The sequence below is a fragment of the Cellulomonas sp. WB94 genome (assembly GCF_003115775.1).
Classification (GTDB): Bacteria; Actinomycetota; Actinomycetes; order Actinomycetales; family Cellulomonadaceae; genus Cellulomonas_A.
Genome location: NZ_QEES01000002.1, coordinates 114,435 through 169,364, shown reverse-complemented (window position 1 = coordinate 169,364; position 54,930 = coordinate 114,435). Strand labels below are relative to the sequence as shown.

The 54,930-nt window shown below is 72.9% G+C and carries 58 protein-coding genes and 4 tRNA genes (2 of these 62 running past the window's edge); 33 read left to right on the top strand and 29 right to left on the bottom strand.

Translation table 11 applies throughout. The annotated features are described in order from the left end of the window. The 8 genes from DDP54_RS01925 to DDP54_RS01890 all read right to left on the bottom strand — a co-directional run. Nucleotides 1-289, bottom strand: the 5' portion of a protein-coding gene (locus tag DDP54_RS01925; RefSeq protein WP_242448421.1) for a DUF664 domain-containing protein. The gene continues 107 nt to the left of window position 1, outside the view; 289 of the gene's 396 nt are visible here — the first part of the coding sequence; its start codon is at nucleotides 287-289; the stop codon falls past the left edge of the window. Beyond that, nucleotides 225-932, bottom strand: a complete 708-nt coding sequence (gene mtnN / locus DDP54_RS01920; protein ID WP_109130322.1) for a 5'-methylthioadenosine/S-adenosylhomocysteine nucleosidase — start codon at nucleotides 930-932, stop codon at nucleotides 225-227. Before mtnN ends, DDP54_RS01925 begins: the two co-directional genes overlap by 65 nt. Next, complete coding sequence (locus DDP54_RS01915; RefSeq protein WP_109130321.1) at nucleotides 929-1,381, bottom strand: S-ribosylhomocysteine lyase; 453 nt, start codon at nucleotides 1,379-1,381, stop codon at nucleotides 929-931. The genes mtnN and DDP54_RS01915 overlap by 4 nt, the downstream gene beginning before the upstream one ends. Before the next feature lie 51 nt (nucleotides 1,382-1,432). Then, nucleotides 1,433-2,164 carry a phosphatase PAP2 family protein gene (locus tag DDP54_RS01910; protein WP_109130320.1) on the bottom strand — a complete coding sequence of 244 codons (732 nt, stop codon included), beginning with the start codon at nucleotides 2,162-2,164 and terminating at the stop codon, nucleotides 1,433-1,435. A gap of 65 nt (nucleotides 2,165-2,229) precedes the next feature. After that, nucleotides 2,230-2,610: a S4 domain-containing protein gene (locus tag DDP54_RS01905; protein ID WP_109130319.1), complete on the bottom strand. Its 381-nt coding sequence runs from the start codon at nucleotides 2,608-2,610 to the stop codon at nucleotides 2,230-2,232. Between the two features lie 255 nt (nucleotides 2,611-2,865). Beyond that, complete coding sequence (locus DDP54_RS01900) at nucleotides 2,866-3,069, bottom strand: cold-shock protein (protein ID WP_109130318.1); 204 nt, start codon at nucleotides 3,067-3,069, stop codon at nucleotides 2,866-2,868. A 224-nt stretch (nucleotides 3,070-3,293) separates the two neighbouring features. Beyond that, nucleotides 3,294-3,770: an SRPBCC family protein gene (locus tag DDP54_RS01895; RefSeq protein ID WP_109130317.1), complete on the bottom strand. Its 477-nt coding sequence runs from the start codon at nucleotides 3,768-3,770 to the stop codon at nucleotides 3,294-3,296. Further along, the gene (locus DDP54_RS01890; protein WP_242448164.1) at nucleotides 3,767-4,129 is read right to left on the bottom strand and encodes a metalloregulator ArsR/SmtB family transcription factor; all 363 of its coding nucleotides are present in this window, start codon (nucleotides 4,127-4,129) and stop codon (nucleotides 3,767-3,769) included. Before DDP54_RS01890 ends, DDP54_RS01895 begins: the two co-directional genes overlap by 4 nt. A 155-nt stretch (nucleotides 4,130-4,284) precedes the next feature. On the opposite strand from DDP54_RS01890, the gene DDP54_RS01885 reads away from it, so the two are divergent. Both DDP54_RS01885 and DDP54_RS01880 read left to right on the top strand, forming a co-directional pair. Beyond that, nucleotides 4,285-4,482 carry a hypothetical protein gene (locus DDP54_RS01885; protein ID WP_109130315.1) on the top strand — a complete coding sequence of 66 codons (198 nt, stop codon included), beginning with the start codon at nucleotides 4,285-4,287 and terminating at the stop codon, nucleotides 4,480-4,482. Between the two features lie 87 nt (nucleotides 4,483-4,569). Further along, nucleotides 4,570-4,812, top strand: a complete 243-nt coding sequence (locus DDP54_RS01880) for a hypothetical protein (RefSeq protein WP_109132271.1) — start codon at nucleotides 4,570-4,572, stop codon at nucleotides 4,810-4,812. A gap of 37 nt (nucleotides 4,813-4,849) precedes the next feature. Here DDP54_RS01880 and pgi read toward each other — a convergent pair whose 3' ends face one another. Next, nucleotides 4,850-6,532, bottom strand: coding sequence for a glucose-6-phosphate isomerase (gene pgi, locus DDP54_RS01875; RefSeq protein WP_109130314.1), 1,683 nt, complete (start codon nucleotides 6,530-6,532; stop codon nucleotides 4,850-4,852). 114 nt (nucleotides 6,533-6,646) lie between these two features. Between pgi and DDP54_RS18315 the strand changes: the two genes are divergently transcribed. Genes DDP54_RS18315 through DDP54_RS18055 form a run of 5 tightly spaced genes read left to right on the top strand, consistent with a single transcriptional unit; the run spans nucleotide 6,647 to nucleotide 10,759 of the window. Continuing rightward, complete coding sequence (locus DDP54_RS18315; protein ID WP_197711280.1) at nucleotides 6,647-7,180, top strand: hypothetical protein; 534 nt, start codon at nucleotides 6,647-6,649, stop codon at nucleotides 7,178-7,180. A 28-nt stretch (nucleotides 7,181-7,208) separates the two neighbouring features. Then, a complete protein-coding gene (locus DDP54_RS01865) occupies nucleotides 7,209-8,192 on the top strand; it encodes a PfkB family carbohydrate kinase (RefSeq protein ID WP_242448163.1) in 984 nt (327 codons plus the stop codon). A 10-nt stretch (nucleotides 8,193-8,202) separates the two neighbouring features. Beyond that, on the top strand, nucleotides 8,203-8,544 hold the full coding sequence (locus DDP54_RS01860; RefSeq protein WP_109130313.1) for a DUF3039 domain-containing protein: 342 nt from the start codon (nucleotides 8,203-8,205) through the stop codon (nucleotides 8,542-8,544). Continuing rightward, nucleotides 8,541-10,370, top strand: a complete 1,830-nt coding sequence (locus DDP54_RS01855; protein ID WP_109130312.1) for a DEAD/DEAH box helicase — start codon at nucleotides 8,541-8,543, stop codon at nucleotides 10,368-10,370. The genes DDP54_RS01860 and DDP54_RS01855 overlap by 4 nt, the downstream gene beginning before the upstream one ends. A 47-nt stretch (nucleotides 10,371-10,417) precedes the next feature. Further along, the gene (locus DDP54_RS18055) at nucleotides 10,418-10,759 is read left to right on the top strand and encodes a hypothetical protein (protein WP_158274429.1); all 342 of its coding nucleotides are present in this window, start codon (nucleotides 10,418-10,420) and stop codon (nucleotides 10,757-10,759) included. A 29-nt stretch (nucleotides 10,760-10,788) separates the two neighbouring features. On the opposite strand, the gene DDP54_RS01850 is transcribed toward DDP54_RS18055, so the two are convergent. Beyond that, nucleotides 10,789-12,144, bottom strand: coding sequence for a nicotinate phosphoribosyltransferase (locus DDP54_RS01850; protein WP_109130311.1), 1,356 nt, complete (start codon nucleotides 12,142-12,144; stop codon nucleotides 10,789-10,791). A gap of 83 nt (nucleotides 12,145-12,227) precedes the next feature. On the opposite strand from DDP54_RS01850, the gene clpS reads away from it, so the two are divergent. Genes clpS through DDP54_RS01815 form a run of 7 tightly spaced genes read left to right on the top strand, consistent with a single transcriptional unit; the run spans nucleotide 12,228 to nucleotide 18,028 of the window. After that, nucleotides 12,228-12,515: an ATP-dependent Clp protease adapter ClpS gene (clpS, locus tag DDP54_RS01845; protein ID WP_109132268.1), complete on the top strand. Its 288-nt coding sequence runs from the start codon at nucleotides 12,228-12,230 to the stop codon at nucleotides 12,513-12,515. Next, a complete protein-coding gene (locus DDP54_RS01840; protein ID WP_109132269.1) occupies nucleotides 12,515-13,186 on the top strand; it encodes a DUF2017 family protein in 672 nt (223 codons plus the stop codon). The genes clpS and DDP54_RS01840 overlap by 1 nt, the downstream gene beginning before the upstream one ends. Nucleotides 13,187-13,242: 56 nt before the next feature. Continuing rightward, on the top strand, nucleotides 13,243-14,058 hold the full coding sequence (gene murI, locus DDP54_RS01835; RefSeq protein ID WP_109130310.1) for a glutamate racemase: 816 nt from the start codon (nucleotides 13,243-13,245) through the stop codon (nucleotides 14,056-14,058). Beyond that, entirely contained in the window at nucleotides 14,055-14,855 is an 801-nt protein-coding gene (locus DDP54_RS01830; RefSeq protein WP_109130309.1) for an MBL fold metallo-hydrolase, read from the top strand. The genes murI and DDP54_RS01830 overlap by 4 nt, the downstream gene beginning before the upstream one ends. Nucleotides 14,856-14,897: 42 nt before the next feature. Next, on the top strand, nucleotides 14,898-15,707 hold the full coding sequence (rph, locus tag DDP54_RS01825; protein WP_109130308.1) for a ribonuclease PH: 810 nt from the start codon (nucleotides 14,898-14,900) through the stop codon (nucleotides 15,705-15,707). Beyond that, nucleotides 15,704-16,327 carry an RdgB/HAM1 family non-canonical purine NTP pyrophosphatase gene (rdgB, locus tag DDP54_RS01820; protein WP_109130307.1) on the top strand — a complete coding sequence of 208 codons (624 nt, stop codon included), beginning with the start codon at nucleotides 15,704-15,706 and terminating at the stop codon, nucleotides 16,325-16,327. The genes rph and rdgB overlap by 4 nt, the downstream gene beginning before the upstream one ends. Nucleotides 16,328-16,387: 60 nt before the next feature. Continuing rightward, the gene (locus DDP54_RS01815) at nucleotides 16,388-18,028 is read left to right on the top strand and encodes an ATP-binding cassette domain-containing protein (protein ID WP_109130306.1); all 1,641 of its coding nucleotides are present in this window, start codon (nucleotides 16,388-16,390) and stop codon (nucleotides 18,026-18,028) included. Nucleotides 18,029-18,092: 64 nt separating this feature from the next. Here the strand turns inward: DDP54_RS01815 and DDP54_RS01810 are convergent, their stop codons facing one another. Continuing rightward, a complete protein-coding gene (locus DDP54_RS01810) occupies nucleotides 18,093-18,647 on the bottom strand; it encodes an NUDIX hydrolase family protein (protein ID WP_109130305.1) in 555 nt (184 codons plus the stop codon). A gap of 120 nt (nucleotides 18,648-18,767) precedes the next feature. Here DDP54_RS01810 and trxA point away from each other — a divergent pair, with 120 nt between their 5' ends. Then, a complete protein-coding gene (trxA, locus tag DDP54_RS01805; protein ID WP_109130304.1) occupies nucleotides 18,768-19,142 on the top strand; it encodes a thioredoxin in 375 nt (124 codons plus the stop codon). 72 nt (nucleotides 19,143-19,214) lie between these two features. Here trxA and DDP54_RS01800 read toward each other — a convergent pair. Beyond that, nucleotides 19,215-19,300 (bottom strand) — tRNA-Leu (locus DDP54_RS01800). Between the two features lie 59 nt (nucleotides 19,301-19,359). Further along, nucleotides 19,360-19,827 (bottom strand): thioredoxin-dependent thiol peroxidase, encoded by a 468-nt coding sequence (bcp, locus tag DDP54_RS01795; protein ID WP_109130303.1) that lies wholly within the window; start codon nucleotides 19,825-19,827, stop codon nucleotides 19,360-19,362. A 126-nt stretch (nucleotides 19,828-19,953) separates the two neighbouring features. On the opposite strand from bcp, the gene DDP54_RS01790 reads away from it, so the two are divergent. The 4 genes from DDP54_RS01790 (at nucleotide 19,954) to DDP54_RS01775 (ending at nucleotide 22,398) form a co-directional block, all read left to right on the top strand. Further along, nucleotides 19,954-20,250: a co-chaperone GroES gene (locus DDP54_RS01790; protein WP_109130302.1), complete on the top strand. Its 297-nt coding sequence runs from the start codon at nucleotides 19,954-19,956 to the stop codon at nucleotides 20,248-20,250. A gap of 94 nt (nucleotides 20,251-20,344) precedes the next feature. Beyond that, nucleotides 20,345-20,653: a hypothetical protein gene (locus DDP54_RS01785; protein WP_109130301.1), complete on the top strand. Its 309-nt coding sequence runs from the start codon at nucleotides 20,345-20,347 to the stop codon at nucleotides 20,651-20,653. A gap of 65 nt (nucleotides 20,654-20,718) precedes the next feature. After that, nucleotides 20,719-20,791 (top strand) — tRNA-Lys (locus DDP54_RS01780). 140 nt (nucleotides 20,792-20,931) lie between these two features. Next, nucleotides 20,932-22,398 carry an NAD(P)/FAD-dependent oxidoreductase gene (locus tag DDP54_RS01775; protein WP_109132267.1) on the top strand — a complete coding sequence of 489 codons (1,467 nt, stop codon included), beginning with the start codon at nucleotides 20,932-20,934 and terminating at the stop codon, nucleotides 22,396-22,398. A 19-nt stretch (nucleotides 22,399-22,417) separates the two neighbouring features. Here DDP54_RS01775 and DDP54_RS01770 read toward each other — a convergent pair whose 3' ends face one another. The 3 genes from DDP54_RS01770 to DDP54_RS01760 all read right to left on the bottom strand — a co-directional run bounded on the left by DDP54_RS01770 (nucleotide 22,418) and on the right by DDP54_RS01760 (nucleotide 24,905). Beyond that, on the bottom strand, nucleotides 22,418-23,422 hold the full coding sequence (locus DDP54_RS01770) for a glycine betaine ABC transporter substrate-binding protein (RefSeq protein WP_109132266.1): 1,005 nt from the start codon (nucleotides 23,420-23,422) through the stop codon (nucleotides 22,418-22,420). A gap of 90 nt (nucleotides 23,423-23,512) precedes the next feature. Further along, complete coding sequence (locus DDP54_RS01765) at nucleotides 23,513-24,196, bottom strand: ABC transporter permease (protein ID WP_109130300.1); 684 nt, start codon at nucleotides 24,194-24,196, stop codon at nucleotides 23,513-23,515. Nucleotides 24,197-24,206: 10 nt separating this feature from the next. Next, nucleotides 24,207-24,905: an ABC transporter permease gene (locus DDP54_RS01760; protein ID WP_109132265.1), complete on the bottom strand. Its 699-nt coding sequence runs from the start codon at nucleotides 24,903-24,905 to the stop codon at nucleotides 24,207-24,209. Between the two features lie 123 nt (nucleotides 24,906-25,028). Between DDP54_RS01760 and DDP54_RS01755 the strand changes: the two genes are divergently transcribed. Continuing rightward, on the top strand, nucleotides 25,029-26,078 hold the full coding sequence (locus DDP54_RS01755) for an ATP-binding cassette domain-containing protein (protein WP_242448161.1): 1,050 nt from the start codon (nucleotides 25,029-25,031) through the stop codon (nucleotides 26,076-26,078). Beyond that, nucleotides 26,075-26,995, top strand: a complete 921-nt coding sequence (locus DDP54_RS01750; RefSeq protein ID WP_109130298.1) for a hypothetical protein — start codon at nucleotides 26,075-26,077, stop codon at nucleotides 26,993-26,995. The genes DDP54_RS01755 and DDP54_RS01750 overlap by 4 nt, the downstream gene beginning before the upstream one ends. Before the next feature lie 131 nt (nucleotides 26,996-27,126). Here the strand turns inward: DDP54_RS01750 and DDP54_RS01745 are convergent. The 5 genes from DDP54_RS01745 to DDP54_RS18490 form a co-directional block, all read right to left on the bottom strand. Continuing rightward, nucleotides 27,127-27,202, bottom strand: a tRNA-His gene (locus DDP54_RS01745). A 138-nt stretch (nucleotides 27,203-27,340) separates the two neighbouring features. Next, nucleotides 27,341-28,027 carry an oligoribonuclease gene (gene orn / locus DDP54_RS01740; protein ID WP_277949575.1) on the bottom strand — a complete coding sequence of 229 codons (687 nt, stop codon included), beginning with the start codon at nucleotides 28,025-28,027 and terminating at the stop codon, nucleotides 27,341-27,343. Between the two features lie 9 nt (nucleotides 28,028-28,036). Next, nucleotides 28,037-28,321: a hypothetical protein gene (locus tag DDP54_RS01735; RefSeq protein WP_109130297.1), complete on the bottom strand. Its 285-nt coding sequence runs from the start codon at nucleotides 28,319-28,321 to the stop codon at nucleotides 28,037-28,039. A 121-nt stretch (nucleotides 28,322-28,442) separates the two neighbouring features. Continuing rightward, nucleotides 28,443-28,658: a hypothetical protein gene (locus DDP54_RS01730; RefSeq protein ID WP_109130296.1), complete on the bottom strand. Its 216-nt coding sequence runs from the start codon at nucleotides 28,656-28,658 to the stop codon at nucleotides 28,443-28,445. Nucleotides 28,659-28,997: 339 nt separating this feature from the next. Then, entirely contained in the window at nucleotides 28,998-29,297 is a 300-nt protein-coding gene (locus DDP54_RS18490) for a hypothetical protein (RefSeq protein WP_242448160.1), read from the bottom strand. Here DDP54_RS18490 and DDP54_RS18485 point away from each other — a divergent pair. After that, the gene (locus DDP54_RS18485; protein ID WP_242448420.1) at nucleotides 29,185-29,544 is read left to right on the top strand and encodes a phosphatase PAP2 family protein; all 360 of its coding nucleotides are present in this window, start codon (nucleotides 29,185-29,187) and stop codon (nucleotides 29,542-29,544) included. The genes DDP54_RS18490 and DDP54_RS18485 overlap by 113 nt on opposite strands. On the opposite strand, the gene DDP54_RS01720 is transcribed toward DDP54_RS18485, so the two are convergent. After that, a tRNA-Arg gene (locus tag DDP54_RS01720) sits at nucleotides 29,506-29,578 on the bottom strand. The genes DDP54_RS18485 and DDP54_RS01720 overlap by 39 nt on opposite strands. 130 nt (nucleotides 29,579-29,708) lie before the next feature. Between DDP54_RS01720 and DDP54_RS01715 the strand changes: the two genes are divergently transcribed. The 7 genes from DDP54_RS01715 to DDP54_RS01685 all read left to right on the top strand — a co-directional run bounded on the left by DDP54_RS01715 (nucleotide 29,709) and on the right by DDP54_RS01685 (nucleotide 39,705). Then, complete coding sequence (locus DDP54_RS01715; protein WP_242448159.1) at nucleotides 29,709-31,427, top strand: dynamin family protein; 1,719 nt, start codon at nucleotides 29,709-29,711, stop codon at nucleotides 31,425-31,427. Further along, nucleotides 31,424-32,959, top strand: coding sequence for a GTPase (locus DDP54_RS01710; protein WP_242448158.1), 1,536 nt, complete (start codon nucleotides 31,424-31,426; stop codon nucleotides 32,957-32,959). The genes DDP54_RS01715 and DDP54_RS01710 overlap by 4 nt, the downstream gene beginning before the upstream one ends. Nucleotides 32,960-33,094: 135 nt before the next feature. Continuing rightward, nucleotides 33,095-33,658: a single-stranded DNA-binding protein gene (locus tag DDP54_RS01705; protein WP_109130294.1), complete on the top strand. Its 564-nt coding sequence runs from the start codon at nucleotides 33,095-33,097 to the stop codon at nucleotides 33,656-33,658. 135 nt (nucleotides 33,659-33,793) lie between these two features. Next, nucleotides 33,794-35,476: an energy-dependent translational throttle protein EttA gene (gene ettA / locus DDP54_RS01700; protein ID WP_109130293.1), complete on the top strand. Its 1,683-nt coding sequence runs from the start codon at nucleotides 33,794-33,796 to the stop codon at nucleotides 35,474-35,476. A gap of 11 nt (nucleotides 35,477-35,487) precedes the next feature. Beyond that, a complete protein-coding gene (locus DDP54_RS01695) occupies nucleotides 35,488-37,434 on the top strand; it encodes a dynamin family protein (RefSeq protein ID WP_109130292.1) in 1,947 nt (648 codons plus the stop codon). Continuing rightward, nucleotides 37,431-39,149 (top strand): GTPase, encoded by a 1,719-nt coding sequence (locus DDP54_RS01690; RefSeq protein ID WP_109130291.1) that lies wholly within the window; start codon nucleotides 37,431-37,433, stop codon nucleotides 39,147-39,149. Before DDP54_RS01695 ends, DDP54_RS01690 begins: the two co-directional genes overlap by 4 nt. A 67-nt stretch (nucleotides 39,150-39,216) precedes the next feature. Then, nucleotides 39,217-39,705, top strand: a complete 489-nt coding sequence (locus tag DDP54_RS01685; RefSeq protein WP_109132261.1) for an acyl-CoA thioesterase — start codon at nucleotides 39,217-39,219, stop codon at nucleotides 39,703-39,705. Between the two features lie 50 nt (nucleotides 39,706-39,755). Here DDP54_RS01685 and DDP54_RS01680 read toward each other — a convergent pair whose 3' ends face one another. From DDP54_RS01680 to DDP54_RS01670, 3 genes are all read right to left on the bottom strand, one after another. Beyond that, complete coding sequence (locus tag DDP54_RS01680; RefSeq protein WP_109130290.1) at nucleotides 39,756-41,348, bottom strand: SDR family oxidoreductase; 1,593 nt, start codon at nucleotides 41,346-41,348, stop codon at nucleotides 39,756-39,758. Nucleotides 41,349-41,410: 62 nt separating this feature from the next. After that, nucleotides 41,411-42,292 carry an acyl-CoA thioesterase II gene (locus DDP54_RS01675; RefSeq protein WP_109130289.1) on the bottom strand — a complete coding sequence of 294 codons (882 nt, stop codon included), beginning with the start codon at nucleotides 42,290-42,292 and terminating at the stop codon, nucleotides 41,411-41,413. Between the two features lie 91 nt (nucleotides 42,293-42,383). Next, complete coding sequence (locus DDP54_RS01670) at nucleotides 42,384-42,770, bottom strand: globin (RefSeq protein ID WP_109130288.1); 387 nt, start codon at nucleotides 42,768-42,770, stop codon at nucleotides 42,384-42,386. A gap of 162 nt (nucleotides 42,771-42,932) precedes the next feature. Here DDP54_RS01670 and DDP54_RS01665 point away from each other — a divergent pair, with 162 nt between their 5' ends. After that, nucleotides 42,933-43,163: a PTS glucose/sucrose transporter subunit IIB gene (locus tag DDP54_RS01665; protein ID WP_109130287.1), complete on the top strand. Its 231-nt coding sequence runs from the start codon at nucleotides 42,933-42,935 to the stop codon at nucleotides 43,161-43,163. Between the two features lie 8 nt (nucleotides 43,164-43,171). Here the strand turns inward: DDP54_RS01665 and DDP54_RS01660 are convergent, their stop codons facing one another. Both DDP54_RS01660 and DDP54_RS01655 read right to left on the bottom strand, forming a co-directional pair. Next, nucleotides 43,172-44,221 carry a mechanosensitive ion channel family protein gene (locus DDP54_RS01660; protein ID WP_242448157.1) on the bottom strand — a complete coding sequence of 350 codons (1,050 nt, stop codon included), beginning with the start codon at nucleotides 44,219-44,221 and terminating at the stop codon, nucleotides 43,172-43,174. Nucleotides 44,222-44,231: 10 nt separating this feature from the next. Continuing rightward, nucleotides 44,232-46,448 carry a prolyl oligopeptidase family serine peptidase gene (locus tag DDP54_RS01655; protein ID WP_109130286.1) on the bottom strand — a complete coding sequence of 739 codons (2,217 nt, stop codon included), beginning with the start codon at nucleotides 46,446-46,448 and terminating at the stop codon, nucleotides 44,232-44,234. Nucleotides 46,449-46,576: 128 nt separating this feature from the next. On the opposite strand from DDP54_RS01655, the gene malQ reads away from it, so the two are divergent. Further along, the gene (gene malQ / locus DDP54_RS01650; RefSeq protein ID WP_109130285.1) at nucleotides 46,577-48,709 is read left to right on the top strand and encodes a 4-alpha-glucanotransferase; all 2,133 of its coding nucleotides are present in this window, start codon (nucleotides 46,577-46,579) and stop codon (nucleotides 48,707-48,709) included. A gap of 51 nt (nucleotides 48,710-48,760) precedes the next feature. Here malQ and pepN read toward each other — a convergent pair whose 3' ends face one another. Next, nucleotides 48,761-51,379 (bottom strand): aminopeptidase N, encoded by a 2,619-nt coding sequence (gene pepN / locus DDP54_RS01645; RefSeq protein WP_109130284.1) that lies wholly within the window; start codon nucleotides 51,377-51,379, stop codon nucleotides 48,761-48,763. A gap of 228 nt (nucleotides 51,380-51,607) precedes the next feature. On the opposite strand from pepN, the gene DDP54_RS01640 reads away from it, so the two are divergent. Both DDP54_RS01640 and DDP54_RS01635 read left to right on the top strand, forming a co-directional pair. Beyond that, on the top strand, nucleotides 51,608-52,225 hold the full coding sequence (locus DDP54_RS01640) for a DsbA family protein (protein WP_109132259.1): 618 nt from the start codon (nucleotides 51,608-51,610) through the stop codon (nucleotides 52,223-52,225). Between the two features lie 104 nt (nucleotides 52,226-52,329). Further along, nucleotides 52,330-52,905, top strand: a complete 576-nt coding sequence (locus DDP54_RS01635; RefSeq protein WP_242448156.1) for a hypothetical protein — start codon at nucleotides 52,330-52,332, stop codon at nucleotides 52,903-52,905. 28 nt (nucleotides 52,906-52,933) lie between these two features. On the opposite strand, the gene DDP54_RS01630 is transcribed toward DDP54_RS01635, so the two are convergent. After that, nucleotides 52,934-54,930 carry the 3' portion of a M13 family metallopeptidase gene (locus DDP54_RS01630; RefSeq protein WP_109130282.1) on the bottom strand. The gene runs 4 nt beyond the window's last position, so the window shows 1,997 of its 2,001 coding nt (coding positions 5-2,001); the start codon falls outside the window, past its right edge — the gene reads right to left on this strand; its stop codon occupies nucleotides 52,934-52,936.

Here is a 54,930-nt window from a genome sequence, read left to right as displayed (position 1 = left end):
TGCAGCGCATCGAGACGGGTTCGCCGGTCCAGGCCCTCCCGGTCTCGTCGAGCCCGACCTCGTCGATGACGCGGTCGGCTGCCGTCCGAGCGCGTGCGTAGAAGGCCAGGATGTCCGACGTCGACTCGTCCGGACGGACGCGGAGGTCGGCGTCCTCGTCGTCCGGGTCGAACGGCAGGGGCTCCGTCTCGCGGCCACCGGCCGCAGCCGGTGGTGAGCACCCCTCAGTACCGCGTCGCGATCTGGTGCAATGCGCCGATGACGACCCGGGCCGACCGCTCGGCGGCATCGTCGACATGGGTGAGGAAGTCTGCACCCGCGGCGGGACCGCAGAGGTCGGAGATCCCCCGAACGGACAGGAACGGCACGCCGTACAGGTGGCCGGTCTGGGCCAGCGCGGTCGACTCCATGTCGGTGGACAGCGCCTCGGGGAACGCGGCCCTGATCGCGTCGACGGACGAGGCGTCGATGAACGCGTCACCCGAGATCATCGTGCCCGCGCGCACGCGGAGGTCGGGGACGTCGGCGCCGAGCGCGGCCTCGAGGAGGTCGTGATCGCCCTGGTACGACTCGGGCATGCCCGGAACCTGCCCGAGCGAGTACCCGAACGCCCGCGCGTCCGCCCCGGAGTACAGGTAGGTGGAGCCGACGACGACGTCACCGACACGGACGTCCTCGCCGACCCCCCCGGCGCTCCCGGCGCTGATCACGACGCGGGGCCGCGTCGCACTCATCGCGACGGACGTCGCCGTGGCCGCGTTGACGAGGCCGATCCCGCACTGGACGAGGAGCACGCCGCGGCCGTCGAACGAGAGCAGCCGCTGCAGCGCGTGACCCACCTGGGAGACCTCGCCCACGAAGTCGGCGCGGTCGACGAACGGCGCGGACTCGTCCGCCATCGCGGTCACGATGACGGCGTCGACGGCGATCATGCGGTCACCGTGCTCCACTCGTCGCGGGCCGCGAGGAACGTGCGGGCTGCGGCCTGCGCACCCTCGAGGGTGTGGTTCGCACCCCAGCCGCACTGGACCTCGTTCGCGGCGGGGACCTCGGTGGCGACCAGGACGTCCTCGAGGGTCGCCTGCACCAGGTCGAGGACCTCCTCGAGCTCCCACTCACCCTGGAGGATGAGGTAGAAGCCCGTCTGGCAGCCCATCGGCGAGAAGTCGATGACCCGGGCCGAGTGGTTGCGCGAGTGCTCGGCGAACAGGTGCTCGAGCGAGTGCACGACGGGCATCTCGAGGTGGGCCTTGTTGGGCTGCGTGAACCGGACGTCGTACTTCTGGATGACGTCCCCGGCGGGCAGGACCTTGGTGTCCGCGAGGCGCACGTACGGTGCGACGACGGTGCGGTGGTCGAGGTTGAACGACTCGACGTTCATACGGGGCTGGTTCACGTGCGGTCTTCCCTGTCGGTGGGCAGTGCCGGGAGGTCACGACACAACGGGGACCGACGGTGTGCTGTTCCGCCGTCGGACAGCGACCATTGTGCTCCACCGCACGAGGGCGGGAAGCAGGGGGTCCACGGCGATCACGACGCCCACGATCGTCACCGCGAGGGCCATCGACGCGGTGACGTCGGTGAGCCAGTGGTAGCCGAGGTAGAGCCTGCTCGCAGCGACCGCGATCGTCCCCATGGCGCTGACGGAGAGGCTGACGACGGCCGTGCGGGTCGTCGGTCGCCAGGTCCACAGCAGGTAGCTCGCGACGAGCAGGAACGTCGCGGCCCCCAGCGTGTGACCCGACGGGAAGCCGGGGTTGGTCTCCGGTGGGGCGATCATGACCGCGAGCGGGGGCCGGGCGCGCCCGACGAGAACCTTGATGCCCGACGACGTGACCACGGCCAGGGCCATCGCGCCCCCGAGCAGCAGCGCGGGCCGAACCCGTCGCGTCCGCCACGCGATCCCGAGCGCGAGGACGATGACGAACGGCGCGAGCACGGCCGGGTCGGCGAGGAACGAGACCGCCTGGAGGGCGCTCGTGGCGCCGGCCGATCGGTGCGACAGCAGCCAGGTGAGCACGGGCGAGTCCCAGACGCTGAGGTCACCGTGCTCGTCGACGCCGTCGAGCACGGCCGCGAACGCGAGGAGGCCGACGACGATCGCTGCGAGGCCCGCGACGGTGCGCCGGGCGTGGGGGACGACGACATCGCGGGCGGGAGGCATCGGAGCAGTCTGGACCGGTCGGCTGGAAAGTTGCTGGACGCGCGTGCCCTGGCCCGCGAGCGGGTTCAGCGACCGCGGAACTGGTCGATCAGTCGCCGCTCGCGCTTGGTCGGGCGGCCGGCACCACGGTCGCGCTGCGGCACGGACGCCACCTCCTCGCGTGGCGGCGGGGGAGGCGTGTGGTCGACGAAGACCTCGGCCGCGACGGCCGCGCCGACGCGCTTCTCGATCACCCGGGCGACCACGACGATGCGTTCCGGACCCTCGCCGCGCACGCGCACCTCGTCGCCGACCTTGACCGACGTCGCGGGCTTGGCCCGGTCGCCGTTGACCTTCACGTGACCCGCCCGGCACGCGGCTGCCGCGAGCGCGCGCGTGCGGGTCAGGCGGGCGGCCCAGACCCAGCGGTCCACGCGCGTCGAGGTCCCGGCTGGTGCTGCGGTCATGAGGACGTCCGCGCGGTCACGCGCGCCCGGACCGTCCGGCCGGCGATGTCGTCCTGCCCCATCCGCGTCGTCCTCGCCTGCCTCGTCGTGATGGCCGGCTGGACACCGGCGGCTTCACCGAGCCTAGCCGCGGGCTCGTGCGCCGGACGATCCGCACCCGACAGACCGATCGGGGCAGACAGACGACCGGCCCCAGACAGACGAACAGCGCCCCAGCCGTGAGGCTGGGACGCTGCTCGTACGCTCAGATGGTGATCAGAGCGGGGTGATGTTCTCGGCCTGCGGGCCCTTCGGGCCCTGCGTGACGTCGAACTGCACCTTCTGGTTCTCGTCGAGCGAGCGGTAGCCGCTGCTCTGGATCGCCGAGTAGTGGGCGAAGACGTCGGGGCCACCGTCGTCGGGGGCAATGAAGCCGAAGCCCTTTTCGCCGTTGAACCACTTCACGGTACCTGTTGCCATTGTTCTGCTCCCTTACGGGCATACGGACGACCCCGACTCTCGGGGCCAGTTATTACGGTGATTCGTCGTCCGCTCCCTCAGGGAACGCGGTGCCCGGGCAGAACCCGTGGCGTAACTCCACACTGCAACTCCAGAAGCAAGCATAGCGGGATCGGGCCGAGTCAACCAGTGCACGGCGCGACGAGTCTCGGGCGGCCGAGACTCGTCGCGAACGGCAGGCGCGCTCAGTCCACCGTGGCGGACGTCTCGAGGGCAGCACCCAGGGCGCCGAGCAGCTCGTTCGTTCCCTCCTCGCGCTGCGCGGGGTTGTCGAAGCTGTCGAGGAAGGCGCCGTGCTCGGTCAGGGTCAGACGCGTGCCGGACCCCTCAGCCGCGAGCTCGATCGTCGTCAGGGACGCGGAGATCGGGTTGCCGTCGAGCGTCATCGCGTACGAGTAGACGATCCGCTCGTCGGGCACGATGTTGTGGTAGGTCGCGTCGAAGGTCGTCGTGAAGCCGCCCGGGTGATGCGACTCGCTCGACTCGACACCGCCCGGGCGGAAGTCGAACTCGCTCCTCGTGGTCGTGAAGCCGTCGTGCTCGCCGCCGAACCAGACAGCCTTGATGTCGGGGTCGGCGAAGGCTGCGAAGACGCGCGCGGGCGGGGCCGCGTAGCTGCGCTCGAGGGTGAACGTGGCGTGGGTGACGGATCGCGTGGTCATGGCTCTGTCCTCTCATCGTGGTGCTCGGGTGCCTCGGTGGCCTGCGCGAGGTAGTCGCCGAGGCGGTCGAGGCGACGCTCCCAGGCGGTGCGTCGCTCCGTGATCCAGTGCTCGGCCGCGTCCAGCGACGCCGGCTCAAGCCGGCAGGTGCGCACGCGGCCGATCTTCTCGGTGCGGACGAGACCGCTCGCCTCCAGCACCTGTAGATGCTGGACGACAGCGGGCAGGGACATGGCGAGCGGGCGGGCGAGCTCGCTCACCGAGGCCGGCCCGCGGCTCAGGCGCTCCACCATGTTCCGGCGGCTCGGGTCGGCGAGCGCCTGGAACATGCGATCGAGAGCGTCGGGTTTGTTAAGCACAGACTTAAGTATTGCTCCCTCGGCGCCGCTGTCAAGACCCGTCGACCCGTCACGACGCACAGCGTCTGCACAGCGACCGATCCCTCAGCACGCCTCCGCGGCGTCGATGGGCACCGCGACGCGACCGGCGCGTCCACGAACGGAGGCACGAGCCCATGCAGGTGTCCGCAGCATCGACCACGACCGATCTCACCGCGCTGCAGCGCCAGCTGCTCGTCGACCAGCGCACGCTCGCCGAGCACGTCAAGGCCAGCGCGGACGCTTCGACGATCGCCGCCGACCAGGTTGCCGTCCAGACCGACGAGCTGGCGATCGCCCAGGCGAGGTCGGGTTCGCTCGACGTGCTGGCCTGACCGCGGGCCGCCGCTCGATCGCCCGTGAAGTCTTTCTCACCGAGGGAGCGGTTCCACTCTGGGCGAAACGGGAGGATGATGGTCCTGATGCCTTACAAACCGACCGGCGCTCGCCGGAATCTGCCGAACAGTCCCTTCAAGGCCGCCCGCGACGCGGCTGCGGCGGCGGCCGTGATCGTTCCGATCCCGGTCGGCGTCCGTGTGTCGCACGAGCGTCACGGTCTCGGCCGCGTCGTCGCGCTGGCAGGTGAGCAGGCAGTCATCGTCGACTTCGGTAACGGTGACCTCCGCCGGGTCTCGCTCGCGAGCTCGAAGCTCGAGACGATCTGAGCCTCCCGGCTCATCCAAGACCCGGCGGACGCCGCCCTTACCGGCGGTTCGCCAGGTAGTACTCGATCAGTCCGCGGGTCGACGCGTCCTGCTGCTCGAGCGTCGCAGTGTCCCCGGCGACGGCCGGCGCGATCTCCATGGCCAGCTTCTTGCCGAGCTCGACGCCCCACTGGTCGAAGCTGTCGATGCCCCAGACGATCCCCTGCACGAACGTGATGTGCTCGTAGAGCGCGATCAGCTGACCGAGCACCGACGGGGTCAGCGCGGGCGCCATGATCGACGTCGTCGGACGGTTGCCGCTGAACACCCGCGCCGCGACGATCTCCTCGGCCGTGCCCTCGGCCCGCACCTCGTCGGCCGTCTTGCCGAACGCGAGCGCCTTGGTCTGTGCGAAGAAGTTGGCGAGGAACAGCTCGTGGACGTCGGCGTCGCCGTCGCGCAGCGGGTGTGCCGGTGTCGCGACCGCGATGAAGTCGGCCGGGATGAGCCGCGTGCCCTGGTGGATGAGCTGGTAGAACGCGTGCTGCCCGTTGGTCCCGGGCTCGCCCCAGAACACCTCGCCCGTCGCCGTCGTGACCGGGGTGCCGTCCCACCGGACCGACTTCCCGTTCGACTCCATCGTGAGCTGCTGGAGGTAGGCGGCGAACCGGTGCAGGTACTGCGCGTACGGCAGCACGGCGTGCGTGTGGGCGTCGAGGAAGTTGACGTACCAGACGTTGAGCAGGCCCATCAGGACCGGCACGTTCTGCGCGAACGGCGTGGTCCTGAAGTGCTCGTCGACCGCGTGGAAGCCCGCGAGGAAGTCGCGGAACCCGTTGGGCCCGATCGCGATCGCGAGCGACGTGCCGATGGCTGACTCGACCGAGTACCGGCCGCCGACCCAGTCCCAGAAGCCGAACGCGTTCGCCGGGTCGATGCCGAACGCCGCGACCTTGTCGAGCGCCGTCGACACGGCGACGAAGTGGCGGGCCACGGCCTGCTGGCGCGCTGCGTCGGTGTCCTCCATCGCGCCGGCCGCGACGAGCTGCTCCCACAGCCACGCGCGGGCCAGACGGGCGTTCGTGAGCGTCTCGAGGGTGCCGAAGGTCTTGGATGCGACGATGAAGAGGGTCGTGGTCGGGTCGAGGCCCTTGACGGTCTCCGCGAGGTCCGTCGGGTCGATGTTCGAGACGAAGCGCAGCTCGAGGCCGTCCTGGACGTACGGCTTGAGCGCCTCGTAGGCCATGACCGGGCCGAGGTCGGAACCGCCGATGCCGATGTTGACGACGGTCGCGACGCGGGCGCCGGTCACACCGGTCCACGCACCGCTGCGGACCGAGTCTGCGAACGCGAACACCTTCGCGAGGACGGCCTGCACGTCCGCGTCGATGTCCTGGCCGTCGACGACGAGCGGCGTGGCGGACGACGGGGGGCGACGGAGTGCGGTGTGGAGCACCGCGCGGTTCTCGGTGACGTTGATGTGCTCGCCCGCGAACATGGCCGTGATGCGACCGGCCAGACCGACCTCGTCGGCCAGGCGGACGAGCAGGTCGAGCGTCTCGTCGGTGAGGAGGTTCTTCGACAGGTCGACGTGGAGGTCGCCGACCGTTCGGGTGAGGCGTGCGGTGCGTCCGCCGTCGGCTGCGAACCAGCCGCGCAGGTCGGGCTCGAACGCGAAACGGTGGGCCGTCAGGTCCGTCCAGGCGCTCGTCGCGGTGACATCGATCGGTGTGGTGGTCACAGGTTTTCCCTCTCGCGAGCTCGGTGGCACCACCGTATTGCCCTGGGGGGTGTGCGGTGTAGGACGGTCGGATCGCGCTGTGAGACCGCCGGCGACGGCGCCTACAGTGGCGCCGTGCTGCGCTCTTCGATCTCCCGTATGCCCACCGCCGCCGTCGCCGGGCTCAGCCTCGTCGTGGCGTTCGCCGCCGCCGACCTGACGGGTGTCCGGCCGCTCGGCGGGCTCGTGCTCGTCGCGGGCGGGCTCTGGTGCGTCGTCCGCTCCCGGGCTGCGGGCTGGTGGCGCCTGGTGGTCGTCGTGCTGCTCGCGCTGGGGCTGTTCGTCGCGTCGCACCCGCTCGGTCGGGTGATCGGCGCCTGGCCGGCGGTGCTGCTCGCCGGGCCGCTGCTCGCTGCCGCCACCTACGGGCTCGTCGATCGCGGCTCTCGCGGCGTCGTCGGCGACGGCGCGCCCACGGCCGGGTTCGTGCTCACCGAGAAGCTCCTGACGATCCTCGGACCGCCGCAGATCGGCGACCAGACCTCGCCGCGCCGGCCCCCGAGCGCTGACGAGCAGGAGCGAGAGCAGCGGCTGCAGAGCGATCTGGAGCGCGTCGTCGGCCCCGACGGCCACGTGTACCTGGTCGAGCGCGACGGCACGAGCCACTGACGTGCCGTCGGGCGGGCAGGATGACCCGGTGACCGCTGTCGCCGCGCCGCTGTTCGTCTGCTGCGGGCTTGTGACCCTCGATGTGCTGCAGGTCGTCGAGCGGCTGCCGGCCCCCGACGAGAAGGTCGTCGCGACCGACCTCGAGGTGGGGTTCGGCGGACCGGCCGCCAACGCGGCCGCGACGGCCGTCGCCCTCGGGGTACGCGCCCGCCTCGTCACCGCGCTCGGCTCGGGGCCGGTCGCCGACCTCGTCCGGTCGGGGCTGCGCGACGCGGGGGTCGAGCTCGTCGACCTGCTCGAGGGTGCGCCCGGGACGCCTGCCGTCTCGACAGTCCTGGTCACGCGGGCCACGGGGGAGCGCGCGGTCGTGTCGGTCAATGCGACCGGGGTCGGTGACCTGGCCGGACGGGTGCGCGCGCTGGCCGACGCCACGCTGGCGGGGGCGAGCGTGCTGCTCCTCGACGGCCACCACCTCGGCGCGGCGGTCGCGCTCGCCGATCGGGCCCGGTCCGCCGGGGTGACCGTCGTGCTCGACGGTGGCAGCTGGAAGCCGGGGCTGGACGAGCTTCTCGCACTGGTGGACCACGCGGTCCTCTCGGGCGACTTCCTGCTCCCGTCCGCCCTCGTGCCGGACGGCGTCGACGACCTCGGTGCCGTCGCCGCGCTCGGCCCGCAGCTCGTCGCTCGTTCGGCCGGTTCCGGCCCGGTGCCGTACCTGCTGGCGGACGGCACCCGCGGTGCGGTCGTGCCGCCGCCTGTCCCGGTCGACGAGGTCGTCGACACGCTCGGCGCGGGCGACGTGCTGCACGGCGCCTACTGCGCGGAGCTGGTGCGCGGCGGGTCGCCGGTCGGGGCCCTCGAGCGTGCGGTGCAGACCGCGACGGCGTCGGTGCGGCACCGCGGCGCACGGTCCTGGTCGCAGCTCACACCCTCAGCAGCCTCCGGGCGCGAGCGTGTGACGAACCGCTCACCTGGCGATCCGGACCTGGGGTCTGTCGGGGTCGCGCCGTAGACTCGGGCCCATGAGCGAGCCCCTTCCCCCCAGCCCCCAGCCAGACCCGATGGATCCCGGGGCCGGGACCTCCACGAGCGTCCTCGAACGCCAGGAGACACGCGAAGAGGTCGAGCCGGGCGACCACGAACGGTTCGCGCACTACGTGCGCAAGGAGAAGATCCTCGGCTCGGCGCTGAGCGGAACGCCCGTCGTCGCGCTCTGCGGCAAGGTCTGGGTGCCGGGCCGCGACCCGAACAAGTTCCCGGTGTGCCCGGTGTGCAAGGAGATCTACGAGGGGCTGCGTGCCCCGAAGGACGGCGGACCCGGGAGCAGCGGCCCCGGCGACGGCTCGTCGTCCGGCGGGAAGTGAGCGCGCCGCACCGCCTGCCCCTCCCCACGAGCCACGCATCGACCGCGGCAGCCTCCCAGCTGCCGCCGGCGTTCCCGTCGCGTGCGCCGTGGGGCACTGCCGAGAAGCTGCGGGCATGGCAGGCCGAGGCTCTCGACACCTACCGGGCGCGTCAGCCGCGAGACTTCCTCGCGGTCGCGACACCGGGTGCCGGGAAGACGACGTTCGCGTTGCGCATCGCGACCGAGCTGCTGGCGGCGCGCGTCGTGCGCCGGGTCACCGTGGTGGCTCCCACCGAGCACCTCAAGAGGCAGTGGGCTGACGCCGCTGCCCGCGTGGGCATCACGATCGATCCGAGCTTCACCAACGCGCAGGGGCGTCACGGCCACGGGTTCGACGGTGTGGCGCTCACGTACGCCCAGGTCGCGAGCAAGCCGGCGCTGCACGCCGCGCGGACCGAGGCGGCTCCCACGCTCGTGATCCTCGACGAGATCCACCACGGTGGCGACGCCCTCTCGTGGGGCGACGCGGTCCGTGAGGCGTTCCAGGGTGCGACTCGTCGACTCGCGCTCACCGGGACACCGTTCCGGTCGGACACCGCGGCGATCCCGTTCGTCACGTACGAGCGGGGGATCGACGGCATCCGGCGCAGCACGTCGGACTACTCCTACGGGTACGGCGAGGCGCTGCGCGACCATGTCGTGCGTCCGGTCATCTTCCTGTCGTACAGCGGCGCCATGCGCTGGCGTACCAAGGCTGGGGATGAGGTCAGCGCGCGTCTCGGCGAGGCACTCACGAAGGACATGACCGCGCAGGCCTGGCGCACCGCGCTCGACCCCAACGGCGAATGGGTCCCCGCAGTCCTCGCGGCAGCCGACCGCCGGCTGAGCGAGGTCCGCCGGTCGGTTCCCGACGCCGGGGCGATGGTCATCGCGACCGACCAGACCGACGCACGGGCCTATGCCGGTCACCTGGCGCGGATCACGGGGACGTCACCCACGGTCGTGCTCTCGGACGACGACGGGGCGAGCGACCGGATCGACGCGTTCTCCGCCTCCGACTCCCGCTGGCTCGTCGCGGTCCGGATGGTCTCCGAGGGCGTGGACATCCCGCGCCTGGCCGTCGGCGTCTACGCCACGAGCACCTCGACGCCGCTCTTCTTCGCCCAGGCGGTGGGACGGTTCGTGCGCGCCCGTCGCCGCGGAGAGACCGCGTCGGTGTTCCTGCCGAGCGTCCCGCAGCTGCTCGCGCTCGCGAACGCGCTCGAGGCCGAGCGGGACCACGCGCTCGACCGGCCGCTCACGGCCGAGGAGGCCGGCGAGGGCTTCTCGCCGGAGGATGCGCTGCTCGCGGCGGCGAACTCGGAGCGGGGCGGACCCGACGCCGTCGGTCCCGACGGCCTCCAGGGCGCATTCGAGGCGCTCGAGTCGCTGGCCTCGTTCGACCGCGTCCTGTTCGACGGCGGGGAGTTCGGCACGGGCGGCGACCTCGGCTCGGACGAGGAGCAGGACTTCCTCGGGCTGCCCGGCCTGCTCGACGCCGACCAGGTCACGACGCTCCTCAAGCAGCGCCAGGCCGACCAGCTCAGCGGCCGGCGCGGGGCCAGGGCGTCGAAGGAGGCTCAGGCCGCCCAGCTCGCCGAGATGGACCATCGCAAGCAGGCGGCGCTGCGCAAGGAGCTCGCGCAGCTCGTCGGCGCGTGGGCCCGGCGCAGCGGCCAGCCGCACGGCACCGTGCACTCCGAGCTGCGTCGGCGGTGCGGCGGCCCGGAGGTCGCCCTCGCCGACCCGGACCAGCTCACGGCACGGCTCGAGCTGCTGCGTGGCTGGTTCGTCGGGAAGCGCTGACCGGCAGCTCGCCGTGCCCGTCTCACATGGTGGACAGCAGGATCGTCGTGAACCCGCAGGTCAGCGACCTGGACTGGCGCCTACATAACACTCGCGACGAAATTCGCAACCCCTCGCAGCGGGTGCGGACGGCAGCTGCCGGTGTCACGCTCGAGAGGTCAGACCCGGTACCGGGCACCCCCGGTCATCGATCGATCGTGACAGCCCAGGCTGTCGGAACTGAAGGAGGCACCATGCCGTCCTGGCTCCTGCTCATCCTTGTCGGCGTCGTTCTGGTCATCCTCGGCGTCGCGACCAACATCGGGCAATTCCTGATCTGGATCGGCGTGATCGTCCTCGTCGTGAGCTTGATCCTCGGCCTTGTGGGCCGTGGCCGGGCACGCGTGTAGCGACCTCGCTCACCGACGCCGCGGCGGGCTCAGCCCTCGAGCCGCAGCGTCACGGTCGGCACCGCGGCCTCGTCCGCGGACAGACGCCGGGCCGCCCGCGGCAGCTCGTCGCGGGCGGCCCGGTGTCGTTCTGTCGCCAGCCGGACACCCGACCCACCGGTCCACCGGGCCTCGACCGTGCCGCCCGTGACGAGGGGGACCTGGAGCGCTCGCAGCGAGCGGTCGTCGGACGACCAGGCGGCCACCGCCGAGTCCGCCCCGGTGACCAGCACCTCTTCGACGGCACGTCCGTCCCGGCCCAGTCGTCGGGCCGCGGCCTTGCGGCCGCCGACACTCGTCTTGCCCCGCGCGATCTTCTCGACGGGCTCGAGAGACCCGTCGCGACCCTCGCGGGCGACGAGCTTGTAGACCATGCCGCACGTCGGGGCTCCCGAGCCGGTCACGACCGAGGTGCCGACCCCGTAGGAGTCCACGGGCGCGGCCGCGAGCGACGCGATCGCGTACTCGTCGAGGTCCGAGGTGACGGTGATCCGGGTGCCGTGCGCCCCGAGCCCGTCGAGCTGGGCCCGGACCTCGTGCGCGAGCACCCCCAGGTCGCCCGAGTCGAGGCGAACGGCACCGAGCGAGGTCCCCGCGGCCGCAACCGCCCGCTCGACGCCGCGGCGGACGTCATAGGTGTCGACGAGCAGCGTGGTCCCGACGCCCTGCGAGGCGACCTGCGAGGCGAACGCCGTCTCCTCGTCGTCGTGCAGCAGCGTGAACGCGTGCGCGGCCGTGCCGATCGTCGTCAGGCCGTAGCGGCGACCCGCCTCGAGGTTCGACGTCCCGACGAACCCGGCGATGACCGCCGCGCGCGCAGCAGCGACCGCGGCATCCTCGTGAGCACGCCGAGCACCCATCTCGAGACACGGGCGCCCAGCGGCCGCACTTGTCATGCGGGACGCCGCCGAGGCGATCGCCGAGTCGTAGTTGAGGATCGACAGCACGAGGGTCTCGAGCAGGACGGCCTCGGCGAACGTCCCCTCCACGACCATCACGGGGGACAACGGGAAGAACACCTCGCCCTCGGCGTAGCCCCGGATCGACCCTTCGAAGCGGTATCCGGCGAGGAACTCGAGCGTCGTGTCGTCCACGACGTGCTCGTCGGAGAGCCAGTCCAGCTCGGTCGCGGTGAACCGGAAGTCGGCGAGCGCCTCCAGCACGCGTCCCGTCCCCGCCAGGACCCCGTACCGACGACCCGGCGGCAGCCGTCGGGTGTAGACCTCGAAGACGCAGCGCCGGCCGGCCGTCGAGTCCGCGAGCGCCGCCTGCAGCATCGTCAGCTCGTACCGGTCGGTCAGGAGGGCGGTGCTGACCCCGTGCGGGGCGGCGGGCGACGAGTTCATGGCGCCAACGTACGACTCGGGGCGAGTGGCCCGCACCCACGGGTCCGCGCTCCCGGTCCCGCACCTAGAGTGGACGGGTGACACTGCAGACCGCGCCCGAGGGGCTCGCCGCTGCCGAGCAGAGCATCTCGACGGTCGACGCCTGGGTCACCATCGTCTGGAACGACCCGGTCAACCTCATGAGCTACGTGACGTACGTCTTCCGGTCGTACTTCGGCCACCCCCACGCGAAGGCCGAGATGCTCATGCGCCAGGTCCACGAGCAGGGGCGTGCCGTGGTCTCGGCCGGGAACCGTGAGCGGATGGAGGTCGACGTGCAGGCGATGCACTCCTACGGCCTGTGGGCGACGCTTCAGCGGTCGGGCGACTGATGCGCGCCTTCCGCCGAGAGCGCGGGATGTTCGTCGCCGAGCTCGATGCGGACGAACGCGCCGCGGTGGCCGCCGTGGTGGCCGACGTCGCGCAGCTTCTGGGCGCCGGGCGGCTCGAGGACGGCCGGACGACGGGTGGACCCGGGGACGACGACACCCGGCAGACGGCACCGCCCACCGAGCACCTGGCCGGGCTCAGCCTGCGGATCGACGACATAGCAGCGCCCGACGACGCCGCGGTGCGCAGGCTTCTGCCGGACGCGTCCCGGAACGAGCCGAGCGTGTCGGCCGAGTTTCGACGGCTCACCGAGGACGACCTGCGCCGCGTCAAGACGGCACGGCTCACGGCGCTGTGGGATGCGCTGACGACCGGTCCGGCGGACGGCTGGCCGCGCGGAGCGCTCGTCGTGCACCCGGACGCCGGCGCGGACCTCGCCGCGACGATCACCGACCTGCGTCTCGTGCTGGCCGACCGCCTGGGACTGGACGACGACGAGGCGTCCGAGGCGCTGTACGCGGACCTCGAGCGCGAGCTGCCCGACGACGACGACGGGCAGCCCGACCCGCCGGCCGACGTCCGGCGGTACCTCGGCTCGATCTACGCCGCGCTGAGCTGGCTGCAGGAGTCGCTGCTCGACGTCCTGCTGGACGAGCTCGACCGGCCGCGCTGACCCGCCCGGACTCGTCGCCGACGAGACCGGGCGCGCGCTCCGATAGGCTCGTCGGCGTGAACGAGGCCCCGATCGGCATCTTCGACTCCGGTGTCGGCGGCCTGACCGTCGCGCGGTCGATCCTGGACCAGCTGCCCCAGGAGTCGACGCTGTACATCGGCGACACGCTCAACACCCCGTACGGTTCCAAGCCGCTCGCCGCTGTCCGTGCGCACGCGCTCGCGGTCATGGACGACCTGGCGGACGCCGGCGTGAAGATGCTCGTCATCGCCTGCAACACCGCGTCGTCGGCCGTGCTGCGCGACGCCCGCGAACGGTACGAGCTGCGCCACGGGCTGCCGGTCGTGGAGGTCATCCTCCCGGCCGCGCGCCGTGCCGTCCTCGCGACCCGCACCGGCCGGATCGGCGTGATCGGGACCCACTCGACGATCCAGTCGCGTGCCTACGACGACGCGTTCGCGGTCGCACCGGGCGTCCACCTCACCTCCCAGGCGTGCCCGAGGTTCGTCGAGTTCGTCGAGGCCGGCATCACGTCGGGCCCCGAGCTCATGGCGGTCGCCCACGAGTACCTCGACCCCGTCCGTGCGGCCGGCGTCGACACCCTCGTGCTCGGGTGTACCCACTACCCGTTGCTGACCGGCGTCATCTCCTACGTGATGGGCGAGGACGTCACGCTCGTGTCGAGCGCCGAGGAGACCGCGAAGGACGTCTACCGGACACTCGTCGCGCACGACCTCGAGCGTGAGTCGGCCTCCGGCCCGGCCGAGCACCGGTTCATCGCGACGGGCGACCCGGTCTCGTTCCAGGCGCTCGCGCGCAGGTTCCTCGGACCTGAGGTCGGTGCGGTCGAACCGCTCGGTGCGCTGCGGTGAGGCTCGTCGTCCTCGGCTGCGCCGGGTCGTTCCCGAGCGCAGACGCGGCGGCCTCCGGCTACCTGGTGCAGGCCGAGGCGCCCGACGTCGACGGCGCAGACCGGACGTGGACCGTTCTGCTCGACCTCGGCAACGGCGCTCTCGGTCCGCTGCAGCGCTACGGCGACCCGACGGCGCTCGACGTCATCGCCGTATCCCACCTGCACTCCGACCACGTCGCGGACCTCATCGTGCTCAACGTCCTGCGGCGCTACCGGCCGCAGGGTGCGTGCGACCAGGTGCCGCTGTACGGCCCGGCGGGGACGGCCGAACGGTTGGCCGTGATGGCGGGCAAGGACCCGGCGACCACGGTCTCCGAGCAGTTCGACGTGCGCGAGTGGGCGCCGGGCGTCTCGATCAACGTCGGCCCGTTCACGCTCGAGCCGGTCGAGGTCGCCCACCCGATCCCGGCGTTCGGCATCCGGGTGACCGGTCCGTCGTCCCTCGAGCCCGGACGCTCCGTGACGATCGCCTACACGGGGGACACCGACCTGTGCGACGGCGTCGCGGCCCTCGCTGCGGGCGCGGACCTGCTTCTCGCAGAGGCCGCGTACGTCGAGGGTCGGGATGACGCGTCGCGCGGCGTGCACCTCACGGGCCGGCGCGCGGGTCTGGTCGCGGCCGACGGCGGCGTCGGGCGCCTCGTCCTGACGCACCTGGTCGACTGGAACGACCCGCAGGTGACGCTCGCCGAGGCGCGCAACGTCTACGCCGGACCGATCGACCTGGCCGCCCCGGGCGCCGTGTACACGCTCTGACGATGGCAGGCCGTGGGGGAGCCCACGGTTAGGCTCGTCCGCATGACGTCTTCCACCACGGCCCTGCGGGCCGACGGCCGCCGCCCCGACGAGCTGCGCCCGGTCACCATCACCCGCCGCTTCCTCGACGCCGGCGAGGGCAGCGTCCTCGTCGAGTTCGGCGGCACGAAGGTGCTGTGCGTCGCCTCCTTCACCGAGGGTGTGCCGCGCTGGCGCAAGGGCTCCGGTGAGGGATGGGTGACCGCCGAGTACGCGATGCTCCCGCGGGCGACCTCGACCCGCTCGGACCGCGAGTCGGTGCGCGGGAAGGTCGGCGGCCGCACCCACGAGATCTCCCGGCTCATCGGCCGCTCGCTGCGCGCGATCATCGACGTCTCGGCGCTCGGTGAGAACACGATCGTGCTCGACTGCGACGTCCTGCAGGCCGACGGCGGGACCCGTACCGCGGCAATCACGGGCGCCTACGTCGCGCTCGCGGACGCCGTCGCGTGGGGCGTCGAGAAGGGCGCCATCAACGCCCGGCGCACCGTGCTGCGTGACTCGGTCGCCGCCGTGAGCGTCGGCATCATCGACGGCGTCCCGATGCTCGACCTGCCGTACGTCGAGGACGTCCGCGCCCAGACCGACATGAACGTCGTCGTCACCGGCGCGGGCACGTTCGTCGAGGTCCAGGGCACCGCGGAGCACGCCCCGTTCGACCGGCGCGAGCTCGACGTCCTGCTCGACCTGGCGGTCGCGGGCACCGCAGAGCTCAACCGCATCCAGCTCGCGGCGCTCGCGGCACCGGCGTCGGACGGCAGCGCGACCCGCGGCCTGACGCTCCCGGTCGGTGCGTCCGGGACCGGCGCGTGAGCGCGAGCGCTCCTCGGCTCGTCCTCGCCACGCACAACCCGCACAAGGTCGGCGAGCTGCGGGCGATCCTCGCCCCCCTGCTGCCCGGCCTCGACCCCGTGGACCTCGTGGGCGCGCGCGACCTGGGCGCACCGGAACCCGTCGAGGACGGGCTGACGTTCGCCGCGAACGCGCTGCTCAAGGCGCGTGCCCTCGCGGCGTTCACCGGCCTGCCTGCACTCGCTGACGACTCGGGCCTCTGCGTCGACGTGCTGGGCGGCGCGCCCGGCATCTTCTCGGCACGCTGGGCCGGCCGGCACGGCGACGACGTCGCGAACCTCGACCTGCTGCTCGCGCAGCTCGAGGACATCGCCCCTGAGCACCGCGGAGCCCGGTTCACCTGCGCCGCGGCCCTCGTCACGCCGGACGGCACCGAGCACGTCGAGATCGGTCACCTCGTGGGCCGTCTCGCGCTCGCGGCACGCGGCACCGGCGGGTTCGGCTACGACCCGGTGCTGATCCCGGAGGGCGAGACGCGCACGTGCGCGGAGCTCACCCCGGCCGAGAAGAACGCGATCAGCCACCGCGGTCAGGCGTTCCGCGCACTGGCACCGGCCATCGCGGTGGCGCTCGGCGGGTGAGTGGACGTGGCTGAGCGCGGCCTCGGAGCTTCCGACACGGCTAGCCCGGCTCTCGGGCCGGTGCACCTCGTGGCCGACGCGGTCACGTACGCCTATCCGGGCCGCGCCGTGCTCGAACGCGTGGACCTCGTGGCCTCGGACGGCGCACGCATCGGGGTCGTGGGCGAGAACGGCGCCGGCAAGACGACGCTGCTGCGTGTGCTGGCCGGGGAGCTCGACCCGCAGTCCGGCGCGGTGCGGGTCGTCGGCCGCATCGCGGTCGTCGCCCAGGAGCTCGACGTGCTGCCCGATGCGACCGTCGGGACACTCACCGGTGAGGCGCTGTCGGGGTTGCGTGCCGTGGCTGCGCAGCTCGACGCCGCGATCGCCTCGTTCGACCACGACTCGGGCGACCTGGGTGCGCTCGGGGTCGTCATGGCGCGCGCCGAGCAGCTCGCAGCATGGGACGTCGACCGCCGCGTCGACGAGGCGCTCACGCGGTTCGGCGCGCCGCGCGACCCGCAGCGCAGGCTCGACGAGCTCAGCGTCGGCGAGCGCTACCGCGTCAGGCTCGCGTGCCGCATCGCGGAGCGCGCCGACGTCCTCCTGCTCGACGAGCCGACCAACCACCTCGACGTGGTCGGTATCGAGTACCTGACCGCCCAGCTGCGGGGGTGGCCGGGCGTCGTCGTCATCGTGACGCACGACCGTCAGCTGCTCGACGACGTCATGACGGCGATCCTCGACCTCGACCCGTCGATGGACGGTGGCCCGGTGCTGTACGGCGCGACGCGGTACGCGACCTACCGGTTCATGAAGGACCAGGCGCTGCGGCGATGGCGTGCCCGGCACGCGGCGGAGCGCAAGCGCGCCGAGATGGTGGCCGCGCACCTCGACGCGTCCTACGAGGGGCTGTCCGACGCGTGGCGGCCGGCCAAGGGCTCGAGGCCGAACCGCCGGGCCACGCACGCCCGCGGTCACGTCAAGGCTGCCGACCGGCTCATCCAACGGCTCGAGGCCGCGGCGGTCGAGGTCCCGGTCCCCCCGCTCGAGCTCGCGTTCCCCGACCTGCCGTCGCTGCCGCAGCGGTACGTGAGCGGCCCGCTGCTCGAGCTGCGGGCGCCGCGGGTCGAGGGCGTCGCCGACCGCGTCCGCCTCGACCTGCCGGGGACCCGCGTCGACCTGCCGCCGTGCGGCAGGCTCCTGGTCACCGGCCCCAACGGGTCAGGCAAGTCGACGCTCCTGGCTGCCCTGGCCGGTGCCGTCCCGATGAGCCGCGGCACGCGCACGCTCGCGGCGGGGGTGCGGCTCGGGATCCTCGGTCAGGAGGGACCGCCGGGGTCGGCCGGTCCCGTCGAGCCGGCCTCGACGAGCGGCTTCGACGCCTACGCACGCCGTGCTCTCGACCTGCTCGCCGCGGGAGCGCTCGACCCCGACCAGCTCGTGCCGGTCGCCCACCTCGCGCTGCTGACCGAGGAGGACCTGGAGCGGCCGCTCGCCGAGCTGTCGGTCGGTCAGCGCCGCCGGTTCGACCTCGCGTGCGCCGTCCTGGCCGCACCGCACGTCCTCCTGCTCGACGAACCGACCAACCACCTGTCGATCGGTCTGGTCGACGAGCTGACCGCGGCGCTGCGTGCCACGTCGGCGGCGGTCGTCGTCGCGACCCACGACAGACGCATGCGTGCCGACCTCGCGGACTGGCCCCAGCTCGAGCTCGGCTGATCCGCCGGTCCGCGCTGCGCCGGTCCGCGCTGCGCCCGCCGCGATGAGCCCGCCGTGATGAGCCCTACGCGATGCGCCCGACGTGGGCCATCGCCTGGCGCAGCAGTGCCCCGTGCCCGCCGGTCATCTCGAGCTGGATGCGGTCGGCCAGGGCCTCCTCCGGCGTGAGCCACGCGAGGTCGAGCGCGTCCTGCTGGGGCCGGCAGTCGCCCGCGACGGGGACCACGTACGCGAGCGAGACGGCGTGCTGACGCGGGTCGTGGTACGCGGTGATGCCCGGCGTGGGGAAGTACTCCGCGACGGTGAAGGGCTGCGGGGACGGTGGGATCTGGGGGAGTGCGACCGGCCCGAGGTCCTTCTCGAGGTGCCGCAGCAGCGCGTCGCGGACGCGCTCGTGGTACATGACCCGACCGGAGATCAGCGCGCGGGACATCTCACCCTCCTGGTTGACCCGCAGCAGGAGCCCGACGGCCACGACGTCGCCCGAGTCGTCGACGCGCACCGGCACGGCATCGACGTACAGCAGGGGAAGCGTGCGGCGCGCTGTCGCCATCGCGTCGTTGCTGAGCCAGCCGGAGGGACGTTCGGGCTCGCGAGGGTACTCGGCGGTATCGGTCACGATGCCTTTTCTACCCCGGACGAGGCCTCCGGGTCGCACCGACGCGCACCGGCACCGGGAATACCCGGGCCTCCCAGAGCGCTCTACCGGCCGCAAGCCACGAACCTGAGGAGGACCCCCATGGCCACGACCACGCTGACCGGTGCCACGATCCAGCAGACGATCAACGACAACGACATCGTCCTCGTCGACTTCTGGGCGGAGTGGTGCGGCCCGTGCAAGCGCTTCGGCCCGGTGTTCGAGACGTCGTCCGAGCAGCACCCCGACGTCGTGCACGCCAAGGTCGACACGGACGCCGAGCAGGAGCTCGCCGCCGAGCTGAACATCTCCTCGATCCCGACGCTCATGGCGTTCCGCGAGGGCGTCCTCGTCTTCAGCCAGGCCGGTGCTCTGCCCGGTCCGGCTCTCGAGCAGGTGCTCCAGGGCGTCAAGGAGCTCGACATGGACGACGTGCGCAAGCAGATCGCCGCGGCGCGCACCGCCACGCCGAGCTGAGACCACCGCACCGCACGACCTCGACGGGCCCGCCGCGCACGCGCGCGACGGGCCCGTCGCGCGCGTCTGACCTGGTGCGGGAGACGGGACTCGAACCCGCACGCCCGTGAGGGCACCAGGACCTAAACCTGGCGTGGCTGCCGTTTCACCACTCCCGCGCGCTCCGATGATTCCACAGGGCCCGCGGGCCCCGAGACCGTCCGACGACGTCCGGGCGTCAGTCGATCTTCAGGTCGCGCCGGAGCTTCGCGACGTGCCCGGTGGCCTTCACGTTGTACTGCGCGAGCTCGACCGTGCCGTCCGGGTCGACGACGACGGTCGACCGGATGACGCCCGTGACGGTCTTGCCGTAGAGCTTCTTCTCGCCGAACGCCCCCCAGGTCTCGAGCACCGACCGGTCGGCGTCGGACGCGAGCGGGAACGTCAGGCTGTCCTCCGCAGCGAACCGGGCGAGCTTGTCGACCGGGTCCGGGGAGATGCCGATCACGGCATAGCCGGCGGCCGCGAGCGACGACAGGGAGTCGCGGAAGTCGCACGCCTGCGTGGTGCAGCCCGGGGTCATCGCGGCGGGGTAGAAGTACACGACGACGTGCTGCCCACGCAGGTCGGAGAGCGTCACGGAACCGCCGTCGGCGGTCGGGAGCGTGAAGTCGGGGGCGAGGTCTCCGGCGGACAGGCGAGGCATGGCGCTCCTTGGTCGTGATCGGTGCGGCGTCGGGCTGCTGCGCGGCCATGCCAGCCTACGGTCGCGGTAGCGTCGGTCAACGTGAGCGCACCCCGGCCGTCCGAACGGCCCACCCTGCCGATCCGCATGCTCAACGACAGGCTGCTGGTCGAGCTGGACGCCGATGCCGCCGAGCGCCGCTCGTCGGGCGGGATCGTGATCCCCGCGACGGCTGCGGTCGGCAAGCGGCTCGCGTGGGGGACCGTCGTCGCGGCGGGCCAGCAGGTCCGGCAGGTCGAGGTGGGCAACCGCGTGCTGTTCGACCCCGACGAGCGTGGCGAGGTCGAGCTCGACGCCCGTACCTACCTGCTGCTGCGGGAGAAGGACGTGCATGCGGTCGCGCAGCCGGGGGCCGGCGGCGAAGGAACAGGCCTGTACCTCTGACGGGCGAGTGCCGGCCCGAGATCGGGGTCGCGCGCTTGCGCCACGGTCGCGCCGGTGTTCCGATGGTGGATCGGCGAGCAAAGGGGACCCGCACGTGGCTCAGAACGACCACGACGTCACGGTGGACGTCGACGCATCCGACGACCGGACCGGGTCGGACGCCTCGACGCCGACGCCCCGTCGGGCAGATCCTGCCGGCGCGGTGATGCAGCTGCTCGCCGAGGGTGTTCCGCTGACGCTGCTCGCTGATCTCGCCGCGCCGGACGGCCCGGCGTCCCAGGTGATCCTGGAGACCGAGGGCCTGCCTGACGACGCCTGGTGGGAGACGGACTCCGACGTCGAAGCGGCCTCCGACGAGGCCTCCGACGAGCTCCCTGTCGATCCTGAGGCCGCCCACGAGTGACGCGCGTCACGGTCGAGGAGGCGAGTTCGTCTCTGCGGCTGACCGGTGGTAACGTTTCGCCCCGCGCGCCATTAGCTCAATTGGCAGAGCAGCTGACTCTTAATCAGCGGGTTCGGGGTTCGAGTCCCTGATGGCGCACTGCAAAGGCCCCTGACCGGTTCGGTCGGGGGCCTTCGTCATGCCAGGCGTCGCCGAGGTGCTCGCTCGTCCCGGTATGGCCGGATCCGGGGCCGGGGGCCACGATGGGACCGACCATCCACGGCGGGACGGAGCACGGCATGAGCGAGTCCGAGCAGCAGCCACCCGGGGTTCGTGAGTACGACGTCGTCGTGCTCGGAGGGGGATCGACCGGGGAGAACGTCGCGGACCGGGCCCGGCAGGGGGGACTGAGCGTCGTCGTCGTCGAGGACGAGCTCGTCGGCGGCGAGTGCTCCTACTGGGCCTGCATGCCGTCCAAGGCGCTGCTGCGTCCGGGGGCGGTCCTCGCCGCGGCCCGTGCCGTGCCCGGAGCAGCCGGCGCCGTCACCGGCCGGCTCGACGTGGCCGGCGCCCTGGCACGCCGCAACTCGTTCGCGTCCCACTGGGACGACCACGGCCAGGTCGAGTGGCTCGACGGCGCGGGGATCGCGCTCGTGCGGGGGCGTGCGCGTTTCGCGGGTCCGCGCACCGTCCTCGTCGAGGACGACATGGGTGTCGAGACGGTCCTGCGCGCGCGTCACGCCGTCGTCGTGGCGACGGGGAGCGAGCCTGCCCTGCCCGACGTCGACGGGCTCGCCGGTGCGGCGCCCTGGACGAGCCGCGAGGCCACGTCGGCCCAGGAGGTCCCCGCGTCGCTCACGATCCTCGGAGGCGGCGTCGTGGCGGTCGAGATGGCCGTCGCCTACACCGACCTGGGTGCAGCCGTCACGGTGCTCGTGCGCGGCGACCGGCTGCTCGCGCGAGCCGAGCCGTTCGCGGCTCGTGAGGTCGCCGAGGCGCTCGTCGCGCTCGGGGTCGACCTGCGGACCGGGTCGGCGGTGACCTCGGTGGAGCGCGCGCCCGACGGCGTCCACGTCGCACTGGCAGACGGCGGGGAGGTCGTCTCGGAGCAGCTCCTCGTCGCGACGGGTCGTGCGCCCCGGACCGCCGATCTGGGGCTCGAGGTCCTCGGGCTGCGGCCGGGCGCGCGGCTCGAGGTGGACGAGGCGATGACCGTGGCGGCCGTCGAGGGCGGCTGGCTGTTCGCGGCCGGAGACGTCACCGGGCGCACGGCGACGACCCACCAGGGCAAGTACGACGGGCGGGTCGCAGGCGACGTCGTGGCGGCCCGGTTCGGGACGTCCGAGGCAGATCGCCAGGCCGAGGCGTCAGCGGGACCGTGGACCCGCTACCGGGCCAGCGCCGACGGGGTCGGGGCGCCGCAGGTCGTCTTCTCCCGGCCCGAGGTCGCCTGGGTCGGGCTGACCGAGCAGGCGGCCCGCGACGCCGGGCTGGACGTCCGCGTCGTGCAGTACGACGTGTCGGCCGTGTCGGGGGCGTCCGTCGCCGCCGACGGGTACGCGGGCACCGCGCAGCTCGTGCTGGACCACGCGCACGGGCTCGTCGTGGGTGCGACGTTCACGGGTCCCGACGCCGCGGAGCTCGTGCACGCCGCCACGGTCGCCGTCGTCGGCCAGGTCCCGCTCGACCGGCTGTGGCACGCCGTCCCCGCCTACCCGACGGTCAGCGAGGTGTGGCTGCGGCTGCTCGAGACCGCGGGGCTCTGAACGTCGTCCCGCGAGTCACTCAGCTCGCGAGCGAGCCGTCGCTCGACAGGACCAGGCCGATCGCGGCCTCGCCGTGACGCACAGCGTCGCCGATGAGGCCGAAGTCGTAGGACTTGAAGTCGGAGAACGCCAGGCCGTACTTCGACTCCAGGCCGGGCTGGCAGAAGGGCCGCTCAGGGCACTCCGCCGGTCCGGCCAGGACGAGAGACCCGCAGGCCGCCGCGAGCTCGCTCAGCGTCGTCACGCCGTGCTCCTGGGCGAACTCTCTCGTCACAGCGAACGCGTTCTGGTCCTGCGCCGCCGACGCCGCCCCGAACGTCAGGCCCACGCCCTCGCCGAGCGTCGTCAGAGCCGTGACGGTCGCCTTGACGTCGCCGCTCGCGACGGGGCTCGCGCTCGCACCGTTGACCTTGGTGTTGAGGAACTCGGCCAGCGTCGCGGCGTACTCGGGCGTCGCGGTGATCTGCCCGCTCTCGAGCGCCGGGAGGTAGGTCTCGCGGTTGCCGATCGTCTGGACGTCGGCGGTGTACCCGGCCGAGCGCAGCACGGCGGCGTACACCTCGGACAGCGTCGCGCTCTCGGAGAAGTTCGCGGCGCCGATGACGACGTGGCGACCGCCGCCCACCGAGGCGTCGGGCGCGGTGAGCCCGGCGTCCGTCACGTATGCGGCCGCGACCTCGCTGGACGTCTTGCGGTCGATGTCGACCGACTTGTTCAGGCCGATGAGCTTCGTGGTGTCGAGCGAGGCCGACACCGTGTCGAGGAGCGGCACGAGCGCCGGGTCGGCAGCCGCGGCAGCCGCATTGACGGCGGGGATGACGTTGTCGGCGTTCTGCAGGCCCTTGTCGTCGGTCAGGACGACGAGCTTGTCGCCCTTGACCGGCGCGCACGCCGCAGCCCCTGACGCGGTCGCGGCGGTCGTCGCGGCGACCCCACCGCCCGAACCGGGAGTGCCGCACGCGGCGAGCAGGAGCGCTGCGGCGGTGGCCAGGGCAGCTGCGGCGGCGATCGGGGGTGTGCGCATGACGGGCTCCTCGCGGTGGCGTGCCGGGTTGTCAGCAGCCATTCGACCCGCCATCCGGACATCTGGCAAGCGGGTTCGGCCTCGTTCGCCTCACACCGACGACGGCGTGGACCGCTGCCGCATGGGCATCGGCGTCAGGGCGCGCTGGACCCCGGCGAGGACGCCCTCGGCGACCAGGCACAGCAGAGCGACGAGCACGCCGCCGGCCAGGACCTGCCCGTAGCGCTGCAGCGCGAGCCCCTCAACGATGGTCGAGCCCAGGCTCGTCCCGCCCACGAACGCCGCGAGCGGCACCGTCGCGATGACCTGCACGGCGGCGGTGCGAAGCCCGGCGGCCACGAGGGGGAGCGCGAGCGGCAGCTCGACCAGCGCGAGCGAGCGCGCGGCCGACATGCCCATCCCGCGGGCCGCGTCCCGCACGTCGGCGTCGACCTCGAGCACCCCGGTGTACGCGTTCGTGAGGATCGGCGGGACCGCGAACACCGCGACGGCCAACGTCGTCGCGGTCTGGCCGAACAGGCCGCCCGACGCGAAGATCGTGAGCAGCGCGAAGGTCGGCAGCGCGCGCGAGGTGTTGGCCAGCACCACGGTCAGCGACCCTCCCCTGCGGCGGTGCCCGAGCCACACGCCGAGCGGCAGCGCGACGACGGCAGCGAGGAGCACGGCCGCGACCGAGATCGTCAGGTGCTGCCGGGTCAGCGCCAGCACGCCGTGGGTGCCCGTCCAGTTCAGGGGGTCGTTGAGCCACGCGAGCGCGTCGGAGACGACATTCATCGCGCGGACCTCACGTCGTCCGCGTCGAGCGGGACCACGGCGTGATCAACCGGCCCGCGACGTACAGGACCAGGTCGCACGCGAGCGCGAGCGCCAGACAGAGCAGCGTGGCGGTGAGGATCTCGGCGTGGTACCGGCTGCGGAATCCGCGGAACATCAGCTGACCGAGCCCGCCGTACCCGACGACGACACCGACCGTGGTGAGTGCCACTGTCGAGACGGTGGCCAGCCGCACACCGGCGACGATGGCGGGCAGCGCGTTCGGCAGCTCGACCCTCAGGAGCAACCGCGCAGGGCCGTACCCGAGGCCGCGCGCCGCGTCGCGCACCTCGTCGGCGACACCGTCGAGCCCGACGACGATGTTGCGCACGAGCACGAGCAGCGCGTACGTGACCAGACCGATCAGGACGGTGGTGCGGCCGATCCCGGTGAACGGCGCCAGGACGGCGAACAGCGCGACGGACGGGACCGTGTACAGCACCCCGGCGAGGCCCACGAGCGGCGCGGCCAGGCGTGGCCGGGTGTGCGCGAGCGCCGCGAGCGGCAGCGCGATCACGAACGCGATGAGCACGGCCTGGATCGTCAGGCTCGTGTGCTGCTCGAGCGCGCGGGTCAGGTCGCCCCGGTTGCGCACCACGTAGTCCCACGACAGCCACGGGTTCGCGGCCGCGTGCACCGCGCCTGCGGACGCCAGGCCTGCGGACGTCATCGGGATCACGCGTGCGAACGTACCCGGACTCGTCGGACGGCGCGACGCCGACCGCTCGGTGCCGCGTCGTCGGCGCGGGGAATCCGTGCGCAGGTGTCGGCCAGGCCGGGTAGCGTCCGTCGAGTGGCGACGTCGATCGGGTTCGAGCACGTGCGCAAGGTCTATGCCGACGGCACCGTCGCCGTCGACGACCTGACGCTCGAGGTCAACGAGCACGAGCTCCTCGCGCTCGTCGGTCCGTCGGGGTGCGGCAAGTCCACGACGCTGCGCATGGCAAACCGTCTGGTCGAGCCCACGTCGGGCCGGATCCTGCTCGGCGGTGAGGACGTCACGCATGTCGACGCCGTGGGCCTGCGACGTCGCATGGGGTACGTGATCCAGCACGTCGGTCTGTTCCCGCACCGGACCGTCGCGCAGAACGTCTCGACAGTGCCGCAGCTGCTCCGGTGGGATCGTGCGCGGTCACGGGCCAGGGTGTCCGAGCTGCTCGAGCTCGTCGGGCTCGACCCCGACGTCTACGGGCGCCGCTACCCCCACGAGCTGTCCGGGGGCGAGCGCCAACGGGTCGGGGTCGCACGCGCGCTCGCGGCCGACCCGCCGGTGCTCCTGATGGACGAGCCGTTCGGGGCGGTCGACCCGGTCGGTCGCCGGCGGCTGCAGGGGGAGTTCCGCCGCATCCAGCGTGAGCTCGGGACGACCGTCATGCTCGTGACGCACGACGTCGACGAGGCCGTCCGGCTCGCTGACCGGATCGCCGTGCTCAGCCCGGGCGGGCACCTCGAACAGCTGGCGGACCCCGTGCAGGTGCTCGCCGCACCCGCGAGCCCCGCCGTGGCGGACCTCGTCGGGACCGATGCCGCCGTGCGGCTCCTGTCGCTCGGCCGGCTGCTCCGCAGCGATCTGGGACCCGTCACCGGAACTGCGCTCGTGGACGGCGGCGCCGGGCCACAACCGGGTGGCACCGCGGCGGTGGTCGTGGGGTCCTCCCTCGAGGACGCGTTCGCTGCGCTGGCCGGCACGGGCAGCGGCCCCGTCGCGGTGACGGAGCACGGAGCCGTCGTCGGGACCCTCGACGCCGGCCACCTCCTCGATGCCCTGCGCCGCGTGATGTTCGACGCACAGCACTCCCCGGTAACCTCCCCGACCACCGCGGTGGGTACTCTGCCCGGGTGAGCTCCCGCCGCATCGCCCTCGCCACCTGCTCGTCGCTGCCCGCCCTTGACGACGACGACGTCCCTCTCGTCCCGGCTTTCGCGCAGCGCGACGTCGTCGCCGAGCCGGTCGTGTGGGACGACCCAGCGGTGGACTGGGCGGGCTACGACCTCGTCCTGATCCGCTCGACATGGGACTACACCGACCGCCCGCGGGAGTTCCTCGACTGGGTCCGCCGCGTCGAGAAGTCCACGCGCCTGGTGAACCCTGCCTCGGCGGTGGAGTGGAACGTCGACAAGTCCTACCAGCGCACGCTCGAGAGCGCCGGCCTGCCGATCGTGCCCACCATCTGGCTCGACCCCGAGCGCAACTTCGACTCGCGGCAGATCCACACCCGGTTCCCGGCGTTCGGGGACTTCGTCATCAAGCCGACCATCAGCGCCGGGTCACGTGACACCGGTCGGTACTCGGCGGGAGAGACGTCGTCTCGCGCGCTCGCCATCACGCACGCGAAGAGCCTCCTGCAGGCCGGTCGGCACGTCATGCTCCAGCGCTACCTGCGGCAGGTGGACACCGTCGGGGAGACCGCCATCGTCTTCATCGACGGTGTGTTCAGCCACGCCGTGCGCAAGGCCCCCCTGCTCAGCGGACCGTTCCGCGCACCGACGACGACCTCGGTCCTGTACAAGGAGGAGGTCATGTCGGCGCGCGATGCGAGCCCCGCCGAGCGCGAGGTCGCCGAGCGCGTCGTGGCCGCGTTGCCCGAGCTCGTCCCCGGCGTCGACGGACCGCTCGTGTATGCGCGGGTGGACCTGATCCCCGATGACGCCGGCAACCCCGTGGTGCTCGAGCTCGAGCTCACCGAGCCGTCGTTCTTCTTCGCACTCGCGCCCGGCTCGATCGACCGTCTCGTCGACGCCGTGGTCGCCCGCCTCTGACCTGGCGGTCACGGCGCTCGCACGCGAAGCGATCCGCCGCGCGCAGCCGTGATGTCGCGCGCGGCCTGACGTCGCGGTCCTGCTACGACGAAGGGCGCCACACTCGCGAGAGTGCGACGCCCTTCGAACCATGGGGTGAGTAACGGGACTTGAACCCGCGACCCCCTGGACCACAACCAGGTGCTCTACCAGCTGAGCTATACCCACCATGACCTATACCGACCATGACCTATACCGACCATGAGCGCCTACCCCCGAGAGGGCGAGCGCGTCGCCCCCGGAAGGGGCGAGTAGAAGTGTACCGGCTCGGACGAGGTGCTCTCACGTCCGGCGGACGCTGCGCGGTCAGGGTGCCGCGGGGCCCTCCGGAGCGACCAGTGCGCCCTCGGCGCCCTGGGCGAGGTGCACCGACGTCGCGATGACCTGCGCGGCGACGGCCTTCGCCTGCTTCGAGTCGGGCCCCGGCTGCGGGACGAGCAGCGCGGCACGGTAGTACCGCAGCTCGTCGATGCTGTCGAGGATGTCGCCGAGCGCGCGGTGACCGCCGTGCTTCTCGGGGGACGCGAAGTACACGCGCGGGTACCAGCGGCGGGCGAGCTCCTTGATCGACGAGACGTCGATCACGCGGTAGTGCAGGTGCGCGGACAGCTCGGGCATGTCGCGGTCGAGGAAGTTCTTGTCGGTGCCGACGGAGTTCCCGGCCAGCGGAGCCTTGCCGGCGTCGGGCACCCACGTCTGCACGTACTCGAGCACCTGGGCCTGCGCGTCGGCGAGAGTGGTGCCGGTCGGCAGGTCCTCGAGCAGGCCCGACGTCACGTGCATCGCTCGCACGAAGTCGTTCATCTGCTCGAGCGCGCCGGGCGGCGGTGCGATGACGACCTCGACGCCCTCGCCGAGCACCGTGAGCTCGGAGTCCGTCACGACGACGGCGACCTCGATGAGGGCGTCGGCCGTGAGGTCGAGGCCGGTCATCTCGCAGTCGATCCACACGATACGGTCGTTGCTGGTGCTGCCGTTGCCTGTCGTCGTCACGGTGCCAGCCTACGGTCCCGTGCGGGTCTCTCGGGCGGGACTCTCGTGCGGGGCAGGCACCGTCGCGGCGACACCGGCGGCAACGAGCACGAGCAGCCCGGCGACCGCCCCCGCGACGACGGCGGTCCGCCACCGGACCCCGGCCCAGGCCAGCACGAGCGTCGTGGACGCCGCCGCGCCGGCCGCGAGGGCGACCCGCTCGATCACCGTGGGGAGCCGGGCACGCAGGCGCGCCAGCCGGCCGGGCGGGGGAGCGGGTGTGCCCGCTGCGGGCGCAGTGCCGTGGCGCCCCATCAGCGGCGGGGTGCCCGGGGCGCGTTCGCGTACATCCCGTCATGCTTCCACGGGATGTCAGGGGAGGGGTGCGGGTCGCCCTGATGGACGACCCGCACCCCTCCCGCCGGGCCAAGCGGCGTCACCGCGCGGTGACGCCCAGGGTCGACCGGAGCAGGCTGGCATACAGCAGGGCGGGATCTGGCGGGCGCCCGGCATTCGGCACCGCGCGTGATCGAGCGGCGCGGAGCTCATCGGACCGGCTCGACGTACGAGAGTGCTCGCGCTCGACCGAAGCCTCGGCGAGGCGACGCTCGTGGTCGCGCAGGACGAGGTCGAAGATGCTGGTGGGATGCATGGTGGTGGTCTCCGTCGTACGGTCTGGATGGGCCTGGCCGGGCCCGGGAGGTCACCGCGGTAGATCCAGGGAACCACCGTGGTCGTGGTGCGGTCACGACCTTTTTGTGCCGCTTGACGCCAACCGTTCCGGTCGGGACGAGCGCAGGGACGAGGGGGACGACGTGGCGGCAGTGTCGAGGTGGGATGCGTGGCGGAGCCGGGCCGCCGTCCGAGCGGTGCTCCCCGGTGCGCTGCTCGTCGTGCTCGGCTTCGTCGTGTTCGCCGGCGTGCTCGACGGCGTGCGCGAGCGTGACGACCTGTCCTCGTTCGACCAGCCCGTCCTCGACTGGCTCGTCGGTCACCGCGGGCCCACCATGCGGGCCGTGTTCGCCGCGATCACGCTCGTCTCGGGCCCGCGTGTCCTGCCGGTCCTGGTCCTCGTCGCCTGCGCCGTGTGGTTCGCCGTGCGACGCGAGTGGTGGCGGCCGGGGATCCTGGCGGCCGCGATGGTCGCCTCGACGCTGCTGTCGCTCGCGATCAAGGACCTGGTCGGACGTCCCAGGCCGCCGCTCGCGACCATGGACATCCCGGGGGCGGAGACGACCGCCTCGTTCCCGTCAGGGCACACGATGGGAACGGCGACGTTGCTGCTCGTCATCGGCTACCTGGCGTGGAGCCGGCACGCTGGACGCCGCAACCTCCTGGTCGGAGGCGCTGTCGCCGTCGTCGGCACGCTCGCCGTCGGCCTCAGCCGGCTCTACCTGGGCTACCACTTCTTGACCGACGTGCTGGCCGCCGTCGCGCTCGCGGTCGCGGTCCTGGGCGGCGTCGTCGTCGCCGACCGGCTGCACGGACTGGACTCCGGGCGCCCCCAGCAGGACTCGAACCTGCAACCTACGGATTAGAAGGCCGTTGCTCTATCCATTGAGCTATGGGGGCTGGCACTGCCATGGACGAGCGTACGCGGACGGCGCTCGAAGCCGTCGACCGACCGTGCCGCGCGAGGCCGCGCTCGTCCCGGCGGCGCGTTCGTTTGTCCTGGTCACCTCGTCAGGCGACTATAGGTACCGTGAGCGAGCAGGCAGGGACCTCAGTCGCCGACGGGGTGCTTGCGCGTCCCCTCGCCGCGATGTCCTTGCTCGACGCCGTCCGCGACCTTCGTCGCGATGTGGAGCGCACAGGCTTCCCGCTCGAGATCCCCTCGGTCGAGGCCGCCCGCGTGTCGCGCGCCCGACTCCTCGACCAGCTGTCCGACCACCTCGTGCCTCGGCTCGAGGAGCTCTCGGCACCTGCGATCGTCGTGGTCGCCGGATCCACGGGTGCCGGGAAGTCGACGATCGTGAACTCGCTGCTCGGGACCGAGGTGACGGCCGCAGGCGTCCTGCGCCCGACGACGCGCCGACCGGTCCTCGTCCACCATCCTGACGACGCCGACCTGCTCGACCAGCACCCGGTCCTCGAGGCCGTCGAGGTGGTCGAGCACGCGCGCGTGCCGCGCGGGATCGCGCTGCTCGACGCACCCGACCTCGACTCGGTGCTCGACTCCAACCGCGCCACGGCGCACCGCCTCCTCGAGGCCGCTGACCTGTGGCTGTTCGTCACGACGGCGGCCCGGTACGGCGACGCGCTGCCCTGGCAGGTGCTGCAGGGCGCCGTGGGGCGAGGCGCATCGATCGCCATGGTGCTCAACCGGGTCGCGCCGGCGTCGCTCCCGACCGTCCGCGGCGACCTGCTGGAGCGCCTGCGGGCGCACGGCATGCAGGGCGCACCGCTCTTCGTCGTGCCCGACGTCGGACCGCACCAGGGACTGCTCGAGCCTGCGGTCCTCGCGCCGATCACGCGCTGGCTCCAGATGCTCGCCGGGCTCGACCGCGCGCGGACGGTCATCGGACGCACCCTGCGCGGGTCGCTCGCCGCGCTGCGCCCCTGGGTCGACGAGCTCGCCGAGGCGGTGCAGGCGCAGGCGGACGCCGCCGTCGCGCTGGCTGCCGAGCTCGACGTCGCCACGCAAGGCCCGGAGCAGGCTGCGCGTGCCGCCGTGCACGGCGGCGTCGTGTCCGACGGCCCGGCCCGCGCGCGGTGGGCCGAGCTCGCCGCCGCCGGCGGTCCGCTCGCGACGGTCGTGCGCTCGTCGGGCCGCGTCGACCGGTCCCGTCGGGCGGGGCGCGGTCGCGCCGAGGCGCTCGCCCCGCTCGTCGACGCCCTGACCCGGTCGGCTGCCGCAAACCTCACCGCTGCCGGTGCGCGCGCGGAGCTCGTGCTGCGCACCCATCTGCGGGGCGTCGGGGCACCCGACGGCGGACCCTCGCTCGACGCGGCCTGGTCCGAGTCGGAGGACGCCAAGGCGCGCACGGTGTCGGCGCAGTCCTCGGCGCGGGCCTGGGCGGCCTCCGCGGCTGCCGTCGCGACCGAGGCGCTGCATCAGGCGGCGCTCGAGCCGAGCCACGACGCGGTCCGCAGCCGCGGTCGCCATGCCGTCCGCGCGGCCAAGCGCGCGGCCAAGCGCGCTCAACGTGCGGAACGTGCTCTCGGGGTCCAGGGCCTCGCCGCCGTCGCGCTGGCGGCCGCAGCGGGTCTGGAGCCGGCGCGAGCCCTCCTCGTCGACCTGCTCGGCGAGGCGGGGACACGGGCGAGCGACGAGCTGCGCGCCGACCTGGCGGACCGCGGCGCCGCGGAGGTCGCGCGCGAACGTGCCGCCGTCGGGGAGCTGCTCGACGACCCCGACCTCGCGCCGGACGCCTCGTCGCTGCTGCGTCTGCGGCTCGCGGTCCTGAAGGGGTTGACGTGACGGAGACGACGAGGGCGTTCGAGCGCGAGGGTTTCGCGGCCGTGCACGGTCATCTCGCCGGGGCGGCGACGCGTGAGCTGACCGAACGCGTCGAGCAGGTCGAGGAGGCACTCGCTGTCGGCGGAGACCGGCTGGACCCGACGGTCGCCGCTCGGGTCGCCGTATCGGTCGAGCAGGTGCGGGAGCGTCTCGAGCTCGGCGTCGACCACACGATCGTCGCGCTGCTCGGCGGCACCGGATCGGGCAAGTCCAGCCTGTTCAACGCGGTGTGCGGGCTCGAGTTCGCCGACGTCGGCGTGAAGCGCCCCACCACGTCTGCGGTCTCGGCCTGCGTCTGGGGTGAAGGCGGCGAGGCGCTGCTCGACTGGCTCGGGGTCGCTGAGGACCGGCGCATCGAGCGTGAGAGCCTGCTCGACGGCGAGACCGAGGTGCCGCTGCGCGGGCTCGTGCTGCTCGACCTGCCGGACCATGACTCGATCGCGCCGGCGCACCGCGTCGTCGTCGACCGCCTCGTGCCGATGGCGGATCTCCTCGTCTGGGTCGTGGACCCGCAGAAGTACGCGGACGACGCCCTGCACTCGGGCTACCTGCGTCACCTCGTCGGGCACGAGGCGTCGATGGTCGTCGTGCTCAACCAGGTGGACACGCTCGGTCCGGACGTCCGCGACGAGCTCGTCGTCGACCTGGCGCGCTTGCTGGTCGAGGACGGCCTCGAGGGTGTCGCGATCCGGACGGCCTCGGCGCGGACAGGCGAGGGTGTCCCCGAGCTCCGCGACCGGCTCGCAGCCGTGGTCGCTCGGCGCAGCGTGGCAGCCGAGCGGGCGGGCGCGGAGCTCAACGACGCGGCCACGCTGCTCGGGAGCCAGGTCGCGGGACGTGAGCCCGGCTCGGCTCGGCTCGACGTGACCCACGTGGTCGACCTCCTGACCGAGGCTGCCGGTCTGCGCGCGATCGCCGACGCTGTCGGAGCGGTCGTGCGCGGGGGAGCGCGGACCGTGCCCGCTTTCGGCCTGGTCCAGTCCGACACCGTTGCGCTCGCTCGCTCTGGCTGGATCGCCTCGGTGACACGCGCGGTCCCGGTGCGGTGGCAGGAGGCGGTCGCTGGGCGCGTCGCGTCGGCCGACCAGCTGCGGCGCGAGGTCGACGACGTCCTGGCGCACGTCACGGTGGCCACACGTCGTTCTCGCCTCGCCACGGGACTGTTCGCCTCGGCACTGGTGCTGTCCGGCTGCGCGCTCGCGGCGGCATCGGTCGCTCTGGGCCTCCGGATCGGTGGCGGGTCGGGATCGACCGACGACGGTCCGTGGGCCTGGCTGGCGGCGGGCGGGCTGCTCGTGGGCGCCGTGCTCCTCGCGGTCGGTGGGCACCTGGCGCGTCGAACCGCGGCCCGACGACGCTCGGAGCGTGTGCTGCGCGAGGGGCGCGCCGCTCTCGAGGGCGTCGCGCGTCGGCTGCTCGCCGACCCGACGGTCGAGGTGTTCGCCGAGCACCGTCGCGTGCGCGAGCTCGCCGACGCCGTGACCGCCCGCTGACCTGCCGCGCCACCCACAGCCCTCCACCCTGCTCGGCTCTTCCACCGTGGCGCGGCGCCGTCGACACGCCGACGACGGTGCGATCCACGCTTCCTCCCTGAGCCGGCACTCGCCGGCGCTCGACGAGGAGGACGCATGAGCACCAACGAGCTGACCCTGACACTGGTCGGGTGGCTGGGCACCGAGCCGCGGCACTACCCGGGCACCAACGGCGCGACGCCGTTCACGACGTTCCGGATGGCGAGCACGCGCCGCTGGTTCGACCGCGACAAGGGCGTGTGGGCGGACGGCCGGACCGAGTGGTTCACCGTCAAGAGCTGGCGCAGCGCGGCCCGCAACGTCGCCGAGTCGCTGCGCAAGGGCGACCCCGTCGTCGTCCACGGGCGACTCTCGACCGAGGAGTGGACCGGCCCCGACGGCAGCCGGACGACCCTCGTGCTCGACGCGATCGCGATCGGCCCGGACCTCGCCTACGGCTCGGCCCGGTACTCCCGCACGGTCCACGGCAGCGGCACCGGACCCGACGGGGCCGAAGGCGACGTCGCGGCGGGTGACGACGAGCGGGCGCCGGCCGACCTGTCCCCGGACGAGCTCGACGACCTCGCGCTCGACGACGACGCAGTCAGCGACGACACTGCCGAGCCCGACCCGCTCGACCGTCTGGCCGAGGAGGCGCTCTCGCTCGCCGGCGCGAGGTGATCGCCTAGGGTGGGGTCAGGACTTTCGCCGTGCCGGGTCGCCCGGCTCGCGCTGCGCCATGTGCGCGCGCAGCCGGGTCGACCGGGCCGGCGTCACCCCGACCAACCCCCGAGCACCGAGGCGGACGAAGAGCCAGTGGCTGAGTTCATCTACACCATGTACAAGACGCGCAAGGCGCACGGCGACAAGGTCATCCTCGATGACGTCACCCTGAACTTCCTGCCCGGCGCGAAGATCGGCGTCGTCGGGCCGAACGGTGCCGGCAAGTCGACGATCCTCAAGATCATGGCCGGGCTCGAGCAGCCGTCGAACGGTGAGGCGCGCCTGAGCCCGGGGTACACGGTCGGCATCCTCATGCAGGAGCCCGCGCTCAACGAGGACAAGACGGTCCTCGGCAACGTCGAAGAGGGCGTCGCCGAGATCAAGGGCAAGATCGACCGCTTCAACGAGATCTCCGCGCTGATGGCCGAGCCCGACGCCGACTTCGACACGCTGCTCGAGGAGATGGGCGTCCTGCAGGAGGCCATCGACGCAGCCGAGGCCTGGGACCTCGACGCGCAGCTCGAGCAGGCCATGGACGCGCTGCGCTGCCCCCCGCCCGACGCCGACGTGTCGGTCCTGTCCGGTGGTGAGCGTCGCCGCGTCGCGCTGTGCAAGCTTCTCCTGGAGAAGCCCGACCTGCTGCTTCTTGACGAGCCCACCAACCACCTCGACGCGGAGAGCGTGCTGTGGCTCGAGCAGCACCTGGCGGCCTACCACGGCGCGATCCTCGCGGTCACCCACGACCGGTACTTCCTCGACCACGTCGCGGAGTGGATCTGTGAGGTCGACCGGGGTCGCCTCTACCCGTACGAGGGCAACTACTCGACGTACCTCGAGAAGAAGCAGGCGCGGCTCGAGGTCCAGGGCAAGAAGGACCAGAAGCTCGCCAAGCGGCTCGCGGAGGAGCTCGCGTGGGTGCGCTCGAACGCCAAGGGACGCCAGACCAAGTCCAAGTCGCGACTCGCGCGCTACGAGGAGATGGCGGCCGAGGCCGACCGCACGCGCAAGCTCGATTTCGAGGACATCCAGATCCCGCCGGGCCCGCGGCTCGGGGGGCTCGTCCTCGAGGCGAGCAACCTGCGCAAGGGCTTCGACGACCGGGTGCTCATCGACGGGCTCAGCTTCACTCTGCCGCGCAACGGCATCGTCGGCGTGATCGGTCCGAACGGCGTCGGCAAGACGACGCTGTTCAAGACCATCGTCGGCCTCGAGCCGCTCGACGGTGGCGAGCTCAAGATCGGTGAGACGGTCAAGATCTCCTACGTCGACCAGTCGCGCGGCGGCATCGACCCGAAAAAGTCGCTGTGGGAGGTCGTCTCCGACGGCCTCGACTACATCAAGGTCGGCAACGTCGAGATGCCCTCGCGGGCGTATGTCGCGGCGTTCGGGTTCAAGGGCCCGGACCAGCAGAAGGCTGCCGGCATCCTCTCGGGCGGCGAGCGCAACCGGCTGAACCTGGCGCTGACGCTCAAGGAGGGCGGCAACCTGCTGCTTCTCGACGAGCCCACCAACGACCTCGACGTCGAGACGCTCGGATCGCTCGAGAACGCCCTGCTCGAGTTCCCGGGCTGTGCGGTGGTCGTCTCTCACGACCGGTGGTTCCTCGACCGGGTGGTCACTCACATCCTCGCGTACGAGGGCACCGCGGAGGACCCGGGCAGCTGGTACTGGTTCGAGGGCAACTTTGCCTCCTACGAGGAGAACAAGGTCGCGCGCCTCGGTCCGGATGCCGCCCGTCCGCACCGGGTGACGTACCGCAAGCTGACCCGCGACTGAGCGGGGAGACGGTGGACGATCGGCGGCACGGCGAGACCCTCGACACGCTCGGGGTGCTGCGCTCGCGTGTCGCCGACGTCCGTCTGGCCCTCGACCTGCCGTCAGCGGTCCGCGCCCGCGTGGACCGTGCCCAGCTGCTCGACCAGATCGACGACTACCTCCTGCCGCGCCTGCGGTCGGACGCGGCGCCGCTGCTCGTCGTCGTCGGCGGGTCGACGGGAGCGGGGAAGTCGACGCTCGTCAACTCGCTTGTCGGCGTCCAGGTGAGCCCTGCGGGTGTCCTGCGTCCGACGACGCGCTGGCCGGTGCTCGTCCACCACCCGCTCGACGAGCGGTGGTTCAGCACCGATCGCATCCTCCCCGGCCTCCCACGCCTGACGGAGGGCGACGGTGCCGCCGCCCCCGACCGCGAGCCGGGCGCCCGAACCGGGCTGCGGCTCGTTGCGTCGGATGCGCTGCCGCTCGGGCTCGCGCTCCTCGACGCGCCGGACATCGACTCGATCGTCGAGGAGAACCGGGCCCTGGCGACGCAGCTCCTCGGCGCTGCCGACCTGTGGCTCTTCGTCACGACAGCGGCGCGGTACGCCGACGCCGTCCCGTGGGAGCTGCTCGAGGCGGCCCAGCGTCGCCGCGTCCACCTTGCGCTCGTCCTCGACCGTGTCGACGCGGGCGCCGTGACCCCGGTTGCGACCCACCTGCGTCAGATGCTCGACGCGCACGGGCTGCATGACGCGACGATCCTGCTCGTCCCGGAGAGCGTCCCGGTCGCCGGGCTGCTGCCGGAGCGGTCGGTCGGCGCGGTCGCCGACTGGCTCACGGCCCTCGGCGGCGACCCGGCCGCCCGCGCCACGGTCATCGCCGGCACGCGCGACGGCGTCACGCGCGACGTGCTCGTGCGGGCGGGTGCCGTCGCCGCGGCCGCCGACGACCAGCGCCACGCGGACGCCCGTCTGCGGGCGGCGGTGACCGCCGCATATGCCGACGCCGCCGACCAGGTCCTGCGGGCGACGTCCGACGGCACGCTGCTGCGCGGTGAGGTGCTCGCACGCTGGCAGGACGTCGTCGGGACCGGTGAGTTCATCCGGGCGGTCGAGCAGAAGGTGTCGCGCGCGCGCGACCGGCTCGTCGCGGCCGTGCGGGGTCGGCGTGCTCCCGAGCCCGCGCTCGCGACGGCCATCGGGCACGGCCTCGAGGCGGTCGTCCTCGACGCGGCCGAGGAGGCCGCCGAACGCGCGCACGCCGTCTGGCGCAACGACCCGTCGGGTGCGGGCCTGCTCCACGGGCTGGACCTGTCGCGCTCGTCGAGCGAGCTGCGCGGGCAGGTCGCCGACCAGATCCGCGCCTGGCAGTCCGACGTGCTCGCGCTCGTCGAGGAGGAGGGCGCCGGCAAGCGCTCCACGGCGCGTGCCGTCTCCTACGGGGTCAACGGGATCGGTGCCGCGCTCATGGTGGCCGTCTTCGCCTCGACCGGTGGCCTCACGGGCGCCGAGGTCGGGATCGCGGGGGGGACGGCACTGCTCGCCCAACGGCTCCTCGAGGCCGTGTTCGGGGACGAGGCGGTGCGCCAGCTCACGAGGCGCGCGCACGAGCGCCTTGCGGAGCGTGTCCGGGCCGTGCTCGCGGGCCAGTCCGCGCGGTACACCGCGCAGCTCGACGCGCTCGGGACGGCCGAGGTCAGCGGCGACGCCGTGCGCGCCGCGGTGCGCGACGTGGCCGCATCCCAGGACGCCGTGGAGAGTGCGCGGGCGACGGACGGCGCAGCCCCGTCGGCAGACGACGCCGGATCGAGCGGCGCCAGTCAGGGGCACCTGCGCGGTGCCGGGCTCGGTCCCGCGCTGATCGACGACGCGACGCTCCGTGCTGCCGCGCCTGGCACCGCCCAGGCAGAGGGCACCGGCACGAACCGGCTGCGCGCGTGGTGGCGCAAGGTCGTGCGCGGCGACGAGTCGGCCACGTGACGGCCCGCCGCCGGTCGCCGGGCAGCGGGCTCGATCTTGCCGCGCGCATCGAGGCGCTCGACGACGCCGTCGTGGCCGCCCGCGGCCGGTTGCCCGACGCGGTCCTGGAGCCGGCCACCGTCGTCGTCGAGCGCGCCCGAGCGCGCATGGCCCTGTCCGGCGAGTACACGGTCGTGGCCCTGGCGGGGTCGACGGGTTCGGGCAAGTCGTCGCTCTTCAATGCGCTCGCGGGTGCCGACCTCGCCGTGCCGGGGGTGCGTCGGCCGACGACCGGCCAGCCGATGGCCGCCGTGTGGCCCGCCCCGACGACATCGGACAGTCCGGCCGGAGCAGCACGCAGGGCGGAACCGTTCGGCCGGCCGGCCGCCGACGCGCGCAGCGGCGGGGCGCACGCGCTGCTCGACTGGCTCGCGGTCGACCAGCGCCACGTGCTCGACCGCGCGAACCCGGAGGCCGAGCCGCTTGGCGGCGAGACGGTCGCGACAGGACTGGTGCTGCTCGACCTCCCCGACCACGACTCCGTCGAGACGACACACCGGATGCGCGCCGAGCGCCTCTACGAGCGCGTCGACCTGCTCGTGTGGGTCGTCGACCCGCAGAAGTACGCCGACGCCGCCCTGCACGTGCGCTACCTGCGCCCGCTCGCCGCGCATGCGGACGTCGTCGTGCTCGTGCTCAACCATGCCGACCGGCTCACACCCGACGAGCTCGAGCGGTGCCTGGCGGACCTCGCTCGCCTTGCCGCGCAGGACGGCCTCGGTACCGTGCCGGTCCTGGCCACGAGCACGCGCACCGGCGTGGGCGTCGCGGAGCTGCGCGAGCGTCTCGTGGAGGCTGCACGTCGACGCGCCGCCGCGACCGACCGTGTTCGTGCCGACGTGCGCACGACCGCCGGTGCGGTGCTGGCGGCCTGCGGGGCCGCACCTGCACCGGTCGTCGAGCGGGACGCGCGAGCGCGGCTCGTGGACGAGCTCCAGGTGGCCGCTGGGATCCCGGCGGTAGTCGAGGCCGTGCGCCGATCGGCCGCGCGCCGGGCGCGTGGTGCGACCGGGTGGCCACCCACGCGGTGGCTCGCCTCGATGCGCGCCGACCCGCTGCGCCGCCTCGGGCTGGGCACCGGGCGCGGCACACCCGGCCGGCCCGACCTCTCCCGGACCTCGCTGCCCCCGTTCGGCCCCGTGGCCCGCTCGCGCGCGTCGAGCGCGGTCCGGGCCTACTGCGACGCCGCCATGGCCGGTGCGCCGGACACGTGGGTCCTGAGCGCGCGGGCCCGCGCCACCGCCGTCGGCCTGGGCGACGCGCTCGACCAGGCGGTGGCAGGTACCGCGCTCGTCGCAGAGCGGCCACCGGCGTGGTGGCGGGTGCTCGGCTGGCTGCAGTGGGTGCTGCTCGGTGTGGTGGTCGTGGGTCTCGTCTGGCTCGGACTGCTCGCGGGGTCGACCTACGCGCGCCTGCCCGAACCGACGACGCCGACCTGGTGGGGCCTGCCGGCGCCGACGGTGCTGGCGATCGGCGGCGTGGTCGCGGGCGTCCTGGTAGCGCTGACAGGCCGGCTGCTCGGCGCGGTGGGTGCCCGTCGTGCCGCGAGCCGCGCGCGACGTCACCTGCGGCTCGCGGTCGAGGTCGTCGTCGGCGAGCGCGTCGTCGACCCCGTGTCCGCCGAGCTGCTGGCCCTGGCGCAGTGCCGTGACGCCGCTCGGCGCGCCGCTGCCTGACCTCTACGTAGCCCCACCGGCCGACGCTGCAGCGTCGCCGCCGAGATCGACCGAAGGAGACACCGGCATGGCAAGGCTTGAGGTCGACGTGCAGCTGCGGTGGTCCGACATGGACGCGTACGCGCACGTGAACAACGTCGAGATGCTTCGCCTCCTGGAGGAGGCCCGGATCGAGGCGTTCTGGAGCCACCCGGCGGCGCCCGACGGCACAGCGGTCGGCAGCGCGTGGCCGACGGCCGTGCTCGACGCCGGGCCCGGGGCCGCGCTGTCGACGCTCGTGGCGCGCCAGGAGATCGAGTACCTCCGCCCGCTCGGGTACCGCCGAGCGCCCGTCGTCGTCGAGCTCTGGATCGGGCACCTGGGGTCCGCCAGCCTCGACGTCTGCTACGAGGTGCGGGACGCCCCGTCGGCGGACGGCGGCACGGTGTACGCGCGTGCCATTACGACGCTCGTGCTCGTCGACGCGTCCGGCGCGCCGACGCGCATCGGGCGAGACGTCCGGGCGGCATGGGAGCCGTACGTCGAGGCTCCGGTCGAGCTGCGTCGTCGTCGCTGACGCGCTGAGGCGCTGAGGCGCTGAGGCGCTAACGCGCTAACGCGCTGCGCTCAGCGATCGGTGCGGGACTTCTCGACCGTCGCGGCGGCCCGCGCGATGCCGCGCTGCATGCCCCCGAACACGACTCCGTGGAACGGGTAGACCGCCCACCAGTAGAGCTGTCCCGCGAGGCCGTGCGGGTGGAAGAGCGCGCGCTGGGCGAAGACGGTGTGCTGGTCATCCGCCCCCGGCTCGACCCGGAGCTCGAGCCACGCAAGCCCGGGCAGGCGCATCTCGGCTCGCAGGCGCAGCACCTGGCCCGGCACGACCTCCTCGACGCGCCAGAAGTCGACGGCGTCGTCGACGAGCAGCTGACCCTGGACGCGCCTCCCGCGGCGCAGCCCCGGACCGCCGACGACGCGGTCGAGCAGCCCCCGCACCTGCCACGCGAGCGCCCAGGAGTACCAGCCCCGCTCCCCGCCGACGGCCTCGATGACGCGCCACAGCGCCTTGGGGGAGGCCTCGACCGTCACGCGCCGCTCGTCGACGTACAGCGAGCCGCCCGCCCAGTCCGGGTCGCTCGGCAGCGGGTCGCTCGGCGCCCCCGGGACCGATGCCGACGACCAGCGCGTGGTCACGTCGGCGTCCTGGACCCGCCGCAGTGCGAGCCGCACCGCACGGTCGAAGCCGATGAGCCCTCCCGGCGGGTCCGGGACGAGGCGCGCGATGTCGTGCTCCTTGCAGATCACCTCGTGCACGAGCGACTCGACGAGCGGTCGGGCGAGCCCCGCCGGCACGGGTGTGACGAGGGAGACCCACAGGCTCGACAGGCGCGGGGTGAGGACGCCGACCCCGACGATCAGCCGGCGCGGGAGCCCCGCGATCGCCGCGTAGCGCTGCATCATCTCCCGGTAGGTCAGCACGTCGGGCCCGCCGATGTCGAAGCCGCGACTCACGTCCGGAGGCATCGCCGCGGACCCGACGAGGTACCGCAGGACGTCGCGGATGGCGATGGGCTGGATCCGGTTCTCGACCCACCGGGGGACGGTCATGGCGGGCAGCCGCTCGGTGAGGTAGCGCATCATCTCGAACGACGCCGAGCCCGACCCGAGGATGACGGCGGCGCGCAGGACGGTCGTCGGGACGCCGGACGCGAGCAGGATCTCGCCGACCTCGGTGCGCGACGCGAGGTGCGGGGAGAGCTCCTCGCCGTGGGGGTGGAGGCCGCCGAGGTAGACGATCCGGCGCACGCCGGCCTCGCGGGCCGCCTGGGCGAACACGAGCGCGGTGTGGCGGTCGCGCGCCTCGAAGGCGTGGCCTGTGCCGAGCGAGTGGATGAGGTAGTACGCGACGTCCACCCCGTCGAGCGCGGCGCGGATCTGCGCCGGCTCAGCGGCGTCGGCCACGGCGGTCTCGACGTCAGCGAACCACGAGCGACCGCGCAGGCGGTCCGGGTGGCGGGCGACGGCGCGCACGCGGTAGCCCGCGGCGAGGAGCTCGGGCACCAGCCGGCCACCGACGTACCCGGTAACTCCCGTGACGGCCACGAGCGGTGCCGGCTCGGCCCGACCCGCGCTGCCCGGCTGCCCGGGGACGAGTCCCGCGAGCGTCGCGGCGACCGGCTCGGGGAGCAGGTCAGGGATGCGGTCCGTGTCGTCGGGCATGGGGCAGTCTCACCCAGCCGCGGCCGCCTCGCACGCCCGGGAGCCGCCGCGACGCGCGGCCGTCAGCTCGACGGGACCCGCACCATGCCCTCCTGGGCGATCGACGCGACGAGCGTGCCGTCACGCGAGAACACCTGAGTGGCGCCGAGACCCCGACCGCCCTGCGCGCTGGGGCTCGACTGCGCGAAGAGCAGCCACTCGTCGACGCGGACGTCCCGGTGCCACCACATCGCGTGGTCGAGGCTCGCGATCGAGAGCCCCCGGGTCATCCAGCTGTTGCCGCTGCGACGCAGGACCGGCTCGAGCATCACCTGGTCGCACGCGTACGCGAGCAGGGCGCGGTGCAGGAGCTGGTCGTCGGGGATCGGGTTGCGCGACCGGACCCACACGAGCTGACGGCCCGAGGTGTCCGGGTGCGGGCCGAGGTAGATCGAGCCGTTCACGTGCCGGACGTCGAAGGCGCTCTCCGTCGACCAGAACTTCGCGACGGGGTGGTCGATCCCGGCCAGGACCTCGTCCGTCGAGCCGACGTCGTCGGGGTCCGGCGCGGACGGCATCGGGTCGGCGTAGTCGAGACCGTCCTGCTGCGCCTGGAACGACGCCACCATCGACAGGATCGGCACACCCCCCTGGAACGCGTGCGTGTGCCGGGCGCTGAACGAGCGGCCGTCGCGCAGCCGCTCGACCGCGAAGTCGATCGGCTCGCTCGCGTCGCCGGCCCGCAGGAAGTACCCGTGCAGCGAGTGGGGGAGCCGGTCGGTGTCCGGGAGGGTCCGGCCCGCGGCGATGAGTGCCTGGGCGAGGACCTGGCCGCCGAACACGCGTCCACCGGGCCGCGGCAGGCTGACGCCGCGATACGTGTCCGGCTCGCCCGGGTACGGGACCAGGTCGAGGGCTGCGAGGAGTGTGGTCGTCGGGTCGGGGGCGGCCGGGACGAGGGTCATCGGGTGACGTCCGGCGAGGTCGGGAGGGCACGGGGAGTCATACGGCCAGCGTCTCACGGGGGCGAGCGATGGACCCAGCCGCGCCGCTGCGTCAGTCGTCGAAGGTGTTGATCATCGAGTGCGCGGCCCGCTCGAGGTAGTCCCACAGCTCGGCCTGGTGCAGCGGCGCGAGCCCGAGCGAGTCGACGGCGACCCGCATGTGCGCGAGCCAGCGGTCGCGTGCGTCGGGGTTCACCTTGTACGGGGCGTGGCGCGCGCGCAGTCGGGGGTGCCCGCGCTGGTCGGAGTAGGTCGTGGGGCCGCCCCAGTACTGCTCGAGGAACAGCGTGAGGCGCTCGGCGGCCGGGCCGAGGTCGTCCTCGGGGTACATCGCCCGCAGCGCGGGGTCCGACGCCACGCCACGGTAGAACTCGTCGACGAGCCGCACGAACGTGGCGTGACCGCCGATGACGGCATAGAACGAGTCGGTACGGGTCACGGTGCCAGTCTCGCACCGGCGGCCGGGCCGCCCGCACGGGCGCCAGGGCTCGGCGTCCGTCGGCTCCTGCGCCGTGCCGCACGCCCGCCGGTACGCGCCGGTTGCGGGTGTGCGGACTACGCTGGTCAGACCGTGCGGCTGATAGACGAGCTGGGGAGTTCGATGAGCAAGGCAGAGCAGATCCTCGCAGCGCTGGGTGGGGACGCGAACATCGTGGACCTCGAACCGTGCATCACCCGGCTGCGCGTCGAGGTGACCGACCCGTTGCTCGTCGACGAGGCAGCCCTCAAGGCGACCGGCGCGTTCGGCGTCGTGCGGTCGGGCCGCATCGTCCAGGTGATCGTCGGCCCCGAGGCGGACAACCTCGCCGCCGAGCTGGAGACCCTGCGCTGAGGTAGCGGTCAGTCCTCGTCGCTCTGCCCAGCCGGGACGTCCGGCGGGAGAGCGCGCGCGGGCGCGCCGGACGGGCTCGCGGCCCGCTCCCGCTCGGCCGCCAGGAGGTCGCGCTGCCCGCCGAGCGGGATGCCCGCGCGTGTCAGTGCGTCCCGGACCGCGACCCGCAGCTCGCGCGCCACGTCCCACTGCATCGCGGGCGCCGTGGTGACGCTGAGGCGGAGGGTGACGGCGTCGAACGTGACGTCCTCGATCCCGGTCACCGTGGGCGCACCCTGCAGGTACGTGCCGATGACTGGGTCGGCCGCCACGCGCTCGGCCGCCTCCGTCAGCAGAGCGCGGACCTCGTCGAGATCGGCGAAGTAGTCGACACTCACCTCGACCACGGCCTTCGCCCAGCCCTGGGTCTTGTTCCCGACGCGGGTCATCGTGCCGTTGGGGACGTACCAGAGCGTCCCGGCGGAGTCGCGGATCTTGGTCACCCGCAGCCCGACGGCCTCCACGGTCCCCACGGTGCCAGCGCCAGGTCCGACGTCGACGACGTCACCGACGCCGTACTGGTCCTCGAGCAGCATGAAGACCCCCGACAGGAAGTCCTTGACGAGGCTCTGCGCGCCGAAGCCGACCGCCACCCCCACGATGCCCGCAGAGGCGATGAACGGGGCGATGTTCATGCCGACGGTGTCGAGCACGAGGAGGAAGACGAGGGTCCCGACGACGATCGTCGCGGTCGAGCGCAGGACGGATCCGACGGTGCGCGCGCGCTGCACCCGCCGGGCCGACGCGAGCGGGCCGACACGGCGCAGCAGCGACGAACCGGTGTCGTCCGCGCCTTCCACGATGTGCTGGGTCACGGACCGGATGACCACGCGCAGGACGAGGAGCGTGAGCGCACCGACGAGCAGGATCACCGCGAGGCGTACCCCGGTGCCGAGGAACCAGCGCCCGAAGGCGTTCGCGTGGTCGACGAGCTCCGCCTGCGTGAGCCCCGAGGACGACGGGGACGGAGACGGATCGGCGGCGGACGGCGCGGACGACAGTCGAAGGAGGGTGGTCACGGCGCTCACGCTATCGAGCGCCGCCCGCGAGGCCCGTGCGGTCGGCCACGAACTGCAGCTGCTCGACCGTCAACGCGATCGTCCTGGACAGCGCACGGCCGCCGTGACCGACGCCGGTCTCGCGGCGCACGAGGATCGGCGCGGCGTTCCGGTCGGCGCTCGTGGATGCCTGGAGCGCCGCTGCGAGCTTGCGGGCGTGCAGGGGGTCGACCCGCGTGTCCCCCTCGAAGACCGTGAACAGCGTCGCGGGGTAGGCCGTCGGCTCGAGGGTGTCGAGCGCGACGTGGTACGGCGAGTACCCGAGCAGCCACGCGAGCTCGTGCGGCGTGTCGGCGTCCCCGTACTCCTCCGACCAGGTCACGCCTAGGCCGAAGCGCTGGTAGCGGACCATGTCGAGCAGCGGCGCCGAGCAGACCACCGCGGCGAACAGGTCGGGACGCTGCGTCAGGGCGGCCCCGACGAGCAGGCCGCCGTTGGAACCACCCCAGCACGCGAGCTGACCCGGGGTCGTCCACCCGTCGGCGACGAGGCGCTCGGCGACCGCATGGAAGTCGTCGAACACGTTCTGCTTGCGCGCCCGCATCCCCGCGCGGTGCCAGTCCTCGCCCTCCTCGCCGCCGCCGCGCAGGTTCGCCACGACGTACACGCCACCCGCCTCGACCCAGGCGAGCGTCGAGGCGGAGTAGGCGGGCTCGAGGGAGATCTGGAAGCCGCCGTACCCGTACAGGATCGTGGGCACGGGCCGCAGCGGGCGACCGTCCGCGTCGAGCACGTCGGTGCGTGCGAGCACGAAGGCGCGCACGATCGTGCCGTCCGCGCTCGCGGTCTCGAGGCGGTGGACCCGGACGTCCGGGAGGTCGGCGAGGGCGCCCGGTGGCTCGGCCCAGACCTGCACGTCGCGGGTCAGGGCGTCGAACCGGTGCACCGTCGAGACGGTCGTGTGGTCGGTGTAGGAGAACCAGACCTCACGGCCGCCGTCGGGTCGTGTCACGAGCCCTGAGATGGACCCGAGGCCCGGCAGGCTGATCGTTCCGGCGGGTCCGTCGAGCCGCACCCCGGTCCGCGGGTCATGGACTGTGATCTCGCTGACGGCATGGCGGCGCCAGCTCGCGAGCAGCAGCTCCGGCTCCGCTCCCGGAGTGCCCGCCGGGCCGCCCGCATCGGTGAACGTGACGTCCTCGAGGACCGCCTCCGGGTCCTCCGCCAGGAGCTCGTGCCAGTGCGGGACGCCGGGGTCGGACGGGTCGGTGACCGCGAGCCGCCCGCGCGACGCGTCGAGGTTGGTGTGCAGGTACAGCCGGCCGTCACGACCGACCCAGGCCGCCGTCTGCGCGTCGAGGCCGACCGTCACCGGGACGAACGTCGGCGTCGCACCACCGGGGGTGGTGGTCAGGTCTGCGATCCAGACGTCGGTGCGAGGCGCCGTCCCGGCCGATGCCGAGACGATGAGCCAGCGCCCGTCGCGCGAGACCGAGACGCCGAAGTAGCTGGTGAGGTCGAGACCCGCACCGAACACCTCGACGTCGGTCGCCGGGTCCGTGCCGACGCGGTGCAGCCAGACACGGCGGTGGTACTGCTGCTCGTCCGGCGGCAGCTGCTCGGGCGGCAGCCGTCGCACGTAGTAGAACGACTCCCCGCCGGGCACCCACGCCACGGGGGAGTAGCGCGCCCGGTCGATCGGCCCGTCGACCCGCTCGCCCGTCAGCACGTCGAGGACGTAGAGCACGCTCTCCTCGGTCCCGCCGCTCGAGACCTGGTAGGCGAGCAGGTCGCCCTCCTTGCTGGGCTGCCACGCGTCCAGCGTGGTCGTGCCCGCGGGGTCGAGCTGCACCGGGTCGATCAGGACGCGCTCGCCGGCGTCGTCCGTCACGACCACGACGGCGTGCTCCTGGTCCCCCGAGCGTCGCGAGGTGAACTGACGGTCGCCGCGCCACGCCGGGGCGCTGACGAACCCGGCACCGAGCAAGGACTGCAGGCGCGCAGTCAGCCGAGCCTGCGACATCGCTCCGGCGGGTACCGCCTGGCCGCGGTAGGCGGCCCAGAGCGCGTCCTGCGCATCCGACCACGCCGCTGTCTCGGGTGACGACGCGTCCTCGAGCCACCGGTACGGGTCCGAGACACGGTGACCGTGCAGGTCCTCGACGAGGTCGAGGCGCCGCGCGGACGGGTACGCCGGCAGGTCGAGCTGTGCGGCTGCGGGCGCAGGAGCGGACGAGGTCGAGGTCATGGGTCGCTACGTTACGACCTCGTCGCGCGCCCCTGGGCGGCGGCGCCGGGGCGTCCGTCCACCGCCGTCGACGCCGTGTCCGGTCCCGGGTCCTGCGTCGCGGCCAGGGACTCTGGCAGGATCAGGCTGTGGCCGACCAAGGAGACGAACCGTCGCAGGCCCTGCTGCGTCTCGCTGCTGCGTACGGCGTCGTCCCCGACTTCTGGGGGTTCGACGGCTCGCACCGCCAGGTCGCCGCGTCGACGCTGGTCGCCGTGCTCGACGCCCTGGGCGTCGACGCCTCGTCCCCGGAACGGGTCGACGTCTCGATCGCGCACGTCGAGGACATGCCGTGGCGTCGCGCGCTGCCCCCTGTCGTCGTGGTCCGGCAGGGAAGGAACGCCCACGTCGCCGTGCACGTCCCCCACGGGGAGCCTGTCACGGTGTCGCTCGAGCTGGACGCCGAGGCGGGCGGCGGTCGCCGCGACCTCGTCCAGGCCGACGTCTTCGTGGAACCTCGCTCCGTCGACGGGCGCCTCATCGGACGCGCGACCTTCACGATCCCGACCGACCTGCCCCTCGGCTGGCACGTGATGGAGGCAACCGGTCCGAGCGTCACCGCCCGGTCGGTCGTCGTCGTCACGCCCACCACCCTCGAGCTGCCCGAGCAGCTGCGCACCGGCCGGGCCTGGGGCTTCATGGCCCAGCTGTACTCGGTGCGCTCGCGGGGCTCGTGGGGAGTCGGCGACTTCGCCGACCTCGCCGAGCTGGGCTGGCTCTCGGCGCGCGAGTGCGGCGCCGACTTCCTGCTCGTCAACCCGCTCCACTCGGCCGAGCCGGCCGGGCCGATGACGCCCTCGCCGTACCTGCCGACGACCCGACGGTTCGTCAGCCCCCTGTACATCCGGGTCGAGGACGTCCGCGAGACCGCCTACCTCTCGGCGGCCGACCGCGCGCTCGTCGAGTGGGCCGCCGAGCCCGCGATGTCGCTCGACACCGACGCCGGCCCAATCGATCGGGACGTGGCGTGGACCGCCAAGCGGTCGGCGCTCGAGATCGTCTTCACCGCGCCCCGCTCGGCGGCACGCCAGGCGGCGTTCGACGGGTTCCGTCGCGAGCAGGGCGAGGGCCTCGAGGACTTCGCCCTGTGGTGTGCGCTCACCGAACGGTACGAGGGGACACCCTGGCCGGCCGCGGCGAACGACATCTCGTCCGATCTCGTCGACCGCGCTCGCGTCGAGCTGGCCGGGCGCGTCGACTTCCACTGCTGGCTGCAGTGGGTCGCCGACTCCCAGCTCGCCGACGCGCAGCGCGCCGCGGTCGAAGGCGGCATGTCGATCGGGATCATGCACGACCTCGCCGTCGGTGTGCACCCGGAGGGCGCCGACGTGTGGGCGCTCGGCGACGTGCTGGCCCGCGGGGCGACGGTCGGGGCACCGCCCGACATGTACAACCAGCAGGGCCAGAACTGGTCGCAGCCGCCGTGGCGGCCGGACGAGCTGGCGCGCGTCGCGTACCGGCCGTACCGGGACATGCTGCGCACCGTCCTGCGGCACGCGGGAGCGATCCGGATCGACCACGTCATCGGACTGTTCCGGCTGTGGTGGATCCCCCAGGGCGCCGGCGCGGGCGAGGGCGCCTACGTGCGCTACGACCACGAGGCGCTCATCGGGATCCTCGCGCTCGAGGCGCACCGTGCGGGAGCCGTCGTCATCGGCGAGGACCTCGGCGTGTTCGAGCCGTGGGTCCGGGACTACCTGACGGAGCGAGGCGTCCTCGGCACCTCGATCCTCTGGTTCGAGAAGGACCAGAACGGCCGACCGCTCGCGCCCGAGCACTACCGGCGCCTCGCGCTGGCGAGCGTCACGACCCACGACCTGCCGCCGACGGCCGGCTACCTCGCCGAGGAGCACGTGGCCCTGCGTGAGCGGCTCGGCCTGCTGACCGAGCCGGTGGCCCACGTCCGGGCCGAGGCGCGCGCTGAGCGCGAGGAGATGGTCGCTGTGCTGCGCGGGCGAGGGCTCGTCGGCGCAGACCCGTCGGAGCGCGAGCTCGTCGAGGCCCTGCACCGGCTGATCCTCGCGACACCCGCCGCGCTCATCGGCGTCTCGCTCGCCGACGCGGTCGGGGAGCGGCGCGCGCAGAACCAGCCGGGCACCGACCAGGAGTACCCGAACTGGAAGGTCCCGCTCGCGAACGGGTCGGGGCAGGTCGTCCTCATCGAGGAGCTGTTCTCCAACCCGCGACTGCGCTCGCTCGCGGCGACCCTCAACCGGGGCTGAGGACCGCACGCCGGGCATGCGCCGGGCGTGCGGTCGCGAACCGACGTCGGATCAGCCGCGGCGGCGGTCCGCCTCCTGGGCGGCGAGCGTGCGCCGGACCCCGTCGCGGCTCTCGATGATGAGTCGTCGCAGGGCGGGGGCGGCGTCGGGGTGCGTCTCGAGCCACGCGTCGGTCGCACCGAGGACGTCGACGCGCGTGTCGTCCGCGAGGTCGCTCGGGTAGAGGCCCAGCACGATGTTCTGGGCCATCTCGTTCGTCCGTGACTCCCACACCGGCTCGAGGGCGTCGAAGTACGGCGCGACGTAGGGCACCAGCAGCGAGCGGTCGTGCACGCGGCCGAACCCGTTGATCGTGGCGGCCTGGATCGCGTTCGCCAGCTCGTCGTGCTCGACCGCGGCCGCCCAGGCGGCGGCCTTCGCCTCGGGGGTCGGGATGGCCGCCCGCGCGGCCGCGGCGGCCCGCTGGCCGGTGGCTGTGGGGTCGCTCGCGAGCTGGTCGGCGATCTGGGCCTCGTCGGCGCGGCCTCCCGTGGCGAGCGACGTGAGCAGCTCCCAGCGCAGGTCGGTGTCGATGGTCAGGCCGGCGAGCGTGCGCGTGCCGTCGAGGATCGCGGCGACGACGTCGAGGTGCGCGGGTGTCGATGCGCGGCCGGCGAACGCCTTGACGAGCTGGAGCTGCGTGTCCGAGCCCGCGGCCGCCGCGGTGGCGAGCTCGAGGAGGCGATCGGCCGAGGCGACGTCGGTCGCTTCGCGGTGCTCGGGCGCGACGTACAGGTCGACGGCGGTGCTCAGCTGGCGGAGCAGCACCTGCACGACGGACGAGTCCGACTCGCGGCCGATGTTGCGCAGCACGAGGTCGACGAACGAGCGGGCGGGCGTCTCGGCGTCGCGGGCAGCGTCCCAGACGGCGGTCCACACGAGCGTGCGGGGGAGCGAGTCGGTGAACGAGCCCAGGTGCGCCGTCGCGGAGGCGAGCGAGACGTCGTCCAGCCGCATCTTGGCGTACGCCAGGTCGTCGTCGTTCACGAGGATCAGGTCCGGTCGGCGCTGCCCGACGAGCTCGGGGACCTCGGTCCGGGGGCCGTCGACGTCGAGCGCGAGCCGTGTCGTGCACTCGAGCTCGGTCGACCCGTCGTCGCGCGTCGTGACGGCGTAGCCGCTGACGACGAGTCGGTGCGGTCGCTGCACCGGGTGCTCGGCCGGGGTCTCCTGGAGCACCGCGAACGACCTGATGATCTCGACGTCGCCCTCGTTCGTGGTCGTGATGTCGGGCCGCAGCAACGTCACGCCGGCCTGCTCGAGCCAGAGCGACGACCAGGCTGACAGGTCCCTCCCGCTCGTGATCTCCAGCTCGGACAGGAGGTCCCGCAGCTCGGTGTTGCCCCACGCGTGCTTGGCGAAGTACGCCTGGACACCGGCGAAGAACTCGTCCTGGCCGACCCACGCGACGAGCTGCTTGAGGACGCTCGCCCCCTTGGCGTACGTGATGCCGTCGAAGTTGACCTCGACGTCCTCGAGGTCGCGCATGTCGGCGACGATCGGGTGGGTCGAGGGCAGCTGGTCCTGGCGGTACGCCCAGTTCTTCTCGAGCGAGGAGAACGTCGACCAGGCGTTGGTCCACTGCGTGGCCTCGGCGGCCGCGAGCGTCGACATGAACTCGGCGAACGACTCGTTCAGCCACAGGTCGTCCCACCAGCGCATCGTCACGAGGTCCCCGAACCACATGTGCGCGAGCTCGTGCAGGATCGTCACCGCGCGGCGCTCGATCGTGGCGTCGGGCACCTTGGACCGGAACACGTAGCTCTCGAGGAACGTCACGGCGCCAGCGTTCTCCATCGCGCCCGCGTTGAACTCGGGGACGAACAGCTGGTCGTACTTCGCGAACGGGTACGGGTGGGCGAACTTCTCCTCGTAGAACGCGAACCCGCGGCGCGTGACGTCGAGGATGTTCTCGGTGTCGAGGTGGGCCGCGAGCGACGACCGGCAGTAGACGCCCAGCGGGATGGTGCGCCCGTCGCTGCTCGTGAGCTCGCCGTGCTCGGCGTGGTACGGGCCCGCGACGACCGCGGTGACGTAGCTCGCGATGCGTGGGGTCGGCTCGAACGTCCACGTGGCGGTGCCCTCGTCGCGCCCACCGGTGCGGTTGCGGCCGCCCTCGACGGCCACGGGCGGCCCGACGACCGGGTAGTTGGACACGACCGTCCAGTGCGCCGGGGCGGTGACCGTGAACGCGAACGTCGCCTTGAGGTCGGGCTGCTCGAACACCGCGAACACGCGGCGGGAGTCCGCGACCTCGAACTGCGTGTACAGGTACACCTCGTCGTCGACCGGGTCCACGAAGCGGTGGAGCCCTTCACCGGTGTTCATGTACGCGGCGTCGGCGACGACGACGAGCTCGTTCTCGCCGGTCAGGTCGTCGAGGGCGATGCGCGACTCGGCCACCACGGTGGCGGGGTCAAGGGGCCGGCCGTTGAGCACGACCTCGTGCACCTCGGGCGCGATCAGGTCGATGAACGTGGACGCCCCCGGGGTCGCGGTGAACCGGACGGTCGTGCGCGAGGCGAACGTCGTCGGGCCCGTCGTGAGGTCGAGAGCGACCTCGTACGAGTGCACGGCGACGACGGCGGCGCGGGCGCGCGCCTCGTCACGGGTGAGGTTCTCGGCGGGCACGCGGGGTCTCCTTCGGGCAGGACGGGCCAGGTTGTGGCGGCCCCGCGATCATCGCACGCCGCCTCGGCCACCTGTGCGGACCCGGGGTGGTGCCGCCCCCGGCGTGCGCCGCGCGTGCGACGGCGGTCGGAATGACCCGGGCACCTGGGCCGTTGGCACCATGGACGCGAACCGAGCCGAGGAGACGCTGTGCTGGAGACCCTGACGACGACCGACCCCCAGACCCCGATCGATGTCGAGGCCGCCCGGGACGTCGTCGACTTCTGGTTCGACCCGTTGTGCCCCTGGGCGTGGATGACGTCGCGGTGGATCGTGGAGGTCGAGAAGGTCCGGGACGTCGAGGTCCGGTGGCACGTGATGAGCCTGGCGGTGCTGAACGAGGGCCGCGACCTCCCCGAGGACTACCGGACCATGCTGGACGGTGCGTGGGGCCCGGTGCGGGTCGTGATCGCCGCGGCCGCGCTGCACGGCGACGAGGTCGTCGGGCCGCTGTACACCGCGCTCGGCACGCGTCGGCACCCCGGCGGACGCACGGACACCGAGTCCATCGTCGCCGAGTCGCTCGCCGAGGTCGGCCTCCCCGCCGACCTGGCCCGGTTCGCGACGAGCGACGAGTACGACGAGCAGCTGCGGGCCTCCCACCAGCGGGCGATCGACCTGGTCGGCGACGAGGTCGGGACGCCCGTCGTGGCGTTCAACGGCACGGCGTTCTTCGGGCCTGTCATCACGCCCGCTCCGCGGGGGGAGGCCGCCGGTCGGCTGTGGGACGGGTTCGCGCTCATCACGAGCGTGCCGGGCTTCTACGAGCTCAAGCGCACCCGCACGCAGGGCCCGGTCTTCGACTGATCAGAGGCGCTCCGCGCAGTGCCCGCCGCGCCTGCTCGGGTGGAGGCCCCTCGCGAGGCGTGTGATGCTGGTCGTCGCACGGACGTCGAGCGGGAGGGAATCCGATGGCAGGCCCCACGACGGGGATGCGGCTGGGCCGGGGGATGACGATCTTCATCGCGGTCGACGCCGTCCTCGTGACGGTCTTCCTCGTCATGCTCGCGCTCGCGGTGACGGGCGGGCTGGCCGGGACGAGCAGCGCGTCGACGACGGCCGGCACGCCGAGCCCCGGCGTCTCGGCGCCCGGGGCGGTCGCGCCGAGCGGCTCACCGTCGGGCTCCACGGCGCCCCAGGCGCTCGAGTCGTTCGCGCTCCCGAGCGGCAACATCGCGTGCACGATGTCGGAGTCGGGGGCCAAGTGCACCATCGCGAGCATCACGTTCACGCCGCCGACGGACGCCGCCTGCACTGGCAGCATCGGTCACGTGTTCGAAGTGGGCGCCGACGGCGTGCGCATCCCGTGCGTGGATGGCCCGGCGCCGGGCGTCGCGGCCGACGGCACACCGCAGCTCGAGTACGGCACGTCGTCGACCGTGGGCGGCTACACGTGCAGCAGCTCGACGAACGGCGTGCGCTGCGTCGAGGACGCGACGGGTCGGGGCTTCGAGCTGGCCCGCAGCAAGTACGCCGAGCTGCCCTGACCAGCTCGGCAGCCCCGAGCCGGACCCCTCACCAGATCTGCACGCGCTCCTCCGGCGGCAGGTACAGCGCGTCGCCGGGCGCCACGCCGTACGCGGCGTAGAACTCGTCGAGGTTGCGCAGCACACCGTTGCAGCGGAACTCGTTGGGCGCGTGCGGGTCGGTCGCGAGGCGCCGGATGGCCTCCTCGTCGCGGGCCTTGGACTGCCACGCCTGGGCCCAGCCGATCAGCACCCGCTGCACGCCGGTGAGGCCGTCGATCACGGGGGCCTCGGCGAGCGGCCGCCCGAGCGCGATCCGGTAGGCCGTCAGCGCGATCGACAGCCCGCCGAGGTCGCCGATGTTCTCGCCGATCGTCAGCGCGCCGTTCACGTGGTGCGAGCCGCCGAGCTGAGCGGGGGAGAACGCGGAGTACTGCGCGATGAGCGCGCTCGTGCGCTTCTCGAACTCCGCCCTGTCCTCGGCCGTCCACCAGTCCTCGAGCCTGCCCTGGCCGTCGTACTTCGAGCCCTGGTCGTCGAACCCGTGGCCGATCTCGTGACCGATGACCGCGCCGATGCCGCCGTAGTTGACCGCGTCGTCGGCGTCGGCGTCGAAGAACGGGGGCTGCAGGATCGCCGCCGGGAAGACGATCTCGTTCATGCCGGGGTTGTAGTACGCGTTGACGGTCTGCGGCGTCATGAACCACTCGTCACGGTCGATCGGCTTGCCGATCTTCGCGAGCTCCCAGTCCTGCTCGAACGCCGACGCGCGGCGGACGTTGCCCACGAGGTCGTCGGGGCTGACCGTCAGGGCCGAGTAGTCGCGCCACTTGACCGGGTAGCCGATCTTCGGGGTGAACGCGTCGAGCTTCGCGAGCGCCTTCGCGCGCGTGTCCTCGCCCATCCACTCGAGTGCGGAGATCGACTCCCGGTAGGCGGCGACGAGGTTGTCGACGAGGACGGTCATCTTGTCCTTGTGGGTCGGCGGGAAGTGTCGCTCGACGTACACCTTGCCCACCGCCTCGCCGAGGACGCCCTGCACGAGCCCCACGCCGCGCTTCCACCGGTCGCGCAGCTCCTGCGCGCCCGTCAGCGTGCGCGCGTAGAAGTCGAAGTTGGCCTCGACGAGCGCGCTCGACAGGTACGGCGCGCGAGCCGACACCGCATGGAACCCGAGCCACGCCTTCCAGTCCTCGAGCGGCTCGTCGGCCCACAGCCGCGCGAACGACTCGGCGAACGACGGCTCCCGGACGACCAGCTGCTCGAGGGCGTGCTGCGGTGCCCCGAGCGCGTGCGCCCAGGCGAGCCAGTCGAATCCGGGAGCTGACGCGGCGAGGTCGGCGAGGGTCGTCGGGTTGTACGTGAGGTCCGCGTCGCGGTCCTTGACGACGTCCCAGTGCCCGGCCGCGAGCTTCGTCTCGAGCGCGACGACGCGGCCTGCGAGCTCCGCGGCCTGCGCCTCGTCGGCGGCGACCCCACCGAGCGTCAGCATGCGGGCGACGTGGGGGCGGTACGCGTCGCGCACCTGGGCGTACTGGTCCTCGCGGTAGTACGACTCGTCGGGCAGCCCGAGCCCCGACTGGGCGAGGTAGACGACGTAGCGCGTCGGGTCCTTGGCGTCGTTGTCGACCCAGAACCCGGTCGCCCCGGCGGCCCCCGTGCGCTGCAGCGCTCCCAGCGCACCGGTCAGCTCGGCCTTCGTCGTCGCGTCGTCGATGAGGGCGAGGTCGGCGCGCAACGGGGCGATCCCGGCCGCCTCGACGGCGGGCTCGTCCATGAAGCTCGCGTAGAGCGCACCGATCTGCGCCTCGACGCCGCCACCTGAGCCCTGCTCGGCGCCGGAGCCCGACGCGGACGACGCGGCGTCGGTGATGATGTCCCGGACCTGCTCCTCCGCCTGGTCGTGCAGCGCACGGAACGCCCCGTCGACGGCGCGGTCGGCGGGGATCTCGTGGGTCGCGATCCAGCGGCCGTTCACATGCGAGTACAGGTCGTCCTGCGGGCGGACCGCGGGGTCGAGGGCGGTGAGGTCGATGCCGCTGTGAG

Excerpts from the sequence above, each read along its gene's own strand:
- mtnN (WP_109130322.1), bottom strand. The coding sequence starts at position 932 with ATGATCGCCGTCGACGCCGTCATCGTGACCGCGATGGCGGACGAGTCC.
- DDP54_RS01915 (WP_109130321.1), bottom strand. The coding sequence starts at position 1,381 with ATGAACGTCGAGTCGTTCAACCTCGACCACCGCACCGTCGTCGCACCG.
- DDP54_RS01910 (WP_109130320.1), bottom strand. The coding sequence starts at position 2,164 with ATGCCTCCCGCCCGCGATGTCGTCGTCCCCCACGCCCGGCGCACCGTC.
- DDP54_RS01905 (WP_109130319.1), bottom strand. The coding sequence starts at position 2,610 with ATGACCGCAGCACCAGCCGGGACCTCGACGCGCGTGGACCGCTGGGTC.
- DDP54_RS01900 (WP_109130318.1), bottom strand. The coding sequence starts at position 3,069 with ATGGCAACAGGTACCGTGAAGTGGTTCAACGGCGAAAAGGGCTTCGGC.
- DDP54_RS01895 (WP_109130317.1), bottom strand. The coding sequence starts at position 3,770 with ATGACCACGCGATCCGTCACCCACGCCACGTTCACCCTCGAGCGCAGC.
- DDP54_RS01885 (WP_109130315.1), top strand. The coding sequence starts at position 4,285 with ATGCAGGTGTCCGCAGCATCGACCACGACCGATCTCACCGCGCTGCAG.
- DDP54_RS01880 (WP_109132271.1), top strand. The coding sequence starts at position 4,570 with ATGCCTTACAAACCGACCGGCGCTCGCCGGAATCTGCCGAACAGTCCC.
- DDP54_RS01860 (WP_109130313.1), top strand. The coding sequence starts at position 8,203 with ATGAGCGAGCCCCTTCCCCCCAGCCCCCAGCCAGACCCGATGGATCCC.
- DDP54_RS01850 (WP_109130311.1), bottom strand. The coding sequence starts at position 12,144 with ATGAACTCGTCGCCCGCCGCCCCGCACGGGGTCAGCACCGCCCTCCTG.
- DDP54_RS01840 (WP_109132269.1), top strand. The coding sequence starts at position 12,515 with ATGCGCGCCTTCCGCCGAGAGCGCGGGATGTTCGTCGCCGAGCTCGAT.
- rph (WP_109130308.1), top strand. The coding sequence starts at position 14,898 with ATGACGTCTTCCACCACGGCCCTGCGGGCCGACGGCCGCCGCCCCGAC.
- trxA (WP_109130304.1), top strand. The coding sequence starts at position 18,768 with ATGGCCACGACCACGCTGACCGGTGCCACGATCCAGCAGACGATCAAC.
- bcp (WP_109130303.1), bottom strand. The coding sequence starts at position 19,827 with ATGCCTCGCCTGTCCGCCGGAGACCTCGCCCCCGACTTCACGCTCCCG.
- DDP54_RS01790 (WP_109130302.1), top strand. The coding sequence starts at position 19,954 with ATGCTCAACGACAGGCTGCTGGTCGAGCTGGACGCCGATGCCGCCGAG.
- DDP54_RS01775 (WP_109132267.1), top strand. The coding sequence starts at position 20,932 with ATGAGCGAGTCCGAGCAGCAGCCACCCGGGGTTCGTGAGTACGACGTC.
- DDP54_RS01770 (WP_109132266.1), bottom strand. The coding sequence starts at position 23,422 with ATGCGCACACCCCCGATCGCCGCCGCAGCTGCCCTGGCCACCGCCGCA.
- DDP54_RS01765 (WP_109130300.1), bottom strand. The coding sequence starts at position 24,196 with ATGAATGTCGTCTCCGACGCGCTCGCGTGGCTCAACGACCCCCTGAAC.
- DDP54_RS01760 (WP_109132265.1), bottom strand. The coding sequence starts at position 24,905 with ATGACGTCCGCAGGCCTGGCGTCCGCAGGCGCGGTGCACGCGGCCGCG.
- DDP54_RS01735 (WP_109130297.1), bottom strand. The coding sequence starts at position 28,321 with ATGGGGCGCCACGGCACTGCGCCCGCAGCGGGCACACCCGCTCCCCCG.
- DDP54_RS01730 (WP_109130296.1), bottom strand. The coding sequence starts at position 28,658 with ATGCATCCCACCAGCATCTTCGACCTCGTCCTGCGCGACCACGAGCGT.
- DDP54_RS18490 (WP_242448160.1), bottom strand. The coding sequence starts at position 29,297 with ATGACGAGCAGCAACGTCGCCGTTCCCATCGTGTGCCCTGACGGGAAC.
- DDP54_RS01705 (WP_109130294.1), top strand. The coding sequence starts at position 33,095 with ATGAGCACCAACGAGCTGACCCTGACACTGGTCGGGTGGCTGGGCACC.
- DDP54_RS01685 (WP_109132261.1), top strand. The coding sequence starts at position 39,217 with ATGGCAAGGCTTGAGGTCGACGTGCAGCTGCGGTGGTCCGACATGGAC.
- DDP54_RS01680 (WP_109130290.1), bottom strand. The coding sequence starts at position 41,348 with ATGCCCGACGACACGGACCGCATCCCTGACCTGCTCCCCGAGCCGGTC.
- DDP54_RS01675 (WP_109130289.1), bottom strand. The coding sequence starts at position 42,292 with ATGACCCTCGTCCCGGCCGCCCCCGACCCGACGACCACACTCCTCGCA.
- DDP54_RS01665 (WP_109130287.1), top strand. The coding sequence starts at position 42,933 with ATGAGCAAGGCAGAGCAGATCCTCGCAGCGCTGGGTGGGGACGCGAAC.
- DDP54_RS01655 (WP_109130286.1), bottom strand. The coding sequence starts at position 46,448 with ATGACCTCGACCTCGTCCGCTCCTGCGCCCGCAGCCGCACAGCTCGAC.
- DDP54_RS01635 (WP_242448156.1), top strand. The coding sequence starts at position 52,330 with ATGGCAGGCCCCACGACGGGGATGCGGCTGGGCCGGGGGATGACGATC.